This is a genomic window from Microvirga terrae (assembly GCF_013307435.2).
In the GTDB taxonomy this organism is placed as follows: domain Bacteria; phylum Pseudomonadota; class Alphaproteobacteria; order Rhizobiales; family Beijerinckiaceae; genus Microvirga; species Microvirga terrae.
This window is the reverse complement of the sequence record NZ_CP102845.1, coordinates 4154240-4208619: the sequence shown is the minus strand read 5'-3', so window position 1 is coordinate 4208619 and position 54380 is coordinate 4154240. Positions and strand designations below refer to the sequence as shown.

Here is a 54380-nt window from a genome sequence, read left to right as displayed (position 1 = left end):
GCGCGGTGCGATGCCGGTCTCTCGTGGTCGCCACGGGCGGAAAGTCCATTCCGAAGATGGGCGCCACCGGGTTCGGCTACGATCTCGCGCAGCAATTCGGCCTGCCCATCGTCGAGACGCGGCCGGCCCTCGTGCCGCTCACCCTGGAGCCGTCGATGCTTGAGCGCCTCGCGCCCCTGGCGGGCGTCGCGGTTGACGCGGTGGCGGGCTGCGGGAAGACCACCTTCGCCGAGGCGCTGCTCTTCACTCATCGCGGCCTGAGCGGACCGGCGATCCTTCAGATCTCCTCGTATTGGCGCGAGGGCGACGAGATTGTGCTGTCCATGCTGCCGGGCGTCGATCTGTTCGAGGAACTGCGCGAGGCACGCGCGCAGAATGGCCGGCAGGCGCTTCAGACCGCTCTGTCCGCCTTCCTGCCCAAGCGCTTGGCCCAGCTGATCGCCGAAGCCGAGAAGGGACCAGCCAACCTAGCCGATCATTCCGACAAGAGGCTCAGGGCCATTGCCGAGACCGTCAACCGCTGGCGCTTCAAGCCAGCCGGCTCGGAAGGCTACCGGACGGCCGAGGTGACGCTCGGGGGCGTCGACACGCGCCACCTCGATTCCCGGACCATGGAAGCCAAGGCGGTGCCCGGTCTCTACTTCATCGGCGAGGTGGTGGACGTCACCGGCTGGCTGGGCGGGTACAATTTCCAATGGGCGTGGTCGTCCGGCTGGTGCGCCGGGCAGGCGGCCTGACCGCGCGGGGGTGAGCCATCCCCGTCCGCCTGTGTTCTCCCCCGGGCCTGTGCTATGCTCTCGGGGGTCGAACTCCATCGGGGAGGGGCGCATGCATTCGGGCATGGTCCTCATCTGGATCGGTGCGCTGCTCATCGTGGCCGGGATCGTGCTCGCGGCCGGTCAGGTGCTCTGGAAGGGGCGCCTGAGCGACCCTCATCGCATGGGCTCGACCGAGGGAGGCGCCACCCTGGAACCGCGGGAGCGGGCGCGTTCCCTGCATCCCAAGCATCATTGGCCCAGCATCGCCCTTGTGGCGCTCGGCATCGTGCTCATGCTGGCCGAAGCGGCCGTGTGACGGTTCCGCCCGCGGCCTCGAACCGGCGGTGCGCATCTCGAAAGGGGTAGAGCGGGGCAGTTTTTGCCCGGTTGCGCTTGCCTCAGGCCACGGTTCGGGCAACGATCCGGCCATGAAGCCGCTCTCGCTCCTCCTGGCTGCCGGCCTTCTCCTGATGCCTGCCGGCGTCGGCGCCTCTCCCATGTTGCTGGTGGACGCGTCCACGGGCGACGTTCTCGCCGCCCAGGAGGCGACCCGCTCCTGGCATCCGGCATCGCTCACCAAGATGATGACGGCGCATCTCGCCCTCTCGGCCGTGCGCGCGGGCCAGGTCGGCATGGACACGTCCGTGGTCATGAGCGCGAAGGCGGCGTCCCAGGCGCCCACGAAACTCGGCATCCCGCCGGGCACGTCCCTGAGGCTCGAGGACGCGATCACGGTCATGATGGTCAAGAGCGCCAACGACGTCACCTTCGCGGTCGCGGAGGCCATCGGCGGCAGCGAGGAGGCGTTCGTGGCCGCCATGAACGCGGAGGCGCGGCGCCTCGGCATGACCGGGACCCGGTTCGCCAACCCGACCGGTCTGCACGACGACCGTCAGGTGACCAATGCGCGGGACATGGCCGTGCTCATGATGGTGCTCCTGAGCTACCACGGCGACCACATGGACCTGCTCAGGACGCCCTCTATCACCGTCAACGGCCGGATGCTCAAGAACACCAACAAGCTGGTGGAGGATTACGCGGGTCTCGAGGCCTCGAAGACCGGCTTCGTCTGCGCCTCCGGGTTCAACGTGGCCGTCTCGGCCCTGCGTGGAGACAGGCGCGTCATCGGGGTGGTGCTCGGATCGCCGAGCGCCGCGACCCGGACACTGGTCATGCGGGACCTTCTTAACACCGGCCTGTCGGACGGAGCGAGCCCCGTCGGCAATCTGCGCACCATGAAGGCCGCAGGACCGGCGCCGGCCGCGGATCTGCGACGTCTCAAATGCGGTCGGCAGGATCCGGCCCGCCTGGAGGCGCGGGCAGCCGCGAAACGTGCCGAGGTTCAGCCGCTCCGCTGACGATCAGCGCATTGTGCGGCCCTTTGGGTCCGCGACGAACGATGCGCCGCTTAAGGGATCGATGCTCTAGGCGGCCGACGGCCTGTCGATGGGCAGTGATTCCAGCGCGCCGGCCTCGTCGATGCGGCGCACGAGATCGTCCACTTCCTCTTCCGTCTGATAGATGCCGAAGCCGACGCGCAGGCGCTGGCCGCGGACGTCGGTCACCACGCGCAGCTCCGAGAGGTCGCGATGGATCGTCTGCGCTTCGGGCGTCTGGAAGGTGAGGAAGTTGCCGCGCCGCGTCTCGTCCGCCGGCACCACGAGCGACGCGCGCTCGAACAGGGCCGACGCCTCGATGCGGCGCAGGAAGTGCTGCTGCAGCGCCTTCGCGTGGGCGTGAATGATGCCCGGCGTGATGCCCTCGTCCGCGAGCCAGCGCATCACCGCGTTGAAGCGGTAGAGGCCTGAGGGATCGAAGGTGGCACCCATGAATCGCCAGCCGTCGTCGCTGTAGCCGACTTGGCCGCCCTGCGCGTTGGTGAGGTTGCCGAAGGCCGCGTACCAACCGGTGTCGCGCGGGCGCAGGCCCCATCCGGGCGGGCAATGCATGAAGCACGCGCCTTCGCCGGCCATCGCGTATTTGTACCCTCCGGCCATGTAGAACACGCGCTCCGCGATGCCGCCGAGATCCGTCGGCCTCGCCATGAAGCCGTGATAGCCGTCGATTACGATCATGGCCCCGTCGCAGGCGCATTCGGCGAGCCTGCGACCGTCCGGCGCGAAGCCGGAATTGAAGAAGACCTGGCTGACGAACACGAGATCGTAGCCGTCCTGAGCGGCCGTGAAGAATCGGTCCTCGAAGGTCGTGAAGGGCTCCGCCGGCACGCGCGTGACGGCCACGATCCGCTCCTCCTCCAGCCGGGCGATCTGGCGCGTGAAGGAGTGGAATTCGCCGTCGGAGGTCAGGATCCGGACCGGGCGGTCCACCGGGAAGCAGGAGAGGATGCGCTTGAGGAATTCGTGGGTGTTGGGCGCCACCGCGATGGTCGACGGATCGGGCAGGTTGAGGTGCGAGGCCACGTGGCCGCGATATTCGTCGAGGACCGGGCCCAGGACATGCTCCCACTTGTCGTCGATGAGGCGGGCCGCATCGTCCCAGGCCTGGAGCTGCGCGTCGCGCGTCACGTCGGGCCAGGGATGATGGCTGTGGGCCGAGAAGTGCAGGCGGTCCGGTTCGGTGTTGAGGAAGCGGGAGAAATGCTGGCGAAGATCAAGCATGGCGCATCCCCTCCGTCAAAGCCTGCCGCGCACGGACCAGAGTTCGGGGAAGAAGTAGCGCTCGAGCGCCTTGCGCAGGTAGGTCACGCCGCTGCTGCCGCCCGTGCCGCTGCGCATGCCGATGATGCGCTCCACCGTCTTCATGTGCCGGAAACGCCATTGCTGGAAGGCATCCTCCAGGTCGACCAGTTCCTCGGCGAGTTCGTAGAGATCGAAATGCTCGCCCGCATGGCGGTAGATCTCCTCCCAGGCGGCTTCCACGCCCGCACTGGCCGCATACGGCTGCGTCACGTCGCGATCGAGCACCTCGGCCGGGATCGCGTAGCCGCGCCGGGCCAGGAGGCGCAGGGCCTCGTCGTAGAGGCTCGGCGCCCGGTAAGCGGCCTCGAGCTGCTCGGCCAAGTCGCCCCGGTGGCGGTGCGGCGCCATCTTGGCCGCGTCCTTGGCGCCGAGCTTGAACTCCACCAGCCGGTACTGCCAGGACTGGAACCCGGAGGACTTCCCGAGCGCCGGCCGGAAGCTCAGGTAATCGGACGGGGTCATGGTGGAGAGCACCGTCCAGGCCTGGATCAGCTGCTCCTGGATCCGGTTGATGCGCGCGGTGCATTTGAAGGCGGGCTGGAGCTCGTCGGCCCGGATATGCGCCAGGGCGGTATCGAGTTCCCGGTTGAGAAGCTTCAGCCAGAGCTCCATCACCTGATGGATGGTGATGAAGAGGAGTTCGTCGTGCTCGGCCGTCAGGGGAGATTGGGCGGAGAGGAGGGTGTCGAGCCGGAGATAGTCCCCATAGCTCATGCCGTCTGAAAAATCGGTGTGAATCCCGTCTGTCGCTGCGGACAACGCCATCTCCCTGATATGCCTCCGCTTTGCTGCGGATTATTACGTTACCTTAGATGAATTCTACGAAAGTAGGACATTGCATCGGGCTTGTCACGTCGGGTCAGTCGGAATTGGCATTCCGTCCCCGACGGAGTAGGTTGCCGCCCGAACGATCCATCGCCGGAAAGAACCCCGCATGACTGACACCCTTCCCGACCGCCTGTCCTCGAACCCGAACAGCCCCTATTACGACGAGGAGCTGCTCGCGAAGGGGGTGGGAATCCGCTTCAACGGGGCCGAGAAGACCAATGTGGACGAGTATTGCGTCAGCGAGGGCTGGGTTCGCGTGACCGCCGGCAATGCCAAGGACCGCTTCGGCAATCCCATGACCATCAAGCTCAAGGGCAAGGTCGAGCCCTATCTCCAGACGAACGAGTGATGCCGGCCGTCGCCCTCGTCCCCTTGCGGGGCGTTGCCGCTGAGGCTCGGCCGTATAGGCCATGCCGGTGGGGTAGGGTGGCGCGAGCGCGGATCCAGGATAAGCTTGCCGCTTGGGGGATCCTCGGGAGGGGCTGAGCCAGGATGGTCGCTGGTCGGCGACGGACAACATTCGCAATCGTGGGCTGGCTCCTCGGCGCGCCGGCCTTGGCGCATGGCTGGTATCCGACATGGTGCTGCAGCGATCACGATTGCCGCGAACTGGCGCAGGCCAGAGGCGAGACCGTGACGGAGACCGAGGAGGGTTGGCGGCTCTGGGACGGGCGCCTCGTCGGTCGCGACGAGGCCAAGATGTCCCCGGATGGAAAGTTCCACATCTGCGAGGAGCCGACGACCCACGCGATCATCTGCTTCTTCGCCCCGCAGGGTTCGTCCTGACGGCCGGCTGATACGGGGCGTGCCGTCGTTTATGGGATCGGTTTGAGCCGCCCCCAGATCGCTTCCGCGGCCTTGGCGTAGTCGCCGTCGAAATGATGGCCGCCGTCCAGTTCGATCCGTTGCGTGTCGCCGAGTTCGGGCGCCGTGCAGGAGGTCTCGTTGTCCTCTGCCTCCTCCTTGCCGTAGATGCACTGCGTCCTGTCGAGAGGCAATTGATGGAGGAGAGGGGTCAAGGGCCGGCTCTCTGCTGAGGCCGCGCCGATGAAACCCTCCACGGTCACCTCGAAATCCGCGTTGGTGCCGAGCGCCAGGAGCGACACGAGACCGATCCGGTCTCTGATCGCCTTTGGCAGTTCCGGCCACACGTCGGGCATGATGTCGGAGCCGAACGAGAACCCGACGATCGCGTAGCGGTCGGTCCCGAATTCCGCACCGTAATGGTCGAACAGCAGGCCGAGATCGGCGGCCACGTCCTTCGGGCTCTTCTTGGACCAGAAGTAGCGCAGCGAATCGAGCCCCACGACGGCGATGCCCTTCTGCGCGAGCCATTCGCCGATGGACTTGTCGATGTCCCGCCAGCCGCCGTCTCCCGAGATGATGATGGCGAGACCTTTCGCCGGCCCCTCGGGGGCGATCACTGAGACCGGCAGCTGCGAGTGGCCGCGCTCGCCGGTCTTGCCCAGTTCGACCGCGCTGTCGACCAGGGCATCGCGAGTGGCGGCGTCATCCTCGGCCGGCACGAAGGCGACCTCGTCGCCGTCGCCCTGGAAGGCCTCGACGGCCTGACGCTCGCGCTCCGGTGCGATGGCCCGCCACGGCGCGGGCAGATCCGGCACCCGGCGCAGGGCGAAGAAGCCGTCGCCCGCAGGTTCGAGCTTGGGATCGAAGCAATAGGTCCTGTCGGTTCTCAACAGGGGCCTGAACCCGATCCCGATGGCCCCCCCGAGGGTGTTGGCCGGAGCCTGCGCGAGGGCCGCATAGGCGAAGGCGGCTCCGTCGCCCCGTCCGGCGATCACCGGGAAGAAGTATCGCTGCAGTCCGAGCTTGCGCTGCACCGCCTGGGCGAGATCCTTCAGGTCGTCCGACACGTAGTGGCACTCGTCCTCGGGCGGCGACTTGGCGAAATCCGCGCGCAGGGCGTCGAAGTTGAAGGAGACCGCCACCAGCCCGGCCTTCGCCAGGGCCAGGGCGTCCTCGCGGCGCGCCAGCGCATCGGCTTCATCGGCTACCAGGATGACCAGGCCCCTCGAGGGACGATCCTCCGCCCGGACGATGTCGACGGGGCCGAAGCCCTCGACGTCGATGGTCGTGGTGGAGACGGTTGGCGGCGTCAGGGCCGACCATGCGGAACGGCCGAGCAGCACGCTTCCGAACATCAGAGCGACGACGGACGCCACGATGGTCAGGTTCTGGATATGCTTGAACGCCCTCATGATCTCGCCCCCTTGCTGATGGATTTGATCGGGCTTCCCGAAATCAGGTTGCTCACGTCGAGCAGGATCTGCGGCAGCGCCCAGCCGCCCGGGCTCGCGAGATAGCGCGGCTCCCAGGCGGGGCCGAACTTCTCCTTGTAGGCCCTCAATCCCTTGAAGCCGTAGAAGCGCTCCCCGTTGCGCGCCACGAAGGCAGCGACCTTGTGCCAGCTCGGGGCCAGGCGATGCTCGGACAGGCCCGAGAGCGGCGCCATGCCGAGGTTGAACCAACGGTAGCCGCGCGCCTTGCCCTCCTGCATGAGGCTGACGAAGAGCAGGTCCATGATTCCGGAGATGCCCGGAAGATAGCGCATGAGATCGATGGTGATCTCGCCCCCGGGCTGGCCGTACCAGATGTTCGCGAAGGCCACGATGCGGCGGTCGCGGCGGATCACGGCCACGTCGAAATACGACAGGTAGCGCTCCGACCAGAAGCCGATCGAGAAGCCCTTCTCGCCGGCGCCGCGCCCGGCGAGCCAGGCATCCGAGACGCTCTTGAACTCGGCGAGATGGCTAGGTACCTCGGCAGCCGGGATGATGGCGAATTCCAGGTTCTCCCGCTTGGCGCGGTTGAGCGCCGCACGCCAGTCCTTGCCGGCCTTGCCCTCCGTCGTGAAGGTTTCGAGATCCACATGCGCTTCCTCGCCGAGCTTCACGAGGGACAGCCCGCCGTCGAGATAGAGCGGCAGGTGAGTCGGGCTGACCTGATAGAACACGGGCCAACCCGCATGCCGGTCCACCTCCTCGAGGAACTGCCACATGACGTCGGCGGCATGTTCGGGCTTGCCGATGGGGTCGCCCATGGCGATCCAGCTCTTGCCGCGCACGGCATACATGAGGAAGGCTTCGCCCGAGGGGTGGAAGAGGAAGCGCTTGTCTTCGAGGAGGGCGAGATGCGCGTCCGCGCGTTCGGCGCAGGCGAGTGCGGGCGCGAGCGCGTCAGGCTTCAGGGGCTCCACGCGGCGCGCATCGGGATGACGATGGATCATCGCGTAGAGCGATAGGGCGGCCCCGATGATGATGGCCCCGAGGCTGCTGCGCAGGAAGCGGGACGCATCGTCGTGCCAGTTGAACTGCCACCACAGGTCATGGCTGTAGTCGACGTCCTGGAAGGCCGTGAACCCGAGCCAGAGGGAGCAGCCGAGAATGAAGGCCACGGCCACGAGCCAGCGCGGCTCCAGCGGTTCGGCGAAGATCCCGGCCTTGCGGTAGAAGGCCGAGCGGTGGGTCAGAAGCAGGGTGAGAACGGCCCCGAGAACAAGCGCCTCCTCCCAATCGAAGCCTTTGGCCAGCGACACCACGATGCCGGCCCCGATGACGACGATCGACAGGGTCCAGGCACTGGCAAGGCGGCGCATCAGGCCGCGAGACAGGATGAGGAGCACGACGCCCGCCGTGCTGCCGACGAGGTGCGAGACCTCGGCGAAGGGCAGGGGCACCAGAAGCCGCAGGGCCCGCACGCGCGAGTAATCGTTGGGAAGCGCGCCGGACGTGAGCAGCACGAGACCGCCGATGAAGGTGAGAATGGCCAGCGCGGCCGGCACGAAGGGCAGCACGAGACGCCGGACGCGCCGCGCCGCGAGGGTGAGTTTCGCATCCGAGCGCCGCACCTCGTGGGCCAGGAACAGTGCCACGGCGAACAGGAACGGAATCAGCGTGTAGGTGAGCCGCCAGACGAGGACGGCCGAGAGCAGCTCGGCTGCCGGAGCCTGCGGAAAGGCCAGCAGGATGGCCGCCTCGAAGGCGCCGAGCCCGGCCGGCACGTGACTGACCACGGCCAGCAGGATGGCGCTCGCGAAAACGGCCGCGAAGACAGGAAAGCCGATGCCGAGATCGGCCGGGAGAAGCACCCACAGGGCTGCGGCGGCCGCGCAGATGTCCGTCAGGCCGAGGCCGATCTGGACGAGCGCCGCTCCGCCGCCCGGCACGCGGATCTGCATCCGGCCCCGTCCGATCTCCCGTCCGCTCCCGCGGCTCCAGGCCAAGTAAGCCGCAAGGCCGGCCAGCAGTGCGATCCCGAGGCTGCGGTTGAGACCTGTGGGCAGATGGTCGAGGGCGGCGAGGGCCTGCGGCTCGAGAGCGGCGCTCAGCCCGAGCACCCCGGCCATCCCGACCCACAGGGTCATGGCGGCGACGGCGGTGAGCTTGGCGACCTCGCTCAGGCTCAGACCCGCCCCGCCATAGATCCGCCAGCGCACGGCGCCCGCCGTGACGAGCGGAAAGCCCAGGGTATGGCCGATGGCGTAGCTCGTGAAGGACCCAAGCGCGACGGTCCTGAGCGGCACCGTCTTCTCGGTGGCGGCACGGACGCCGAAGGCATCATACCCGATGAGGGCCCCATAGCTGACGACGGCAAGGAGCAGGGAGATTCCGATAAGTGGGACCGGTGTGCTGAGGGCACTGGCGGCCACAGTCGCGAGATCGAGCCCGGACACAAGCCGCATGAGCAAGGCTGCGAGGGCCCCGCATCCTGCCAGGGCGAGAGCCGGCATCATCCAGCGCAGGAACCAAGGGCGCCGGTGAGATGGGGTGACCTCAGCGGCCGGGGCCATCCCGGGCGTCTGCTGCGCCTCGGCGGCGGGACACGCCTCGGCTGTGCGAAGAGCGGTGGTGGGCATGGGAGATCTCGCCTGAGTGGTCTTTCGGCGCCGTCAATCGGGCGCCTGGGTGCTTTGAACCGCGTCAAAGCATGAGCAGGGGTGTGCCGCGACAGGGGCACACGGGAGCGCGGCGCACGACGGCGCCGCGAAAGCTCAGACGAAGGGAGGACCGGTCGGGGGAGCGGCGCAGGGCCGGTGCGAGGGTGGGGCGTTCGGATAGGCGATGCAGCCTGTCCTGATCAGGCGGGCATGATCGATCACGACCGTGGGGGTGACGCCCGGCAGGATTGAGCCCGGGGCATCGTCGCCACCCGGCACGGCCTGGAGGTCTGCCAGGACGCGTTCCGGCGATTCGACGATATCGCCGGGAAGAGCCAGCGCGGTCTCGGCCGCGCCGAGACGATCCCGGTCATCGATCAGGCACGGCTTCGCCTGCGCGGTTCCTGCCATGAGCAGGAGCGCCAGCAGGGACTGGGCAAGCGCCAGAAGGATGCGGTGCGGGATCACGGAAAATCGCCTTAACGCCGGTGCGATCATCTCACAGGAAACCTGAATGCTTCCTGATTATGGCGGAAGCAAGTGGAGCCTCGAACAGGTGGAGGCTCCGGCCCCAAAAAGAAAGCGCCCGCGTTCGGGGCGCTTCAAGGTCCGACCCGTAGGGGCAAATAATCAGGTCGGTGAACCTATCTATTCAGGGAGTAGTTTGGCCAAATTGTGACGGTCCGTGACACGAATGAGGCGTGTCAATAGAATATCTGCGCTATTCTGACGCTTCAGACCGTTCATTTGCGAACTATTTGCCCTTGATCGATCATCTCATATGATTTAATCCGAGCAAACCGTAGGGGCAAATACGGTTCGAAGGGTCGCGAACACGGTCGTTAAAGACTGGGCGCGGCCCTTTTCTTTTCTTTTTATTTCTAGGAGCCGGCTCTTTTAGGAGTCCTGTCCGTCATCGGGGCTTGGTACGGGCTTCCTGCAGCCGCTCCATGGTGGCCTTGATCTCATCGACCGCTTTTGGCCCCCGGATGCCAGCCACCCCGCGGTCGACCGTCTTCCCGTTCTCGTCTTTCCGCCCGTTGAAGAAGACATCCCGCTCCTGCTTGGACATTTTCAGGACGGTCCGGGCTTCGGTCTCGATCCGCCATTCCTCGGACCAAGTGCTGACGGGTTCGCCGGTGAACTCGGAGACGGCTTTGGTGTCGCGGGAATAGGTCATCCTGTCGGTATGCCGGACAGGGGTAACGAGATCGTTAACGCACGAGAGAGGCAGAAGGGCCCGCGTCCGGGCTCCGGCGCAACGGTGCCGCACGGCGCTGGGCCGCCGGAGCGATCAGGCCGCCTTCGCGCTCGGAAACGGCACAACCCGCGGCGTATCCGGGCTTGTGAGAACCTGCAGAGCCTCGAGCACTCTGACCGGAGCCGCAGGAGGGACGAAGACCGCGCGTGCCGACGACATCCGGGCTGGATCGAGGGATGTGATCAGCAGCGCGGGCCGATCGGGATGAAGCCGCTCATACTCGTCTTTCAGGATGAAGCCGCAGACGAGTCCCGGCAGGTCCACCTTGCTCACGAGCCAGTCGATCTCGTCACCCTGCTGGCACAGGATCAGCAGCGCGCGCTCTCCATTGGGGACGGCTGTCACGTCGTATCCGCCCGCTCGAAGAAGATGAGTGACGAGCTCGCGGGCGATAGCGTCATCGTCGACGACAAGGACCATCGCCTTGGAACGGGAATCGGAAACCATAGCGGTCTTCCCTGGATGATCGACGATTGTCCGCCACGGCCGATTAACATCGTGTTAATCGCGGCCGCTCCTTCGAGGGATCGTCCCAAAGGGTTGTAGCCGCAGTCTCGAGGCCACAACCCCCGCAATGGCCACGCTGAAACGCGGCGCTGCCTTCACCGTTGTCATGGCGGAGTCTTCTTCGACATGTGGAGAGCAGGTCATGCGTGTTTCTGATCTCAAGTTCGCGGCTGCCGCGCTGCTTCTGACGGTCCCGACCCTGGCAAGCGCGGAGGAGGGCGGCGCCGCGGCCGGCGCAATCGCCGGCGGCACGGCCGGAGCCGTGGTGGGCGGGCCTGTCGGTGCCGCTGTCGGCGCGGGCATCGGCGGCATCGCCGGTGGCGCCGCATCCGGTCCCGACCGGAAGGACGTGATCATCGAGCACCGCGACGTGGGGGCGACCGGCAGCACCGGATGCTCGACAACGACGCAGCAGAAGACGAACGAGTTCGGCGACACCACGACGAAACAGAAAACCGAGTGCTAGCTCGCCGTCTCTTGTTTGGCGCGGCCTATTCCGTCAGGCTCGAGAGCACCTGGTGGGCTGCCTCCACCCGGGCCTCGTTGGGATAGGCTTTGTTCGCCAGCATGACGATCCCGACCCTCCTGCCCGGAACGAAGGCCGCATAGGCCCCGAACCCGAGGGTCGACCCGGTCTTGTTGACGATTACGTCCTGCTGCGGCGCTATGGGCGGGTCGATCGCGACTGCCGGATGGACCTTCTGGTTCATCGTGTTGCCGGCGATGAAGGTGTCGAGGGCGACCGGATAGGGATATTGCTCCCACACGAGATCCTGGATCAGTCCGCCGGAGCGGAAATAGCCGGTCTGCGTCGCACGAAGTGCCTGGGCGAGTTTCTCCGGATCCGGGCCGATACTCATGTTCGCCTCAAGGAAGCGGAGCATGTCGACCGCGTTCGACTTCACGCCATAGGCCTCTGCCGCGAGGGGAGCGTCCGACACGCGGACGGGCTTGCCGTCGCGATTGTAGCCCCAGGCATAGGACGCCATCTCCGCCGCGGGAACGTCGATGAAGGTGCGCTGTAGGCCGAGATCGCGGAACAGCCGTCCCGCCAGGATCTCGAAGCTTGCGTCCATGGCGCGGGCGGTCGCCAGGCCGAGAAGGCCGATGCTCGGATTGGCGTAGCTGCGCTGGGTGCCGGGGGCGGCTTTCGGTTTCCATGCACGGTAATAGGCAGTGAGTTGCTTCTGATCCTTCACGGCTGCCGGCAACTGAAGGGGAAAGCCGCCCGCCGTATGCGTCGCGAGGTCGAGGAGCCGCACCTGATCGAGAGCGCTGCCCTTCAGTTCCGGCATGTGCCGACTGACGGGGTCGGTCAGTGACAGCCGGCCTTCGACCGCCGCGAGGGTCGCCAGGGTGGCGGTGAACGTCTTGCTGATCGATCCGAGCTCGAAGAGCGTCTCTCGCGTGACAGGAACACGAGGATCCTTCGAGGCCACGCCGTAATCCATGAAGTGGCGCCTGCCGTCGACCGTCACCGCGACGGCCAGTCCAGGGATGCCGAAGCGTTCGATCACCGGCTTCACCGCCGCGTCGACGGCCTGGCGCACCTTCGCGTCCCGATCGGAGCCGGCGGCCAAGGCGGGGGACAGGGTCAGGACGGAGGCCATAAAAGCACCCGCAAGCCTGGAATAACGTCGCATCGGCACGGACATCTCCTTTCGATTCGGCAGGCGCGCCTGCGATGAGGACAGGTTCGGGCAGATGCCCGGAATGGCGAGCGAAATGACCCTGTAGGGTAAAGAAGCCGTTATGACGGTTCAGACGGCACGCACCCGTCTTTCAACAAAGAACGCGTCGCCGCCTGAAGAAAGTCTTTGCTTTGCTGCCGACATCTTGAGATCTCTTCTTGCCCTCTCCTGGAGCCCGACAATGCGCCTCGTGGTCATCGCCTCTGTTCTGACAATCGGTTTCGCCTGCCAGGCCGCAGCCCAAACCAGCCCTGCGACGTCCGCCGACGCGGTGACCGCGACACGCTCGGAGATGCGCGAGTTGATCGAGGCCGTGCAGGCGACCGCGAAAGCGTCCCGCGAGAATGTCGATCATGCCCGTGTCGTGCCTGACCTGCTGTACCAGATCCTGACGAAGCTCGATAAGATCGAGGACAAGCTCGACAAGGTCGAGACGACCCTGAAGGAGACTCAGGCTTCCGCTTCCAGGAAGCGCTGAGAGCGGCTATCGTGCCGGGACGGTGCTGCCTCAGGCCCGCCCAAGCGGCCCGTCGATGATCACGTGCGGGGATTGGCGCGAGCAGCGCTCGATGCGGCCTTCCACCCGGTAGATGGTCTGGAGCAGAGCCGGGGTGATCACCGATTCCACCGGCCCGCAGGAGACCATCGTGCCGGCATCGATCACCATCACCCGGTCGGCCACCCGCAGGACCTGATTGAGATCGTGGATGGCCAGGATGATGCAGATTCCGCGATCCCTCGCGAGCGTGCGGATCAGGGCCAGCACCTCCACCTGCCGGTGCAGGTCGAGGGCGCTCGTGGGCTCGTCGAGGAGCAGGATCTTCGGGTCGCGTACCAGCACCTGGGCGAGTGAGACCAGCTGGCGCTGACCGCCGCTGAGTTCGTGCAGGCCCTTGAAGGAGATAGGCTCGATCTGCAGGTCGTAGAGGATGCGGTCGACCTCATGAAGATCGTCGTCCGTCACCTTGCGGCCGGCGCCCTGCTTGCGGGCGAGCAGCACCGATTCGTAGACGGTCAGCACCGTGTTCACCGACGTGTCCTGCGGCATGTAGCAGACATGGCCCGGGTCGGACCGGAGCGCCCCGTCACCGATGCGGATGGTGCCGGGGCCGTCGAGGAGGCCCGCGATGCGCCGGAACAGGCTCGACTTGCCGGCGGCGTTCGGCCCGATCACGGCCGTGACCTCGCCGCCCTTCAGCACCGGCGTGGTGACGCCCGAAAGCACCTCCTGCTTGCCGTAGCGCACGCCGACATCGGTGAGTTGCAGGGTCGCTACCATGAGCGCCTCCGGCTGGACATGATCAGGCTGAAGAGGAACGGCACACCCACGAGAGCCGTGATGATGCCGATGGGAAAGATCGTTCCCGGCACGATGGACTTGCTGATGACGGACGTCAGCGACAGGATCGCCGCGCCCGACAGCACGGAGGCGGGCAGGAAATAGCGCTGATCCTCGCCCACCAGCATGCGGGCGATGTGCGGACCGACAAGGCCGATGAACCCGATGGTGCCGACGAAGGCGACCGGCACGGCGGCGAGCAGGCTGATGATCATCATCGTCTCGAGGCGCAGCCAGCGCACGTTGACCCCGAAGCTCGCAGCCTTGTCGTCGCCGAGACGAAGCGCCGTGAGCGCCCAGGCGCGGCGCATGAAGAGCGGGAGCGAGATCGCCACCACGGCCGTGGTGATGGCCAGCTTCGGCCATGTGGCGCGGGTGAGGCTGCCCATGGTCCAGAACACCACGGCGGCGAGCGCCTGCTCGGAGGCGAGATACTGCACCAGCGCGAGGAGCGCGTTGAAGGTGAAGACCAGGGTGATGCCGAGCAGCACGATGGTCTCGACCGTGACGCCGCGCCTCTGGCTCATGAAATGGATGAACAGAGCCGCCGCCATGGCCATGAGAAGCGCGTTGATCGACACCACGTAGTCGATGGCCCAGGGCAGGATGCCGACGCCGAACACGAGGGCGATCGAGGCGCCGAAGCTCGCCGCCGCCGAGATGCCCAGCGTGAAGGGGCTGGCGAGCGGGTTGTTGAGGATCGTCTGCATCTGCGCGCCCGCGGCCGACAGGGCTGCCCCCACCACGACCGCCATCAGTGCCACCGGCATGCGGATGTCCCAGATCACCACGCTGGTCTGCAGCGAGACGTCGGGGGAGCCCATCAGCGCCAGCACGACCTCACGCATGGAATAGCGCGCCGGTCCCAGGCCGAGATCGGCGATCACCGAGAGGACGAGGACAAGGCCGAGCGCAAGAAGCACGAGCTTCTTGCGCTGGACGAGGACGCGGTAGGCTCCGCGCCCCTGCGGCATGGCGATGGCGGGCGAGTGGGCCAAGGGCCTATTCCTTGTCAGCGAGGGAGACCCAATAGCCGGTCTTGTAAGGGACGGGCAGGAAGCGCTCGTAGAGCGTCTTCATGGTGGTCTCGGGATCGAGGTCCTTGAACAGGTCCGGGTGCAGCCACTTGGCCATGGCCTGGATGGCGATGAACTGGTAGGGGCTGTTGTAGAACTGGTGCCAGATGGCGTGGACTTGGTTGTCGCGCACGGCTTTCACGCCCGTATAGGAGGGGCGCTTCATCAGCGCGGCGAGCTTTTCCCGGGCCTTGGCCTTGTCTGCGCCGGAGCCGACGCCCACCCAGGCGCCGCCCGGAACGTAGAGTTCCCAGTTCGAGCCCGTGACGATGACCTGATCCGGATTGGCCGCGATGATCTGCTCCGGGTTCACCACGCCGAAGGTGCCCGGAATGATCTTGGCCGCGAGGTTCTGCCCGCCTGCGACCTCCACGAACTTGCCGAAGTTCTCGTTGCCGAAGGACATGCAGCAATCGTCGGAATAGCCGGCTGCGCGCTCCACCATCACGACGGGCTTCGGCGGACTCGCCTTGGAGAGGCGGTCGGTCACGAGATCGATCTGCGCCTTGCGGAACGCGATGAACTCCTCCGCGCGCGCCTCCTTGCCGAACAGCTTTCCGATGAGGCGCATGCTGGCATCGGTGTTCTCGAAAGGCTTCTCGCGGAAGTCCACGAAGACGACCGGAATGTCGATCTTGGCGAGCTTCTCGATGAGCTTGGCGTCGTCGGTGGCGGTCTTGGCCTCGATGTTGAGGAGGATCACGTCGGGCTTGAGGGAGACGGCCTGCTCCACGTCGAAGGTGCCCTCCTTGAAGCCGCCGAAGGTGGGGATTTTGTCGATCTGCGGATACTTGGCCAGGTAGTCCTTGTAGCCGTCGAGATCCGCCTTCTGCAGATCGTCGCGCCACCCGACCACGCGCTTGAACGGCTGATCGGTGTCGAGCGTCGCCACGAAGTACATCTGGCGTCCCTCGCCGAGGATGACCTTCTCGACCGGCGCCTTCACTTCGACCTGGCGGCCGGTGATGTCGGTCACCTTGATCCTGTCAGCGGCTTGAGAGGAGATGGGCAGAAGCCCGACAAGCGCCAGGGCGGCGCCGAAGATCAGCTTGGAGAGTTGCATGACGCGCCTCGCATCTTGAGGAAAGCGCGCATTTCCTATGTCTCGAATAGTTGCCGTGCAAGGAATATCTTTTAGAATTTCTATAAGGAATGAAAGTATTCGCCTAGTTTATAATCGTTCTATTCTACAGTTTATAATGATTATAGTTTGACGGTTCCAAAAATTCTGCCTAGAGGAGCGCGGAATTCACCTGCGTTCGTGAGCCTTCAATGAACTCGAACTACACTCTCCGAGACGAGATCCGCGACTACTGGTCCCTGCGTGCGCCGACCTTCGACGAGCAGGTCGGGCACGAGATCTTCTCGGAAGAGGAACGGCAGGCATGGCGCGATCTCTTCCTGCGCCATCTCGGTCCCGGCGAGGGCCGAAGGGCCCTCGATCTCGCCAGCGGCACGGGCGTGATCTCCCATCTGCTGCATGGCCTCGGCTTTACCGTCACGGGTCTCGACTGGTCGGACGCGATGCTGAACCAGGCCCGCGCCAAGGCGGCCAAGCGCGGAGCCGACATCCGCTTCGTCATGGGCGACGCCGAACGCACCCTGGAGCAGCCGGAGAGCTATGACGTGCTCGTCACGCGTCATCTTGTCTGGACGCTGGTCGATCCCAAGGCCGCCTTCCGGGAGTGGCATTCCCTGCTCAAGCCCGGCGGATGCCTGCTCGTCGTCGATGGCGATTTCGTCTCGGATACGATCGTCAAACGCGTGATCCGCTTCGTCGAGAAGCTCGTACCGGGGCTCGCCGGGGCTCCGCATGCGCCCAATGCCATGCGCGAGACCCACGAGCGCATCCTGAGCCGCGTGTACTTCTCAAAGGGAGCGCAGGCACAGGAGGTCGCGGGGCTTCTGCGCGAGGCGGGGTTCGCCCGGACGATCATCGACCGCGACCTCAAGCCGATCCACCGGGCCCAGGCGAAGAACCTGCCGCTGCTCAAGGGGCTCGAGCGCGCGACGCAGCATCGCTACGCGGTTCTCGCCGTGAAAGCCTCAACCTGAAAAGCCGTGGCGTCCCGGGCCGACAGGGCCGCCCGCGACGATGTCGCGAGAGGTTCTACCCCGCGAGAAAGCCTGCGAGCGCCCTCGGGTCGACGTTGCCGCCGCTGATGATGATGCCGACGCGTTTGCCCCTGCAGGGCACGATGCCGTGAAGCGCCGCCGCCGCCGCCAGGCAGCCCGTAGGTTCGACCACGATCTTCATGCGCTCGGCGAAGAAGCGCATGGTGTCCACGAGCTGCGCGTCCGACACGGTCAGGATGTCGTCGACCAGGGCGCGCATGATGGGAAAGGTCTTGTTGCCCACATAGGTCGTCTGCGCGCCGTCCGCGATGGTGGCGGGCACTGGGATCCGGACGATGGATCCCGTGCGGAACGATTGCTGCGCATCGTTGCCGGCTTCCGGCTCGATTCCGAAGATCCGGCAATCGGGCGAGAGCGCCTTGGACGCGAGCGCCGAGCCGGCCAGCAGGCCGCCGCCGCCGACGCAGACGAGCAGCATGTCGAGCGGGCCGACCTCTTCGATCAGCTCCTTCGCGGCCGTGCCCTGGCCGGCGATCACGTCCTCATGATCGTAGGGCGGAATGAGGGTCAGCCCGCGCTCCTGCGATAGTTTGCGGCCGATCGCTTCGCGGTCCTCCTTATAGCGGTCGTAGAGCACCACCTCGCCGCCATAGCCCTTGGTGGCTGCGACCTTCATGGCCGGGGCGTCCTGCGGCATGATGATGACGGTCGGCACGTCCTGCAGCTGTCCGGCATAGGCGATGGCCTGGGCATGGTTGCCGGAGGAGAATGCGACCACACCGCGCTTGCGCGCATCGGGGGATAGCCTGGCGATCGCGTTGTAGGCGCCGCGGAACTTGAACGCGCCGCCGCGCTGGAGGTTCTCGGCCTTGAAGAAGAGCCTTCCGCCCGTGCGCTCATCGGCGGTGCGGGACGTCAGAACCGGCGTTCGGTGGGCCACCCCGTCGATGCGCCACGCCGCCGTGATCACATCGTCATAGGTCGGCAGATTCACGGGGGCAGGAGCGACGGCGTCGAAGGCTTGCGGGGTCTGCGCGTTCATCGATCTCTCACGCTTCTTGGGGCTTCGGACAAGCCCTTGCGCCTCCCATGCGCAAGGCCCAGCTTTGACTTTGTTCATAGCAATTCCGGATTAACCTTGTCACCTCTGCGGCATTTTTAAGGGCCGGAGGGTCTTTGGGGCTAGCCGGGCCAAAGTCCGCCGGCGGCGGAACAGCGGTCCGCTCTGACCGTTCATGCTTATCAGGCATGGTTCATGCCGATCCGGCATGAGAGGAGGCCCCCATGGAATTGTGGCAGATGGTTGTGGCGGACCACGCGAACATCGAGGAGCTCTGCCGTGAGGTGCTGCGGGCGACGGGGAGCGGGCCCAACAGCCGCGCCGAACTCTTCGCCGATCTCCAGGACGAGCTGGAACGGCATATCGCCGCGCAGCAGAACGTGCTCTATCCGGCCCTGTCGGGGCATGAGCGCACGGCGAGCTATCTGGCCGATCTCGAAGGCAAGCAGGACGAGATCCTCCGTGAGCTCGACAGGCTCGCCGCCCGGCCCGATAAGGACAGCGCCGATTGGGCTTCCGACTTCAAGGACCTCACCGGTTCGATCCGCCACGCGTTCACGCTGGAGGAGAACGGCGTGATGATCGTCGCCCGGGGCGCATTTTCTCCGTCTGAGATCAAGCACTTGTGGCGCCAGTACGAGCGCGAGCGGATCGCCTCCTACGAGGCCGAGCGCTGGCATATGCCGCAATCCATGATGCCCAGCCGCTACGGTCTTCCGACCGGAACTGTGTTCGGGGTTCTCGGCGGTCTTGCCGCCATCGGGGCCGGGGCGCTGCTGTGGACCATGACCCGCTCCGGCCATGCCGGCTCGCGGCAGAACAGGTCGGTGCACGTGCCGCCCCGGCGTCCGGAGCCGCCATTCCCGCTCGAGAGCGGAGTCATCGACCGCAGCCTGGAGAGCTCCCGTCGCGGCATGATGGACAGAGCCGGCTCAGGAGCCCGCACCTACAGGGCGGGTGGTTCGTCGAGCCTGGCCGGCATGCAGCAGGGGCAGGGATCGGCCCCTGGGGATGATGCGCTCCTGCATGGTGCGGGCGGGGCCTCTCCGGCGCCGGGCGGAAGTCCATCGGACGACGACTGGTTCTCATCCGCTCATCCGCCGCGCGCGCCATCGGGGCTCTCGACGCCGCTGCAGCCGGGCGGCACGCTTCCGGCCGGAGGCCCGGGGACGTCCGCGGGCTCGCTCGGCACCGGCGGCGCCCCGACGGGCGGCGCGGATTCGGGATCGTTGAAACAGGATGGGCGGTAACAACCGGCCGCGACCTATGGCCTAAGGCCGGTTTCGCCGTCGGGCCACGAACCAGATGGCGATGATCGCCACTACGACCACAACGATCAGCCACCAGCTGCTCCCGGTGCCCTCCGCGGCACCGGGCGTATTGGCGGGTGCGCCTTCCACGGGCGGGCTCGCCTGCGCCAAGGCGGCGGTCGCGGAAAAGAACAGCGTGACCAAGCCAGCAATGATTCGGTTCATGAACGCCTCCCGTCAGGTTCTCGGCAAGGCATAGGCGATCACATAATCGCCCGCCTTGGTGCCGAGCGAACCATGGCCGCCCGCCACCACGAGCAGATATTGCCGTCCGTCCGCGCCGGTATAGGTCATCGGCGTCGCCTGACCGCCAGCGGGGAGCCGCGACTCCCAGAGCTGGTTGCCGTTCGAGACGTCATAGGCGCGGACGTAATAGTCGATGGTTCCCGACAGGAACGCGACGCCGCCGGCCGTCATCATCGGACCGCCGAGATTGGGCACGCCCATCGGGAAGGGGAGCGGGATCGGCGAGGCATCGCGCACGGTGCCGTTCTTGTGCTTCCAGAGAATCTTGCCGGTGGTCAGGTCGGCCGCCGCGACGTAGCCCCAGGGCGGCGCCTGGCAGGGAACGCCGAGCGCCGAGGTGAAGGCGGAGAGCTTCACGGCGAACGGCGCGCCGAAATTCTCGTTCAAGGCCGGCAGGCTGCTCTCCGGCCGGTTCTCACCCTGGACGTAGAGCGTCTTGTCGTCCTGGCGCGGGACGAGCTGCGACACGAAGGCGATGTAGGTCGGCGTCGTGAACGCGATCTGCCGCTCCGGATCGACCGCGACGCTGCCCCAGTTGAACACACCGAAATTGCCCGGATAGACCAGGGTGCCCTGCAGGGAGGGCGGCGTATAGCGGCCTTCGTAGCGCAGCTTCTTGAACGCGATGCGGCAGGCGAGCTGATCGAACATCGTCGCGCCCCACATGTCGCGCTCCGTGAGCGGCGGCGGATCGTAGGACAGGGCCGAGACGGGCTGCGTCGGCGCGGTGCGGTCGCCCTGCGCGGCGCCCTGCGGGGCGGGCTTCTCGGTCACCGGCAGGACGGGCTGGCCGGTGCGCCGGTCGAGCACGTAGAGCTCTCCCTGCTTGGTCGGCTGCACGAGAGCCGGTACGGTCTGCCCACCGACCGTCAGGTCGACGAGGCTCGGCTGCGAGGGGACGTCGTAATCCCACAGATCGTGGTGGACGGTCTGGAACACCCAGCGCAGCTGACCGGTCGCAATGTCGAGCGCCACGACGGAGGAGGAGAACCGGTCCACATTGGCGCTGCGGTTGCCGCCCCATTGATCCGGCGGCTGGTTGCCGACCGGGATGTAGATCAGCCCCAAGGCTTCGTCGACGCTGGAGATCGACCAGGAATTGGGCGAGTTGGGAACATAGGTTTCGCCCTGCGCAATTGGCGTTGTCACGTCCGGCCGGCCCGAGTCCCAGTTCCAGACCAGAGCGCCCGTGTTTACGTCGAAGGCGCGAATGACGCCGGACTGCTCGCTCGTCGACACGTTGTCGAGCACGGTGCCGCCGACGATGATCAGGTTTTTCGCGACGGCGGGCGGCGAGGTGGAGTAATAGGCGCCGGGATTCACGTTGGGCATGTTGGCCCAGAGATTGATCTGTCCCGTGCCGCCGCCGAAGGCCGTGCAGACGGCGCCGTTCTCCGGGTTCAGCGCGATCAGGCGACCGTCCGCGGTGGGCATGAAGAGCTTCGTCGGGCAGTTGTCGGCGGCTGGCCGCTCACTCGCCGCCACTGGCAGATCCAGGGGCGGAGAGGCGGTCGTGAGGGGCGTAGGCGCAGGCGCCGGCACGGGGGCTGCCGCGGCAGCGCCATTGCCACGGTAGCAAGAGAGGCCGCGGCAGGTGAGATGCTGGAGGGCGAGTTCGCCGCGGATCTTCGGATCGTAGCGCCAGACCTCGCGTCCCGTCGTGTCGTCGAGCGCGATGATCGATTGATGCGGCGTACACAGAAAGAGGCGATTGCCGAACTTGAGCGGCGTGACCTGGAAGGTGGTCTCCTCCGGGTCGCCGGGACGGCCCCGCACGTCGCCTGTGCGATAGGTCCAGGCTTCCTGGAGCTGGGCCGCGTTCGCCGGGGTGATCTGGTTGAGCGGCGAGTAGCGCTGGCCGTAGGCCGTGCGTCCGTAGGCGTGCCATTCGCCGGGCGGAACGCCGAGTGCATCGTCGGGCACCTCGGCCCGCGGCCCCGGAGCCGTGCCTTCGATCCGCGTGGGATCGGTGAACCAGGAGGCCACCGCGACCGCGAGAGCGATGGCCAGGATGCCCGTCAGCGGCAGCCCCGCGCCCCGAAAGGCGGAGACGGGCCGCACGGCCTCGCTGCGATGGTCCGACGCGGTGCTGCGCCGATCGGCGAGGTTGCGCGTCACCCAGGGCGTGAGCAGCAGAAAGCCGATCAGGAACACCACGTCGCCGCGTGCCGCCAGCGGCCACCAGTGCAGACCCACCTCCCACAAAGCCCAGCCAAGCGTACCGGCGACGACGAGCGCATATACCCAGAGGGCTGCGGGCCGTCGGGCGAGGAGAAGGATGCCGGTCAGGAGGAAGCCGATGGCCGCGATCAGATAGTACCAGGATCCGCCCAGCGTGATCAGCCATACGCCCCCGACGGCGAGGGCGAGTCCGATCAGGAGCGTGAGGATGGCCGCGATGATGAGAACAGGACTGCGTCCCTGGCCCGGCATGACATCACTCCTTCGGACATTCGGCTTCCAACGACAGGCAAGCGGAAATGTTTCATAAGGTTGTGATGCCAAGAGAGCCGCGATGCAGCCCTGCTATGTCTCCTTGACATTCGTCCCCCAGCGCCGGTGCAGGAAGCGCTCCCAGGGCGAGAACAGGAGGCGGTCGACGAGCAATCCGATGACGACAATCACGATCATGATGCCAATCACCTGCTCCATAGCGTTGAGCTCGCGCCCGTAATGCAGCAGGTGGCCGAGGCCGAAACCGGTGAGGATCGTCACGTAAATCTCCGCCGCCATCAGCGAGCGCCATGCGAACGCCCATCCCTGCTTCATCCCGCTGACCAGGAAAGGAAGCGAGGCCGGGAGAATGACGCGCGTCCACTTGTGGAAGCCTTCCGATCCCATGGTGCGCGCCGCGCGCGCGTAGATCGGCGGGATGTTGCGCGCTCCGTGGTCGGTCGCGATGATAACGGACCAGACGGTGCCCATGATCACGACGAACAGCATCGCGCCTTCCGTCTGGCCGAACCAGACGAGCGCCAGCGGCACCCAGCAGACGCTCGGCAGGGTCTGAAACCCGAGGGCGAGCGATCCGATCGTGTCTTCGAGCACCTGCGTCGTGCTGGTCAGCAGGCCCAGGGGCAGGCCGATTACGACGCCGGCCGCATAGCCGATCAGAAGCCGCTTGAGGGTCACCCAGGTCGACTCGATCAGCGTGCCGTCGAGCAGCGCCCCCCAGATGTATTCCGCCACGAAAACGGGCGAGGGGAGAAGCACGATGGACCAGCGCCCGCTGCGCACGGCGAATTCCCATATGCCGATCAGCACGGCGAAGAACAGGAGGGCGACGGCGAGACGCTTCATTCGAACACCGCTCCCTTCAACGTGCCTTTGAGCGCAGCCGCGATGGTGGACGTATAGCCAGCGAGATCACGGCTGTTGATGTCACGGGGATGCGGAAGATCGATCTCGAAGATCTGCGAGATGCGCCCCGGCGACGGCGACATGAGAACGACCCGGTTCCCCAGGCATACGGCTTCGCGCACGTTGTGCGTGACGAACACGATGGTCTTGCGGCTTCCCATCCAGATGCGCTGGATGTCGTCATAGAGCTGATCGCGCGTGAGCGCATCCAGGGCGGCGAAAGGCTCGTCCATGAGCAGCACCTGCGGATCGGGAGCAAGCGCGCGTGCCAGCGCGACGCGTTGCTTCATGCCGCCGGAGAGCTCGTGCACATGCGCGTGCCTGAATTTCTCGAGGCCGACGAGCTTGAGAAAATGATCGGCGATGTCCCGGCGCTCGGCGCCCGTCAGGTCGGGTCGCAGCTTCAGCCCGAACATGACGTTGCCGAAAGCGTCGAGCCAGGGAAACAACGCCGATTCCTGGAACATGACGAGGCGCTGCCGGCCGGGACCGTCCACGAGTTTGCCGTCGGCCAGCACCCGCCCGGAATCCGGCATGGTCAGTCCCGCCATGATGTCGAGGAGAGTGGACTTTCCACATCCGCTCGGTCCGATCAGGCAAACGAATTCCCCTTCGGCGACGGTGAGAGACACGTTGTCCAGCGCCTGCACGGTGGCGCGCGATGACGTGAATCGCTTGAAGACGTTCTCCACGATGAGCTTGGCAGGTGCGGCCGTCAGCGACTCAGGGTGGGACAGCTCCATCAAGGCGTCTCGATCAGGCGGGAGAGGTCGGGCGTGTCTCGTAGAAAGCCCACCCGTTGAGCGCTGGTCACGAAGGACTGGAATGCCTCCCGGGTGGTGTCCGGCGTGATGACCATGCGGCTCCAGGCACGGGCGACGAGCTCCGGCGGCATGTCGAGGCGGAACGAGGCCTGCAGCTCCTCCCGGGCCAAGCGCTGCGCCTCGTCGGGATTGTTCCGGATCCAGTCGGTGAGCTCGCGATGGGCGGCCACGAAGCGCTTGGCGAGCTCGCGGTTTTTCGACAGGAAGCCGGCGCTCGAGACAAGGATCGTCGTGATCGCGTCCTTCTCCTCGACCAGCACCTTGCCGCCGGCCTCGGATTCGAGCCGCGACACCCAGGGCTCCACGGTCCAGACCGCGTCGAGCTGCTTGCTCTGGAAGAGGGAGAGCTGGTCCGGATTGCTGGTGGGCACCACCTGCGCATCGCCGCCGGTCTGGGTGATGCGCAATCCGCCTGCGACGAGCCAGGCCCGGGCCGCTACGTCCTGCGTGTTGCCGAATTGCGGCGTGGCGATGCGCTTGCCCTTGAAGTCGACAGGCTTGGACAGGGTGGAATCCCCCTGGACCACGAGGGCGGAGCCGCCGTTCACGGCACCGCCGACGACGCGGACCTCGGCGCCGCGCGAGCGGGCATAGGCGTTGAGCGCGGGATTGGGACCGACATAAGTCAGGTCGAGCGAATTGGCGAAGATCGCCTCCATGGCGCTCGGGCCGGCATTATAGGCGTACCACTCGATCTTCACCCCTGGCCCGAGCCGCTCCGCGAACCAGTTGCGCCCCTGCCGCTCGAAGGCGCGGGCCACCAGGGCCTGCACATGGGTGATGTTGGGGAAATGCCCGACCCGGACGGTCGTGGATTGCTGGGCAGCCGTGGGCCCATGAGCCGCAACGAGCGACAACGCCGCCAAGAGAAGAAGCCGCCATCCGTACCGCATCGCAGGATCTCCAGTGACATCGGATCAAGGCTAGGGGTTCCCAGAGGAAGGTCAATGGGAGGCTGGCGGAAGGATCCGGCAAGCTCGGCTTTATGTCCGGCATGAGGACGGGATTCCTTGGTCCGTGCCTGGAGTGGCGGAAATCCTTGGTTTTTCAACAAAAAATTCGGTTTCTTCGGAAAATCTTAACGGATCAGTAACCATAACGGGCGTCGAATAATAGGCATTACGTAGCGTAAGAAATCCGCGACAGCCTGACCCGCCTCCGCTCTCCGAACATTAGTTCTGCGGTTCTCCGGGGAACCTGCTGGTGATGCCGTCGCAGGAGCAGCATTGTAGGGCGAGGAGAACCAAGGATGGCGAAAGTACTTGTCGTGACATCGGGCAAGGGCGGTGTCGGAAAGACGACCTCGACCGCGGCTCTGGGCGCGGCGCTGGCGCAGAGCGGCCAGAAGGTGGCGGTGATCGATTTCGACGTCGGCCTGCGCAACCTCGATCTGATCATGGGTGCCGAGCGCCGCGTGGTGTTCGACCTCATCAACGTGATCAAGGGCGATGCGAAGCTGGAGCAGGCACTCATCCGTGACAAGCGCGTCGAGACCCTGTCCCTGCTGCCCGCCTCCCAGACACGCGACAAGGACAATCTCACGGAGGAAGGCGTCGAGCGCGTGATCAACGGCCTGCGCGAGAAGTTCGACTGGATCATCTGCGACAGCCCGGCCGGCATCGAACGCGGCGCGACGCTTGCCATGCGCCACGCGGATGTCGCGGTCGTCGTGACGAACCCGGAAGTTTCCTCCATCCGCGACTCGGACCGCATCATCGGCCTCCTCGATTCCAAGACGGAGAAAGCCGAGAAGGGCGAGCAGGTCGAAAAGCATCTTCTGCTCACGCGGTACGACAATGCCCGCGCTCAGCGCGGCGAGATCCTCAAGGTCGAGGACGTGCTCGAGATCCTCTCCATCCCGCTTCTGGCCATCATTCCCGAGAGCACCGAAGTGCTGCGCTCGTCGAACCTCGGCGCCCCGGTGACACTCGGCAGTCCGAATTCGGCCCCAGCCCGCGCCTATCTCGATGCCGTGCGCAAGCTCCAGGGCCAGACGGTCGTCGAGGTGCAGAAGCAGCGCGGCCTGTTCAGCAAACTCTTCTCACGGAGGGCCGCATGAGCCTTTTCAGTTTCTTCAAGCGCAACACGTCCGCGCCCGTCGCCCGCGAGCGGCTGCAGGTTCTGCTCGCTCATGAGCGCACCATCGTCGGTGGGGCCGAGTCCGATCTCGTGGCGATCCTGCGGGAGGAGATCATGGCGGTGATCGCCAAGCACATGGCGGTGCCGCAGGACAACGTGCAGATCAAGATGGATCGCGGCGCCTCCGTGTCGACGCTCGAAGTCGACATCGAGATCCCGACATCCATCGCCGCGGGCATGCGCCCCGCCGCGTAACGACGGCAAATGCTGGAGCGGCATGCTCTTCCACCGGGAGGATGCCCGCTCCAGCCATGTGCTGCATCGGTGCGGAGGGCGGCTGTCGGTTTGCCGCCGACGGCCGGGTTGTCCACCCCGACCGATGCGCTAGCTCTGCTTCATCTTCGTTCCTGAGGGGAGGCGCTCGATGGGCGACACGTCTTGGCCGCAACTGCCCTATCCCGCCTGGCGGGACACGGCGGCGACCCTCCAGCTCTGGACCCAGATCGTGGGCAAGATCCGGCTGTCGCTGTCGCCGTGGCTCAATCACGGCTGGCAGGTTCCGCTCTACGTGACCGCAAGGGGGCTGGGAACGTCGCCCATCCCTGTCGGGCACGATATCCTGGAGATCGAGTTCGACTTCCTGTCTCATCTCCTGCGCATGCGCATGAGCAACGGCGAAGAGCGTGAGTTGCCGCTGCAGCCCCAGAGCGTGGCGGATTTCTACGCGCGGATCCGCGCCATCCTGGAGGATCTGCGCATCGAGGTCGCCATCAACGAGATGCCGAACGAGGTGGCGGATCCCATCCGCTTCTCCGAGGATCGCGTCCATGCCTCTTACGATCGCGAAGCCGCGCATCGCTTCTGGCGGGCGCTCGTTCAGGCGGACCGGGTCTTCAAGCTCTTCCGAAGCGGGTTTCTGGGAAAGTCGTCACCGGTGCACTTCTTCTGGGGCAGCTTCGACCTCGCGGTGACGCGCTTCTCCGGGCGGTCTGCGCCCCTGCATCCGGGAGGCGTGCCGGGTCTCCCGGATCCTGTGACCCGCGAGGCCTATTCGCACGAGGTCTCCAGCGCCGGATTCTGGCCTGGCAGCGACGCCTTTCCACAGCCGGCCTTCTACTCCTACGCCTATCCCGAGCCGCCGGGCTTCCGCGAGGCCGCGGTGCCAGCGGGCGCGTCGTTCGACACGACGCTGGGCGAGTTCATTCTGCCCTACGACACGGTGCGCCAATCGACCGATCCCGATGCGCTGCTGCTCGATTTCCTTGTCGCCACCTACAAGGCCGCGGCCGACGCGGGGCATTGGGACCGTGCGGCGCTCGAATGCACCGTCGGCGCGCCGGCGCAGGTACGGGCGGTTTAGGGACGTCGTTTCGCAAGGTGATGACGTTTCCGCTTCTCTTCGGCAGCTCTCGAAAGAGATGCGCGCCTATCCCGAATTGCCGTTGAAGTCGCAAGGACGGCGAAGATTGCCACGTCTGCGCCACATACCCTCTCTAGCCCTAAGGCCGGACCAAGGCTCCGTCGTCGAGTAGATGTGCGAGGATCCCATGCAGGTTGGCGATTTGTCCCGGACCCAAACGCCACGCGAACCGCGCGACAATGCGGCCCTTCAGGCCATGCGCGTTCTTCTGGTGATCGGTCTCATGAGTGCCGGCTGGCTGGCTCTGTGGCGGTTCCAGGCCGGCAGTCCAGCCGCGGAGGGCATGGTGTCCGTGGCTCCGCCGCAGACGGTCGCCGTGGAGACGCGCCCCGCCGCTCCCCCGGATCGGGCCGAACCCGTTCAGGTGGCCGACGCAGATGCATTGACGCCGGCTGCCTTGGCCCTGAAGCGCTCCGCCGTCGTCTCCCCGCCGGACCCGGACGAGGACGATCTGGAGCCCTCCCTGGCCGAACCGGTCATCGATCCCGCCTCCCTCGGGGCCTCTCGCGATCAGTCCCTTGCCGTTCTGAAGCAGTTCCAAGCCATCGTCGGACAATCGTCCAAGAGCGGAGCCGCCAAGCCGCCGGCGGATCCGCCCGCCGACATGAACATGACCGGCACCGTCACGCAGCAGGCGACCCGCACGGCGTCCTATGTGCCGGCCGGTGAGTCCGCTTCCGCCCTCGTCGATCTCAACAGGGGCTCCGTCGACCAGTTGAATACGTTGAGAGGCGCAGGATCCCTCGGCCGCGCCATCGTGAGGGGGCGCCCGTACAGGTCCGTGGAGGATCTCGTGACCAAAAGGGTGGTGCGCCGCACCGCGTTCGAACGGATCAAGGATCAGGTCACCGTGCAGTAGATGCCGCGATCCATCGTCCGCAGGCGCGTGATCCGCTTGCCATCGTGCGACGAAAGGTGCTAAGCAAGTCGCATCAAACAGGGGTGCTCCGTATTGCCGGGGCTGAGATGACGGCGCGAAGCCGTTGGACCCTCAAGCTGATCTGGGTAATGCCAGCGGAGCGAGGTGACGATGTTTTCCGGCGCACAGATTTCCCTCTACCCGATGACCGACGATTTCGTCGACGTCATCCTGGGCGCCATCGGGGCGCTTGACCCCTATAGACCCAATTTCCGCATCGAAACCGACGACATCTCCACGTTGATCGTCGGCCCGCCGGACCAGCTGTTTCCGGCAATGCGCGATCTGTTTCTCGCCGCATCACGCCGCGGCGTTCATTGCGTGCTCGCCGCCACCGTCTCGCGTGGCTGTCCGGGCGAGCCCGACGACCCGATCTGCACCCCGATCGCCGGTTCGAACCACGATCAGCCCCTCGCGGCGCGCATCACGGCCGCCGTACGGCGCGTGGAAACGGCGCTTTTGACCGGCCAGGTCGTGGCCGCGCAATTCTCGCTCTATCCGCTCGGCAGCGGGCACCATATGGACGAGATCTACGGCTGCATCGACTTTCTCAAGGCATCGGGCGTGTTCGACCGCTCGAAGAACTTCTGCACCAAGCTGCGCGGCGATGCGGGCCCGGTCTTCGCCACTCTGAGCGAAGCCTTCCTGCGCTTCGGCGCCCCGCAGGGGCATGTCGCGCTCGATCTCAAGGTCTCGGCGAACAGCCCGAGCAAGTCCTGATCCTCCGCACACGATTCTCGTCTCACATCAAGGAGTTTGTCATGTCCGTGGCTCGTGGCTGGACATTGAGGGAGATCCTCATCGTCACCGTGATCGGCGCGGTGTTCGCCGTGCTGTATCTCGGCTGGGTTCAGGTGTGGCTGATCGCCCAGGCGGTGTTCGGTCCTCTGACGATGGACGTGGTGATGGGCTTCTGGTTCGTCGCCTCGATGGTGGCAGCCGCCATCATCCGCAAGCCCGGCGCAGCCCTCGGGGCCGAAGTGCTCGCGGCCGCCGTGCAGGTGCTGCTGGGAAGTCCCGCGGGCCTGCTGCTCGTCGTCAGCGGCCTCGTCCAGGGCGCCGGCGCGGAAGCGGTCTTCGCGGCAACCCGCTGGCGCAACTACTCGCTGCCGGTGCTGATGGCGGCGGGCGTGGGCGCGGCGATCTTCTCTTACGTCTATACCTGGATCCGGTTCGATTATGGCGCCCTGCAGCCGGCGCTGCTCATCGCCATGTTCGTGCTGCGCTGCGCGAGCGGCGCGCTGCTCGGCGGGTGGCTCGCTCACGTGATCGTGCAGGCGCTCTACAGGACGGGCGCGCTCGCGGGCCTTGCGATCGATGTCGAGAAGCGCTCCGCCGCCGCCTGAACCCGCCGCGGAATGGCGCGGGGTCGAGGTCGCCTATCCCTTCGCCAGGCGCCCTGCGATCGGACCCGTCGATTGTCAGGTTCGGCAGGGCGAGCGGGTTCTCCTCCTCGGCCCGTCGGGGTCCGGCAAGTCGACGCTGCTGCTGGCGCTGACGGGTCTTATCCCCGACAGCATCCCGGCGGAGGTGAAAGGCGACATTCGCCTCTTCGGCAGGGATGCCGGCTCCCGCAAGCCGTGGGATTGGGCGCGCCATGTGGCCCAGTATTTCCAAGACGCGGACCAGACGCTCTGCGGCATGCGCGTGGAGGACGAACTCGCGTTCGCGCTCGAGAACCGCGCCATGCCGCCGGAGACCATCGCGCGCGCCGTCACGGAGGTCATGCGGGCGGTCGGCCTGCCGGAAGAATGGCGCCAGCGCGCCTCGGCGCAGCTCTCGGGCGGGGAGCGCCAGCTCGTGGCTCTCGCCGCGACCCTGATCCAGGATGCGCCGCTCTTCGTGGCCGACGAGCCGACCGCGCATCTGGCTCCGGAGGCTGCGCGGCGCCTGCATGCGCTGCTGACTGGCCGCGAGGGCGGACGGACCGTCCTCATCGTCGACCACAGGCTCGACGGACTGATCGAATCGATCGACCGCATGATCGTGCTCGGACGCGGCGGAACCGTCGTTGCCGAGGGCGACCCGCGCCGGATCTTCCGCGAGGAGCGCATGCTGCTGCAGTCGCACGGCATCTGGTGTCCTGCCTCGAGCGCCCTCGATGCAGAGCTGATGCGTGCAGGCGTCGCGGCGCCCATCGGCCCGTTGTCGGTCGCGGAAGCGCTCGCGCATCTCGATCCTGAGAGCCTATCTCCCTCCTGCCTCGACAAAGCGCGTCCAGCCGTCGAGGCCTTCGTCGCCTCCGTCAGCCCCCCCATCGACCTGCATGAATCGCCCATGCTCGTTCAGGTGCGGCAGGCCGCGTGCGCGCCGTTCCTGGGCCCCACCGTGCTGCGCGGCGTCGATCTCACGATCCGTCAGGGCGAGATCCTCGGCGTGCTGGGACGAAACGGGGCCGGCAAATCGACGCTGGGCTTGTGTCTCGCGGGTCTCCTGCCGCTGAAGGCCGGCACACGCCGAGGCCCGGCGGGCGGGTACGCCTTCCAGCGCGCGGAAAACCAGTTCACCGCCGCAACCGTGCATGAGGAACTGCTCACGGCGCTGCCGGCGCGGATGAAGGCGGACGAGAAAGACCGGCGCGCGGCGGCGGCGCTGGAAACCTGGGGGCTCGCGGCGCTCGCGCGCAACCATCCCTTCGAGCTGTCGCAGGGCCAGAAGCGCAAGCTCGCGCTGGCCACGCTCACGCTCTCCGACCACTGGCCGCTCCTCGTGCTCGACGAGCCCATGGCCGGGCTCGATGCGTCCGGAGCCGCGCTGCTCTCGCAGGAGATACTGTCGCTGCGCGAGAAGGGACGCACCATCGCGCTGATCACCCACGACATGGATCTTGCCTTGAAGCTCTGTCCACGCTCCATCCTGGTGGGGGAGGGAGGGATCCTGGCCGACGGCCCGACGCAGGAGCTGATGAACGACGGCGTTCTTATGGCGCGCGCCGGGCTCACGGAGCCGGCATCGGCTGCCGCGACGCGATGGCTCAAGGCTGCGGCCCTGCGTCTGGGGGCGCCGGTTCCATGCTGACGTCCCTCAACCCGCTCTCGAAGCTGGCCGTCTGCTGCGTCTGGCTCGTCGCGGCCGTGCTGGTCTTCGATCCCCGGTTCCAGCTCGCGGCGATCCTGGCGCCCGCGCTCGCGCTCGTCGGCCTCCATCGCACCTCGCCCCTGGTGCTGCTCGCCCTCATGGTGCCGTTTGGCCTGTTCGGCTTCGGCTTCCTCACCACCAGCCTGCTGTTTCACCAGGAGAGCGACTTCGCCCTGCTCATGGCGGGAGAGTCTCTCCTCTCGTCGCCGGGATTCTCGGCGGGCATCACCCTGTTCCTGCGCGCGCTCGCCTGCGGCATGATCTCGGTGTTCTTCGCACTCACCACCGATCCTGGGCTTTTCGTGCGCGCCCTCATGCAGCACGCGAAGCTCCCGCCGCGCATCGGCTACTCGCTGTTCGCCGCCCTGCAGCTCGTGCCCGATCTCGCCGGCGAGGCGCAGCAGATGCGCTTGGCCCGCGCCATGAAGTCCGGACGGCGCCTGCGGCGGGTTCCCGGCCCGTTCGAGCTCATGAGCCTCGTCATCCCGCTGCTCGCCTTCGCGATCCGCCGCGCCGGCCGCACTGCGATCGCCATGGAGGCGAGGGGGCTCGGCCCCGATGCGCCGCGCACGATCATGAACGCGCCTGCGTTCGAGGGGCGGGATGGCCTCTTCGTTGCCGCGGCCCTGGGCCTCCTGGTGCTGTGCGGCGCCGCGACGCTCATGCGTATCTGATCGGTCAGGCGGCGGGAGGGTAAGAAATTTCCCGCCGCCCATTCCCGGGGCGGGATTGTCCCGCTACAACTCCGTCACCTCCTCGCAGAACGGATCCCGAGCCATGGCCGCCAGCGTTACAGACCGTTTCCTCCGATACGTCGTCATCGATACACAGTCCGACGCCAAGTCCCAGTCCCAGCCATCTACCGAGAAGCAGAAGAATCTCGGCCGCCTGCTCGTCGAGGAGCTCCAGGAGATCGGGATCTCCGACGCGCATCTCGACGAGCATGGCTACGTCTACGCGACCATCCCGGCGACGACGAGCAAGAACAACGTGCCGGTCATCTGCTTCTGCGCCCACATGGATACGGCGCCGGACTTCTCCGGCACCGGCGTGAAGCCGCAGCTGGTCCGCAACTATCAGGGCGGCGACATTCGGCTGCCGGGTGATCCGAGCCAGGTCATCCGTGTCGCCGACCATCCCGTGCTCGACGACCTGATCGGCCACGACATCGTCACGTCGGACGGCACGACGCTGCTCGGCGCCGACGACAAGGCGGGGATCGCCGAGATCATGGCGGCGGCCGAGTTTCTGATCAGCAACCCGGACGTCCGGCACGGCACGATCCGCATCCTTTTCACCACCGACGAAGAGATCGGCCGCGGCGTCGACAAGGTGGATCTGAAAAAGCTCGGGGCGGATTTTGGTTATACCCTGGACGGCGAGACGGCCGGCACCATCGAGGACGAGACCTTCTCGGCCGACGCAGTCGAGATCGGCATCAAGGGCGTGGCGATCCATCCCGGCTTCGCCTACGGCAAGATGGAGAACGCCATCCGGATCGCCGGCAACATCGTCGCGCGCCTGCCGAGAGAGATGGCGCCCGAGACGACGAAGGGACGCGACGGCTTCATCCATCCGACTGGCGTGACCGGCGTAATGGAGAAGGCCAGCCTGAGCTTCATCATCCGCGACTTCACCGAGGAGGGGCTCAAGAGCAAGGAGACGCTCCTGGAGGGCATCGTCAAGGACGTGATGCAGGCCTATCCGGGCTCCAGCTACACCTTCACGGTCAAGGAGCAGTACCGCAACATGAAGGTCGTGCTCGACCGCAAGCCGGAGATCGTCGAATACGCCGTGGAGGCGATCAGACGCGCCGGCATGGAACCGGTGCGCGGCAGCATCCGCGGCGGCACGGACGGTTCGCGCCTGTCCTTCATGGGCCTGCCGTGCCCGAACATCTTTGCCGGCGGCCATGCCTTCCATTCGCCGCTGGAATTCGTCAGCAGCCAAGACATGGAGAAGGCCGTGACGACCATCGTCGAACTCGCCAAGCTCTGGGAGGAGCGCGCCTGACCTGCTGAGGGCAGGGAGGCCCCCGGCGGTACCGGGGGCCGCTGTTGTCAGAGCACGAAATCGGCGCTCGCGAAGACGTGGGCGCCGAGGGCCTTGATCGCGAAGTCGGCGACGCCGTCCCCGTTGACGTCGCCGGCCACGTAGGTGTTTCCGCTCGACTGATACGCCTTCAGCTCGCCGGCCACCTTGTGGAAGCTTTGCGCACCGATGAACGTGAACGCCTGGTTGCCGGACACCCGGGTGTTGGCGTCGATGCCCGACAGGCCGATCCTGTCGGCGCCGTGAACGAAGTCGCTGACGGTGTCGCCGTTGGCTTCCGATGCCGTGTCGAACACGAAGGTGTCGTAGCCCTGGCGGCCCCAGAGCACGTCCCGGCCGCCATTGCCGTTGAGGGTATCGTCCCCGGATGTGCCATACAGGGTGTTGTTGTAGCTGTTGCCGACAAACGACTGACCGGTGATGGTCGGCGTCGTCGGGGCCGTCGGGATCGTGGTGCCGACGTCGTCCGCTTCGGCCCGCTCGAGGGCATTCGGCGTGCCGAAGTTCTGCGTCACGAAAACGACCTTGTAGCCGTTGATCGTGCCTTCCTTCAGGCCGATTCCCATTTCCTCGAACGACCCGTTGACGATGTTCGCGTAGTGACCGGGCGAGTTCATCAGGTTGGTGTGCAGCTGGCGCACGGTCGCCTCGGTGAGGTCACCGCTCACATAGGCGATGTTCTCGCCCCAGCCCTGCCATCCGTAGCCGGCCGTCGTCATGCGGGTGCCCGCGCTGGAGCCGTTCACGCCCGTATGCGAGAACGTGTCTGTCTGATCCATCCATGCGCTGTGAGCGTCGGAGGAATCGAGAAGCTCGCCGTCGAAGGTGAGCGGCCTGACGCCGGCACTGGTGCGCGCCTCGTTGACGAGCTGCAAAAAGTAGGTTTCCAAATTGGTTGGTGTCGTCACTCTAGAAATGCCCCTTGGGAAAACATCTTAGGCTTACATTCCGTCGCAATATCGGTCTTGTCGGACGTCGGAATGCACATCCGCGCATGGCCCGCCAATGTGTTGACAATGTGATGGGCGCGACTGCGCTCTCGGACCAACGTGCGGCACGGCGCGGGACGTTAAGAGATCATTCACCATAAGAACGAGAAAAGGCACTTGCCGCATGCGACGGCGGGGATCCTGCGTTAGGTTAAGCGAGTTCCCAGGACAAAACATTCATTTCGCACGATACCGCGCGGGCACGATCCATTATGCTGCGTTTCCTCATTCTCCTCACCCTCGTTGCCGTTTTCCTCCATCTCTACGGGCCGATCCTCTTCGGCCGCGGCCCCCTGTCGAGGAAACTGAAGCGGATCCCGATCCAGATCGGCGTCTTCGTCGTTCTGGCGCTCACCACGATCAACGGATTCCGGAGCGCTGCGCCGGCCTCCGAGCCGCAAGCCGCCGCAACGCAGGCGGCGCCCGACGTGGAGACGACCGCGGCGATCGCGCCCCCCGCCGTCGTCGAGCCTCTGATGCCGAAGGATGCGGCCGCCGCCTGCGTGGAACAGGCGCTGAACGAGGCGCGCGCCACCGAGGATGTCGTCGGCCAGACCTGGCTGTCATCCGTCGAGGGCTTTCTCGAGACGGCGCCCGGAGAGGTGACGGTTCAGTTCGCCGTCGGGCCGAGGGTCGGGCCGCCGAAGGGGCCGCAATGCCGGTCGGAGGCGCGCCTGACCTGTTCCGTGGCCGGCCGCGACGTCAGGCCCATCACGCCCGTTCACATGACAGGAGCCCAGATCTCCTGCTGAGGCGATTGGTCTGATCAGCGGACCTCCGGCGCGCGAGCGATCAAGCAGAGTTCAACAGCCGCGGGCTGCAAGGTCATGGACATGGCCCGCCTGTCGGTTATGTGAGACTCCCATGGGCGGCCCTCGCCGCCGGCCTCGCACCATGGGAGACCTGATCGTGACCACACCAACCCGACGCCAAGCCCTTCTCGCCGGCGGTGCCCTCCTGGCCGGAATGGCCCTGAGCCTGGCCCCCGCTGCCGCCCAGACCTTCCCGGTCCGTCCGATCACCATGGTGGTGCCCTTCGCGGCCGGCGGCTCCACCGACGTGGTCGCCCGCATCATCGCCCAGAAGATGTCCGAAGGCCTGGGCCAACAGGTGATCATCGAGAACGTCGCCGGTGCCGGCGGCAGCACCGGCGCGGCGCGGGTCGCCAAGGCGGAGCCCGACGGATACACGATCCTGATGGGCACGGTGGCCACGCACGCGCTGAACCCGCTCATGCTCAAGCGCAAGCCCTACGACGCAGTGACGGACTTCGCGCCGGTATCGCTGCTCGTGGTCGTGCCCAACGTGCTGGTGGTTCATCCCAGTCTGCCGGCCAAGACGGTGCCGGAACTGATCGCGCTGCTGAAGGCGGATCCGTCCAAGTACAATTACGCTTCGTCCGGCGTTGGCACGCCTCTGCACCTGTCGGGCGAATTGTTCAAGAGCATGGCCAAGGTGTCCATGCAGCACATCGCCTATCGCGGCTCCGGTCCGGCCCTCAACGACGTGGTGGCGGGCCAGGTCCCGATCATGTTCGACAACCTGCCCTCCGCGTCCGAATTCATCCGCGCCGGAACGCTGCGCGGCATTGCCGTGACCACCAAGGAGCGGGCGCCGTCCTTCCCGGACATGCCGACCATCGCCGAGGGTGGGCTTGCCGGCTACGAGACCTATACCTGGAATGCTCTGTTCGCACCCCCCAAGACCCCGAAGGAAGTCATCGACCGGCTGAACGCCGAGGCCCTCAAAGCCGTGAAGGATCCGGCCGTGCAGGAGCGGCTGAAGACCTTCAGCGCCACGGTGGTCGGATCGACTCCGGAGGCCCTTGGCGAGCACGTCAAGACCGAGATCGCCAAGTGGACCCCGGTCGTGAAGGAGGCCGGCGTTCAGATCGACTGATTCGGTTCTTGCTCATGAGGCTCCTCCCGGCGACGGACCCGTCGCCGGGGCGACGCTCCCGTTGGAAGGAACCACGTCGCTTCAGTGCAGCGCGGCCATCATGCGCCGGATGGTCGCCTGAAGGAGCTCGATCGCGGATTCCGTGCGGTCGCCGCTCGCGAGCATCGCCAGGGATGCGTCGCCAGGGCTCGCCATCGCGGTCTCGAGCACCGCGTAATAGGCGAGATCCCGGGTCCGGCCGCTGGCCTCCTGCCGGAGCGAGCTGATCGCTTCGATGATCCCGAGCGATTGCCCGCTGCCGACGAGGTCGCAAGCCTTTTTCAGGACGCCGAGAACTGTAATTTCCATGACATTCGCCCGTCTTCGGCCGGGTTCGGCCCGGCCTTGATCCATTGTGGTCTCGAAGGGCCCGATGGCCCCGAGGGGAAGGATAACATAACGCTCCGGGATCGAACTACGCCAATTGTCGCGCCGGACGGGCAGACGAACGAAAACGCTCCGGCCCACGCCGGAGCCGGAGCGCCGTGGTCGGTTCGGGAAGCGTCAGCGCGCCTTTACCGCATGATCGGTGAAGTCGCTGAAGAGGCCGTCGACGCCCAGGGCATAGAAGGCCTTGTACTCCGCCGCCGGGTCGCCCTTGAAGTCCGATGTCAGGCGCTTCGGCTCGCTGCGGAACGTCCAGGTGAACACCTGGAGGCCGGCCGCATGAGCGTCCCTGACGACGCTGGAGGGCTCGGTGAGCACGCGGTCGCGCTCGTCGATCGTGCCGTCGCCGTTGAGATCGTCCGGCTTGCCGTCGTTGTTTCGGTCGACCTGCCGGCTCGCCAGGATGTAGGGCTTCCAGGGCGCGATGATGTCGGCATAGGTTTTCACCTCGGCGAGGCCCTCCCTGGTCAGGAGGTCCTGGTTGGTGCGCTTGTCCCCGATCACCACGAAGTCATAGGGCTGCGCATAGGGCGTCTCCATGACCATCCTGCCGTCCTTGTCGACGTCCGCCCCGTCGACGAGCTGCGCCAGGCGCACGTCGATCCGGGTGTTCAGGTATTTGAGGTTCGCAGTCTCGAAGCTCTGGATCACCACGGGCGAATCCTTCGCCGTCCAGCCGGCCTTCGTCAGCACGGCGACGAGACGATCCTCGATCGGCAGGCCGAGCGCCGCATGGAAGGTGGGATGCTTGGTCTCCGGCGCAATGCCGATGGTGCGCCCGCGGGCGGCCGATTCCTTCTTCACCAGGTCGATCACCTCGTCCAGGGTCGGGATCTGGAACTGGCCGTTCTTCGACTGGTCGCGATCCGCCATGGCCTGCTTGGCGCGCAGCTGCTTGATCTCGGCCAGGGTGAAGTCGCCCGCGAACCAATCGGTCGTGTCGACGCCGTCGACCTTGCGGGTGGTCTTGCGGGACGCGAATTCTTGCCGCTCGGCGACATCGGTCGTGCCGCTCAGCATCGGCTCGTGACGGGCCACGAGCACCCCATCCTTCGTCACCACGAGATCGGGTTCGACGAAGTCGGCCCCCATCTCGATGGCGAGCTTGTAGCCCTCGAGGGTGTGCTCGGGGAGATAGCCGCTGGCGCCGCGATGGGCGACCACGGTCGTGCGCTCGCCGGTCAGCGTCTTCTCCTGGGCCGCGACCGGCTCGAGCAGCGCGGGCAGGGAGACGGCGAGCGTGCTCAAAATGGCAATGTGCTTCATGGAATCCTGTTCCTCCTGGCCGGTCACCTGCCATCGAACCCGTGACATCCCGATGACGGAATCACGGGCCAGGGGACAGGCCTGCGGGAGAGGGTGTCACAAGGAGGGCGGGCGCGGAACAGGCAAGGCGAGGGGATCGTGCCGTCACTCATCGGCTCATGCTCCAGGCCCTTCCGGCGACCTTTGATGACGTGCCGTCGCGAGAAGGCCCGGCGGCACGTCACATGAGAGCGTGGTCGTCAGAGGACGAACGTCACGTCGTTGATGTTGGTGATGCCCTGGAGGATCACCACGTCGTCGTCACCACCCGCAAGGGTCAGCTGGAGATTGCCTCCGACGACCGTACTGCTGAGCACGGATCCGCCGGCGCCCAGGTCGACCACGTCGCCCTCGGTTTCGCTGTAGTCGACAATCAGGTCGGTCTCCGTCACGTCATTGTCCCTCTCAGGTCCGAACACGAATGCATCGGCGCCGGCCCCGCCGATCAGCGTGTCGTTCCCGGCCCCGCCGGTGATCTCCAGGGCAACCGCAGTGCTCGTCTGAGCCGAGCCGTCGATGGAATCGTTGCCGCCCAAGCCGTCGACATCAACCCGCTCGACATTGGTGGTGTCGACCGTGATGCTGCCGACGTCGCGGAAGAACCTGAAGCCGCCGGCCTGGGTGGTGACCGTCATGACCTCGTTGCCGTTCGATCCGTTGAAGATCAGCGTATCGGTGCCGCCGCCACCGTCGAAGACGTCGTTGCCGTCGCCGGGGTCCCACTGGAAGCTGTCGTTGCCCAGGCCGCCGGAGGCGCTGTCGTTGCCCGTGTTGCCGAGCATGGTGTCGTTGCCGTCGCCGCCGTCGAGGCTGTCGTTGCCGGCGCCCCCTTGCAGACTGTCGTCACCGGCCCCGCCGCTGATGTCCAGCACGACGCCGACATTGGTCTGACCGGACCCGTCGATGGTGTCGTTGCCGCCACGGCCGTCGACTTCGACCCGTTCCACATTGGTGGTGTCCACGGTGATGTCGCCGAGATCGCGGAAGAACTGGAAGCCGCCATTGGCAAGCGTGGTAATCGTCATCCGCTCGGCGCCGTCCGAGCCATTGAAGATCAACCTGTCCGTGCCGCCGCCGCCGTCGAAGATGTCGTCGCCATCGCCCGGGTTCCAGGTGAAGCTGTCATCGCCTTCTCCGCCGTACGCGGTGTCGTCGCCGGTCCCGCCCCGCAGGTCATCGTTGCCGTCGCCGCCATCGAGCCAATCGTTGCCGCTGCCGCCCAGCAGCGTGTCGTTGTCGGCTCCGCCGAAGAGGCGGTCGTCGCCGCTGCCGCCATCCAGCCAGTCGTTGCCCCTGCGGCCGAGAAGGCGATCATGGCCGTTGTTGCCGAAGAGGCGGTCGTGACCGTTGCCACCATCCAGCGTGTCCTGGCCGCTGCCGCCGAGCAGCCAGTCGCGGCCGTCATTGCCGAACAGGCGGTCGTTGCCCGCGCCACCGTCGAGCGAGTCGTTCCCACTGCGACCGAACAGGCGGTCGTGGCCGTTATTGCCGAAGAGGCGGTCGTTCCCGCCCCCGCCGTCAAGCGTGTCATTGCCGCTCAGGCCGGTCAGGCGGTCGCTGCCGCCCCTGCCGAAAATATGGTCGGCGCCAAGAGTGCCGATCAGATTGTCGCGGCGTCCGCCGCCAAATATGCGTGCCATTCGATCCTCCAGGTCATGGGAAACTGATGACTTTCACTACACCTTCTGCGGTACACCTTTTTCAGTACGCGATCCCGTATAACCCGGCACTCATTCCTATTGATGAGTGTATATTGAACGAAATCGCCGTTTTCTGGCACTGTCGTGTGAGCCTATTCCTGCTTGATCTTGGAGATAGCGTCCCTCTTCCAAAATATTCCAAAGATAGCGAGGGGAGTACTCCCGACGTTACTTGCCAGTACGCATCTACACTGTGTCGAACCTTAGTGCGAGAATAAGTCTATTTGGCGTCAGAGGGCAGGCGCCGGTCATGCCGGAGCGGCGGCGCTCCCGATTCTTTGCCGCTCCTTGCATCTCGTGGCCGTGAGCCTCCTGGTCGTGCTGGAGGATCGACCGGGATTGACAGGGACATGGCCGGACGGGTTATCGGTCGCCATGTCGGATCGTCGGCGCGGTGACGGGCCTCGTCGGGCCGCGATGAGCATCCGGTCGACGGTGCATGGAGGAGAGCGGATTTTGGTCAAGCGGATTGGTTCACAGGCCTGGCGGGTCCAGGTGTCGGACGACGGAGCCATCGTGGCATTGGGGATCCGCGCCGACACGGGCCGGGAATACGAGGTTCTTCTCGGCGCGGTCGATTCAACGCCCCTCGTGACGGACTTGCTCCGCGAGATGGTGCGGACCCACAGGGACAAGCCGCCCAGAACCTTTGGCGCGGATGCCGGGCCCAATCACGCCAAGAGCGTGCCGGTGCAGCCCTTGAGCACGCGGATCGAGCAGGCCGGCGGCGACCCCGTCCTGGTGCTGGATTTCGGCGGAACGGTGCTCAAGGTCGCGGTCGATCCCGCTCAGCTCCGACAGGCTCTGTCCACGCCTACGCCGTGAGGCGGGAGCACGACCGCCCCACAAGTGCAGGGCCGAGATGAAGCGGGAGCGTCATCGGCGCGGCCGATGACGCTCCCTCGCCGGCGGGACTTACCCGAACGGGAAGAGATGGTCGACGTCGACGGCGGTGTTGACGGCCGTCTGGTTGATCAGGTTGGTGGAGATCTGGAAGTTGAAGTCCGGCGAGTGATCGTAGCTGCCGGAATCCACGAGCGCGTCGGGGTCATTGATGGCCGCCGCCTGGGCCGATGCCGCATCGCCGCCCAACGCCGTGTTGACCGCCGTCTGGTTGACGACGTTCGTGTCGAGCTGGACGTTGATCTCCGGGCCGCCGGAAGACCAGTCCCAGCTGTCCCCAGTATCGAAGATGGTATCGGGATCATGGATGGTGGCGAGTTGAGCGGACGACGCATCGGCGCCAACGCCCGTATTGGCCGCCGTCTGGTTGATGTCGTTCAGGGAAATTTGAAAATTCGGCATGAAATGTCCTTTTCAAGTCGGTGTTGCGCTCAGTACCGCCCGAGATGCCCTCTCAGTTGGCGATCGTTGAAGATTGAACGGCTTTCGGCACAAGGGCTGTGAACCGCATCACAGGCGGACGTCGCGGGCCGAGAGGCCGGGGGAGGCGATCCCGATCCCGGCCTTGCTGCTTTATCCTGCCGTGACAGCTGCGTCGGTGAACGTCGAGCGCGAGATGCGAAAAGGCCCTCCCAGGGAGCTGAGAGGGCCGGGGGGTGGAGCGCCGGGCCTTGGTGGCGATGGCGCCCCGAACGGAGAGAGTTCTTAGAAGAGGGGCAGGCCGTGGCTGGTGTCGACCATCGTGTCGCTGTCGACGATGCCGGCCACCTGGGCCGAGGTCGCGCTGCCGCCGTAGGCGGTGTTCGTCGCCATCTGGTCGATGTCGTTGTAGGAGAGCTGTTCGTTGTAGCCGCCGCCGAACCAGTCGGTGCTGCCGTCGAGAAGCTTGTCGGCATCCGTGATGTTGGCCACCTGGGCCGAGGTCGCATTGCCGCCGAGGGCCGTGTTGAAGGCGTCCTGGAAGATGTCGTTTTCAGAGAACTGGAAGTTTTCCATGGTAGGTTCCTCTTCGTGTTAACCGTTGCTCTCAAGACCGCCTGAGATGCTCTCTCCGTTGGCGATGATGAGACTTTGAACCATCGTCGAGGGCTGCGCTGTGAAGCGCTTCACACCGGCGAATTTTCTGCAAATTCGTTTGATCGTCGGGAGACGACGTTCAAAATTCCGGCGGCCTTCGCGTCGAGAAACGCAGCCGGATTGCGGCTAGGCCGGAGGAACCAGCTCCTCTCGTTCGAGTTCAGACCCTGAAGCATCGACCGGGACGCAGACACGCTTCCGGGTCAATTCCAGATTTCGTTTCTGATGACGGCGCATCGTTCGGCGCGGACCTAATGTTCCGCGCGATGCGCGAGCCTCAGGCCAGGAGAGCACGATGGGCATTCGCAATTGGACGGCATTGGCAGCGGTTGCCCTTGCCGTCGTGGTGATTTTCTTCGCCTTGCGCGAGACGCATTCCGATCCGGAGAACGCCCCGGGACGGGCCGCGAGCCAGGAAACGATCAAGCCGATCCCGTCAAACCCGGATACCGTCGCCCCGCGCCCCTGACGGCCGAAGTCCAGCACATGCCGCCGCGCCCGCCAGAGCGGATCGGGCCGTGAGGGGCCTGCGGGACGGTTGTCTGATCCGGGCTAGGTTGTTTTCACGCCCCGAACCGGCCCCGTGACCACGAGGGCCGCGACCGCCACGGCCAGAGGGGCGAATGAGACCCACAGGACCGTGTCCCATCCGTAGGCTGTCAGCAGCCCTCCGGATGAGAAGGAGCCGACGGCCATCGTGCCGAAGACCAGGAAGTCGTTGAGCGATTGGACCCGCGTGCGCTCCTCTGGGCGGTGACATTCCAGCACGAGCGCCGACGCGCCCACGAAGCCGAAGTTCCAGCCCACGCCCAGCAGGATCAGGGTCAGCCAGAAATGCGCGACGTCCACCCCGGTCAGCCCGATGGCCGCGGAGGCGGCCGTCAGGGCCAATCCCGAGGCCACCACGCGGGGCGCACCGAAGCGGGTGATCAGCCGGCCGGTGAAGAAGCCCGGGCCGTACATCGCGATGATGTGCCATTGCAGGCCGAGATTGGACGATTCCTGCGACAGACCGCACAGGCGCATCGCCAGGGGGGCGGCCGTCATGATGAAGTTCATGAGCGTGTAGGAGACCACTCCGCAGATCACCGCGGTGATGAAGCGCGGCTGGCGCAGGATCGCGCCGAGCGGACGGCCGCCGGCCATCTCCGCGGCCGTGGGCATGGGGACCCGCACGCCGAGCAGCACGAGGGCGGACAGAGCCGCCACGGCGGCTTGCGCCAGGAACGTCGCCGCGAACAGGTAGGGCTGCCACAGGTCCATGGTGTAGGTGACGAGCTGCGGGCCGATGATCCCGGCAAACACGCCGCCCGCCATGACGGCCGACGGGGCCCGCGGACGCCGCTCCGGCGGGACGCAGTCGGCGGCCGCGAAACGGAACGACAGGACCACGGCCGCGTAGGCGCCGCCGAAGAACGTGCCGAGGCAGAGCAGCCAGAACGAGCCGAGCACGATGGCCAGGGCGGCGAGCAGCCCGGTGAGCACGCCGCATCCCGTCCCGGCCAGGAACGCCGCGCGGCGCCCATGGCGGCGGGCGAGGGCGCCGGCCGGCAGGGTGCAGGCTGCCATTCCCACCACGAAGATGGAGATCGGCAGCGTGGCGAGAGCCCGGCTGGGCGCGAGCATGTTGCCGAGAATGGCCCCGGTGGCGTACACGACCGCCGAGTTGGCGCCTGCGAGCGCCTGCGCAATTGCGAGTCTCAGGACGTCGGTGTTTCCGGACCGGGCCATGGGCGCGGGCCCGGCTGCGATATCGGCATCGGCGCGTGACATGGCAGTTCTCAGGCGGCGAGCAGGCCGTGCCAGCGCATGTCGCGCGACGACGGGCGGCGATGGAGGCGACTGTCGAGTAATTCACCGGCCTTCGCGGCCTCGCCGCTGCGCATCAAGGCCAGCAGCAGCATGTCCTCCATCATCTCGCGCTGAGCGCCGCTGCCGCCGATGCGCACGACCTCGGCCGCGACCGGCTGCAGGATACGCGCGCAAGCCGCGTAGTCCTCCTCCGCAAAGGCCAGGGCCGCGCGGCAGATCGCCGGCACCACAGGGCCGGCGGCCAGGGCGCCCGCATCGATCAGCGCCATCTGAGCCTTCACGCGCTCCTCGACTGCGGCCTTGTCACCGGTCGCCGCCGCGATGAGCGCCATGTGGACGTCCGCGAAGGCGAAGCCGGCCGTCTGGAAGTAGCCTGTCGAATAGGTGGCCGCGTCCTGCCACAGCCCAGCCGGCACCGTGTGACCGTAGGCTTTCAGCCGCCACAGGAACGAGGCCGTGTCGCTGACCACGTTGACCGGCATGCCGGCCGTCACCGACGGCTGGATGTGTTCCGCGTAGATCGCCAAAGCCTGCTCCGGATCGCCGCGCTCGAGCGCGCCCAGCGCCGAGTGCCACGCGATGTGGCCGTGCAGGATTCCGCAGCGGTCGTAGCCGGGCAGCCAGTCGGCGATCATCCGCTCCGCCTCATCGTGCGCACCGCCCTCGTACATGGCATGCGAGAGTGCATGCGCCGCATTGGCATTGTTTCCGCGCAAATCGTAGCCGCGCTGCGTCAGCGTCCGACCGTGCGCAACGTTGCCGTTCTCCGCATGAGACCAGCCCCGGTAGGTGAGAAACCACCAGTCGTCGGCGTCGAAATGCCGGGCGTGGCGCTCGCAGAGATCGACGCGCGCCTGGTCGTGGTCCGCCATGCCGGAGAAGGCGAAGAGCCCGAAGGCCCCGAGCGGCAGGGACAGGATCAGCACGTCCCGCGGCCAGATCTCGGCATGGGCGAGCGCCCGCTCCAGCGCCTGGGCCGATTGCCCGTTGATCGCCAGCGAGAGGACAGCCACGTGGCTGCGCTCGCGCTCGGTCCCGCGCCGCGCGACGATCTCCTTCGCCGTAGCGATCCGCGCCTTGGCCTTCGTAACCTCACTACGGATGACGTGCAGGCGGGCGCGGGCCGCGTGGGCGAGAGCGAAGTCTGGATCGGCTGCGATCGCCTCCTCCAGGACCTCGGCCGCGTCGGGCCAAGCCGAGAGGAGCAGGTCGACACCTTCCCGGTAGCGTTCCGCCGCAGGGTCGGACGTGGTCGACAGGGGAAGGCCACGGCTGTCGAAACGGGTCATGGCTGGATCCTCATCTGGGAGCGGACAGGAGCATCGGTGCTCGTTGAGAGGTCTTATACGGCATACCGTCCTGGCCGTATTTTGACAGTCGGCCAAATGATGTAGAACAACTGCCAAATGGGGGAACGCGACATGGCGTGGGAGACGATCGAAGCGCCACCCGGGGCGGCGGCGCCTCGTCCGATCACCGTGCGGGCTCAGTCGATTCCGGCCCGCCATTCCTTTCCGGAACACGAGCACCGCTGGAACCAGATGGTCTATGCGATCTCGGGGGTGCTGACGGTGGCGGCGGAGGGACACTCGTTCGTGATCTCGCCGGAGCAGGCCGTCTGGCTGCCGACCGGACTGCGGCACCGGACCGGATCCCTGCTCGGAGCCGAGTTCCGCAGTCTCTGGATCGCCGACGAGGCCGGTCGTGGCCTGCCGGCGCGCCCGACCGTGTTCGGCGTCACGCCGCTGCTCAAGGCGCTCATCGTCGAAGCCACCGCCATCGAAGGGGAGGAGGATCGGGACGGCTATGCCGGCCGGGTGACCGACCTGATCCTGGACCAGCTCCGGCGCGCGCAGCCCTTGCCCGGCGCGCTCCCGTGGCCCCGCGGGGGATCGCCCCTCACGGGCCTGTGCGAAGCGCTCTACGCGGATCCGGCCGACGCGCGTGGTCCGGAGGCATGGGGCCGGGAACTCGGGATGTCGGTACGCACGCTCGCCCGCCGCTTCGAGGCGGAGATCGGCATGAGCCTGCGCTCCTGGCGGCGGCGCCTGCGCCTGTTCAAGGCCATCGAGCTCATGGGCGGGGGCCTCGACGTGACCTGCACCGCCCTCGAACTCGGCTATGGCTCCACCTCGGCCTTCGTCTATGCGTTCCGGACCGAGATGGGGTGCAGCCCTCAGGCCTACATGCGGGGACGCGGGACCGATCGGTGACGCCGATTGTCACGGATCGGAGGCACGTGTCCGGGCGAAGCTCCCGCCAGGTTGATGGGGTTCGGCGCCATGCCGCGTCGGCCTGCAAGGTCCAGCAAAGCCAGAGCGGCTAATTCTTGATCCCACGACCTGCCTCCGGCGCAAATGATTTTTGGATCCATTTCATGACGACCATTCAGCTTCCCGACGTCACCGTCACGATGACGCTCGTGGCAACCCTGCAGGCGAGCCTGCCGCATTTCGGCCGTATGATCGATCAGTGCGGCCATCCGGCCCCGGCACTGCGACAGCTCGGCCTCGTTCACTGGGAGAACGGACGGTTCGACGCGGCCGCCCAATGCTTTGCCGCCGCACTCTCCCTGGCGCCCCAGAACCCCGACCTCTGGCGCGATCTGGCGAGCGTCACCAGCGCCGCGGACCGCGACGACGAGGCGCTGACGGCGATCAGGACATCCCTCGACCTCGATCCGCTGAACGCGCAGTCCTGGCAGACCCTCGCCGGCGTGGCCGACAGGCTGGACGACGTCGAGACGGCCGAGGACGCCTACCGGCGTACCATCGCGCTCAAGCCGGAGGCCGCCGCGGCTCATCTCGGACTCGGCCTGCTGCTGTTCAGGAAGAAGCGTTACGACGACGCCCTGACGGCTGTGCGCGCGTCCATCGCGCACGATCCGGTGAACGGGCTCGCCCATTACGCCCTCGGGCACCTCTCCTTCATCGTGTCCGATTTCGCCGGCTGCGCGCGCGCATTCGACGAGGCTGCCCGGCTGACGCTGCCGCTCGATCCGCCGACCCGGCAGAAGCGCGCCCGCGCGCTGACGTTCCAGGCCATGATCGAAGGCAGCGTCCAGGACGCCCTGCGCGATTATGCCGAGATTGCGGGTGAGGACCGCGAGGATCTCGAGATCATCGCGCGCGACGCGTTCTCGGTTCTCAGCGCCGCCGGTCATCTCGAAACCGCCGCGGAGATCGGCCGGTTGCGACTTGCCGAGAAGCCGAACGATCCGGTCAGGCGCTATCTGCTCGACGCCGTGCTCGGTCGAGCCATGACGGCTGCTCCCATGGAGTATATCGAAACCTATTTCGATCAGTTCGCGCCCCAGTTCGACAGCAAATTGCTCGAGACGCTGCAATACGAAGCCCCGTGCCGGATGGCGCAGCTCGTGGCCGGGCACCGGACCGGGTTCAGGACCATGCTCGACCTGGGCTGCGGCACCGGCCTGGCCGCCGCGGAACTGCAGCCCCTCGGGACGAGCCTGGTCGGGGTCGATCTCTCCGCCGGCATGCTGGCGGAGGCTGCCCGGCGCGGCGGCTATGCCGAACTCGTCAAGGCGGAGGCCGTGGCCTATCTCAAGGCGTCGCAGAACCGCTTCGATCTCGTGTTCGCGGCGGATTCGCTGATCTATTTCGGTGATCTCGGACCGCTCCTGCGCGCGGCCGCCGGCGCCCTGGTGCCGGGCGGGTTGTTCGTCCTGAGCATCGAGCTCGCAGCCGGGGAGGGCTTCACGCTGCAGCCCTCCGGCCGCTTCGCCCATTCGCTCGAACACATCCGGTCGACGGCCACGGACTTCGTCGTCCTGGAGACCGTGGAGAGCCGCATCCGTCTCGAGGCGGGGCGCCCGGTGCCCGGCCTTTACGTTCTCCTGGAAAGACGCTGACGCGGCACCGGTGCGCCGCGCGCCTGCGACGGACAGATCTTCGCCGCGCACCGGAACCCCGGTCGGTTATCGACCCTCGATCACGAAGCGAATGAAATTGCGCAGTTCCGCTAGGCGGTGCTCCACCTGGGTGACCTGCGCGTCGAGCCCGAGCATCCAGGCAAGATCTCGTCGGTCGGGGGCCTGGTGGAGAGCCTCGATCATGGCAGCGTGCTTCTCGAGATCGCCGGAGCTGCCCACATATCCTTCCCTGACCAGGTCGTCGCACTGACGCCGCAGCGCTCCCGCGACCTCGCGCAGGTCGAGTTCGGGATGGTACTGGACACCCCAGAACACGCCCGCTTCATGCCGGATCTCGACGGCCTGAACCTCGGTGACCGTGTTGAGCGCCAGCAGCGTTCCTCCTTCCGGCAGTGTCTCCACCTCGTCCGAGTGGAAGGCCGGAGCGTCGAAGGAGGCCGGCCGGCCGGCAAGGAGCGGATGCCGATGCCCTGCCTCCGTGCGCGTGATGCGGCGCGCGAAGCCCGCCTCCCGGCCTCTGCGACTGGGACGCACCATGCCGCCGGCCGCCACAGTGGCCACCTGCAATCCGGCACAGGATCCGAAGGAGGGGACGCCCGCCTCGAACACGGCCCGCATCAGGTCGACCTCGCGGCGCGTCTCGGGGGTGTCCTGGTAGAGGTGAAGCGGCGAGCCGGTCACGAACACCGCATGATAGGCCTTCAGGCCGGCCCGGTCGGGCAGCGCGGCTCCTTTGTCGGCCGGCTTCACCCGATGGCAAACGGCCTCGGGTGCAAGGAAGCGCAAGGTATCGACATAGGTTTCTCCCGAACTGCGTCCCACGCTCTCGCGGCGGCTTTCCCGGGCTTCGGGCGGCTCGCTTTCGGCAACGAGGAAACGCAACTGATCTGGCAACGGGAGCTTTCCGGAAGGGTCGAAACGATAGGGAGACCGAAACACCCCGAACCGCGATCGGGTTCCAGGCGGCACCTGCGGCATGTCGGACGGCACGGCCGTTCGATGACGAGGCGTGCTCCAATCGCTCCGGGATCCGTTCCCGTCAGGTTTCCTTTCGCCCGAGCTCGCGCTCGGCCCGCCGCAGGGCGAGCAGCAGGTCGATCTGATCGTCCGGGATCGGCTGACCCTCGATCTCCGCGAAGATGGCCTGGAGGTGGGCTGCGATCCGCTTCCGCGCATCGGGGCCAAGCCGCGGACCCGACACCTTGTGATCCGAATTTCTCTCGGTACTCATTGGGCTCCCTGTTGGTACTCCGCCCCTGACGTGATCGGCTGCGAACCAGCCTGAGATTGTCACAAGAGTATTTCCCATCGTGGTTAACAGATCGTTACAGTCGCGCCTCGGTCCGGCGCCGGGACGGGTCGGGCCGTCCCGGTTGTGATCGCCCCGGGGATGCGTCATGCTGGGCGCAAGGTTGCCCGGAGCCCGAGCCATGGATCGGAGACAAGCGGCCGATGCCGGCCTGACGCGCACGCTGTTCGAGACCGTGGCGTCCGCGGCCTCCGACTTCCGCAGCCTCATCGGCCGGCGCCTCCAGCGACCCGAGCAAACCTACTCCGACGCCCTGGCGGCCTTCACGCAACCGACGCCCGAGACCGGCCTGCCGGCCGAGGACGTGATCCGCGATCTCGTCCGGCGAGCCACGCCGGGCCTCCACGCCACGACGGGTCCACGCTTCTTCGGCTGGGTGATCGGGGCCTCGCATCCGGTTGGCGTCGCGGCGGATTGGCTGACCTCGGCCTGGGGGCAGAATGCGGGCAACCACACGGCCTCTCCGGCGGCGGCCGCCGCCGAGACGGTTGCGGCCGGGTGGCTGCTCGAACTGCTGGATCTCCCGCGGGAGGCCTCGGTCGGCTTCGTCACGGGCGCCACCGTGGCGAATTTCGTGTGCCTGGCGGCCGCCCGTGGCGAGGTGCTGCGGCGCGCGGGCTGGGACGTGGAGCGCCAAGGTCTGTTCGGTGCGCCCCCCATTCACGTGCTCATCGGCGACGAGGCCCACGCGACCGTGTTCTCGGCGCTCCAGTTCCTGGGGCTCGGCCACGACCGGGTGGTGCGGATCGGCACGGACGGCCAGGGACGCCTGCGCCCGGACGCCTTCGCCCAGGCTCTCGGCCGGTGCCAGGGGCCCACCATCGCGATCACGCAGGCGGGCCAGATCAACACCGGGGCGTTCGACGACCACGCGGCCATCGTGCCGCGGGCCCGCGCGCAGGGCGCCTGGGTGCATGTGGACGGGGCCTTCGGCCTGTGGGCCCGGGCCTGCCCGTCCCGGGCGGATCTGGGCGCCGGCATCGAGGGCGCCGATTCCTGGGCGACGGACGGGCACAAATGGCTCCAGACCCCCTACGATTGCGGCTATGCCATCGTCCGCGACGCGGACGCCCACCGGCGCGCCATGACCAGTGCGGCGAGCTACCTGCCGGGCATCGGCGAGGGCGAGCGCGACCCGTCCCACTACGTGCCGGAACTGTCCCGCCGGGCCCGCGGCTTCGCCACCTGGACGATGCTCAGCCATCTCGGGCGCGACGGGATCGCCCGCATGGTCGAGGAGCATTGCCGGCTCGCGCAGCGCCTTGCCGGTCGCCTTGCCGCCGAGCCCGGCCTGCGCATCGTCAACGATGTGGCGCTCAACCAGGTGATCGTCCGGTTCGGTCCGGACGAGCCCGTCGCGGACGGCGACGCCCTGACCCTGCGGACGATCCGGCGCATCCAGGAGGACGGGACGCTCTTCGCCGGCGGGTCGCAATGGCGGGGCGCCTGGGTCCTGCGGCTCTCGGTGATCTCGGGTCCGACCACCGACCAGGATATCGACCGCTCCGCCGACGCGATCCTGGCCGCGTGGCGGCACGTGCGCGCCTAGAGCATCGGACGGACCCAGAGGGCCACGTCAGCGAAAAGTGGATCCGGTTTTCCGTCCGATGCTTGAGGGTCTCATCCGCGCCGCGCCGCCTCGATCGCCGCGACGTCGATCTTCTTCATGGTCATCATCGCGTCGAAAGCGCGCTTGGCTTCGGCGCCGCCGGCCGCGAGTGCTTCCATCAGGACGCGCGGAGTGATCTGCCAGGACACGCCCCACCGGTCCTTGCACCAGCCGCATTCGCTCTCCTGGCCGCCATGGCCCACGATGGCGTTCCAGTAGCGATCGGTCTCGGCCTGATCGTCGGTGGCGATCTGGAACGAGAAGGCTTCGGTGTGCTTGAACGCAGGGCCGCCGTTGAGGCCGAGACAGGCCACGCCCGCCACCGTGAACTCGACCGTCAGCACGTCGCCCTCCCGGCCGGTCGGGTAGTCGCCGGGGGCGCGGTGCACGGCCGTTACCCGGCTGTCGGGAAAGGTCTCGGCATAGAAGCGGGCCGCCGCCTCGGCATCCTTGTCGTACCAGAGGCAGATCGTGTTCTTCGCCATGGCGTGCTCCTCGTCTGGACGGAACCGGAGGCTCCGGCTTTTCTCCTGCCTTTCTTCCTACCCTTTTTCCGGCCGGTGCGGCAAACCGCACGCGTCAGCGCACACGCCGGAACGCGTCCGCGATGTCCGCCTCCATGGCCCGGGCGACGGGCTGCCGGTAATGGACCCGGTCGAAGAACCGGGCCGGATCCCGGGTCTCCGGACGGTCGGTCCGCCAGTCGATCAGCGCCGTGCGCGCGTGACCTTTCCGGGCGGACTCCGCGAGGGCCGCCGTGCAGGCCCGCAGGCGGAAGGCCTGCTCGGTGCCCTCCGGGGGCAGCGCGTTGATGTAGAGCGGCGGCACGACCAGGATGAGGACAGCATCGCCCGGGAGCGCGGCCGCGAGGGTTCCGAGCCGCTCGGCTGCCGGGAACGAGCGCGTGCCTTCCGCCGGGTCGCGGTCGTAGCGCTGGGCATTCGCATAGGGCCGCGCCCGCATTTCCTGGCGGTGGGCGGCGGCCGCCTTGTCGCCCTTCTGGGTGTATTCGGCGTCGTAATCCCAGTAGCCGTCCGGGCGCAGCCGCTCGGCGCTCATGCCCAGCAGATGGGACAGTCGCGGAGGCACCTCCTCCAGAACCTCCCAGCGCAGCAGCCCGCGGGCGTAGTCGAGGCGGCTTGCAGCATACAGCCAGAACGGGAAGGGGCGCTCGCTCGGCAGGGCGGGATCGGCCGTGCACCAGCTCTCGTCGATGCTCACCAGCAGGGCCTTCACCGGCGCCCGCCGATGGCCGAGGAACCAGTCGATGAGGGCGAGCTGCTCCCTGGGCCCCGAGCCCGGAACCGACATCTGGACGAAATCCAGCCCCGTGGCGGCCTTCAGCCGCTCCGGCGAGATGAGCTGGATCCGGGAATTCCCCGCGATCATGGCATCGAAGGCCGGGTCGCGCCCGCGGCTGGCGTTGCCCGTCGCCGGGGCCAGCGCGCGCACGCCCGCCTGGGAGAAGAAGGGCGAGCGGCCGGTGTCGTAGGGGTCGATCAGGAAGATCGCCGCCAGGGCGAGGGCCAGGACGGCTGCCGCGCCCGCCACGAGGGTGACGGCGAAGCGCCGCCAGAGCGGGCCGTCGGGCCGGGCGGCCGCGTCAGAACTGGAAATAGATGAATTCATAATTCGCATCGTCGCCGAGCTTGAACAGAACGACCACCAGGAGAACCGCGAAGCCGATCGCGATCGCCCGGCGCGGCGGAATCCGGTGCACGAAGGTCCAGGCTGTGGGGCCGAGCACGGCGACCAGCGCGGCGACCAGGATCGTCCGCCACTTGATCGACGGATCCGCCCCGCCCAGGCCGATCAGGCCCTCGTAGATCCGCAGCGCCGCGTCGAAGCTCGTGGCGCGGAAGAGCACCCAGGTGAGCATCACGAACAGCATCGTCAGGACCCAGCCCGCCGGGCGCGGCAAGGCAAGCCCGGCGCGCCGCCAGAGCACGCCGGCTCCGAGCGCGAGCCCGTGGGCGGCCCCCCAGGCGACGAAGGTCAGCCCGGCGCCGTGCCAGAGGCCGCCCAGGGTCATGGTGGCGAACAGGGCCGCGAGCTGGATCGCCAGGCCCTTCCGGTTGCCGCCCATGGCGATGTAGAGATAGTCGCGCAGGAAGCGCGACAGGGTCATGTGCCAGCGTCGCCAGAAATCCTGCAGCGACACGGACCGGTAGGGCACGTCGAAGTTCTGCGGCAGAACGATGCCGAAGAGCAGCGCGAGGCCGAGCGCCATGTCGGTATAGCCCGAGAAGTCGAAATAGATCTGGAACGTGAAGCCGAGCATCGCCTGCCAGGCCTCGCCCAGCGCGATGGCCTTGCCGGCGGCGGCCGCCTGGAAGATCGGGTTGACGTATTCGGAGAGCGGATCGCCGAGCAGGGTCTTCTTCGCCAGGCCGCAGACCAGCAGCATAAGCCCGCGCGCGATGCGCTCGTCGGCATCGGGCCGCCGGTAGGGCCGCTCCTCGAACTGGTGCATGATCTCGCTCCAGCGCACCAGGGGGCCGGCGAGAACCTGCGGGAAGAACGCAATGTAGAGGCCGTAGCGGACCGGATCGTAAAGGGGCGCTTTGCCCTTCTTCAGATCCGTCAGGTACATGATGTGGTGGAACGTGAAGAACGAGATGCCGAGCGGCAGCGCGATCTCCATGTGAAGCGTCGGCAGCCCCGGCACGAGGGTGGCGAGATCCATGAAGAAGTTGAAGTACTTGAAGACCGCCAGGACGAGCAGGTTGGCGGTGATCGCCAGCGGGATCAGGATCGACAGCCCCGAGCGCACGAAGGCCCTGGCGACGAGCCAGTTGACCACGATGGAGCCGATCAGGAGCGGCACGAACCGCCAGTCCCAATAGCCGTAGAAGAACAGGGACAGCCCGAGCAGCACGGGCAGCCGCCATGCGGGACGAAACCGCTCCACGGCGCCATGGGCCAGCAGCGCGGCCGGCAGGAAGGCGAACAGGAAGATGAACGAGTTGAAGAGCATTCCCGCAACAGCATCGTTGAGCGGCGCGGAATGCTCCGTTCCGCGCCCTGAAAGCGGTTCTTGTGCGGGAAGGCGGCCCCGGCGTCAACGTTTGGGCCGGGGAGGGGGCGGAATAGCGCAGGTCAGTGCCCGGTCGTCATCGGGTTCGTCCCGCTGATCCGGACTTCCTGTGGCGCCGCGCTCTTCCGCATGGGGATGGCCGGGACAGGCCCGGCCATGACGCACAGGGCGGAGCTCCGTCAGTCCCGGGCATCCTCGCTCGTGAGCGACGGCCTTACCCGATCTGCTCGAGGATGATGGCCCGGATCTCTTCGCGGGTGAGAGTGCTTTGCTGGGGCTGCCAGGTGAGGCTGGCCTTGCGGGGAGGCTTCGTCGTCGAGAGCTGAAGGCGGCCTTCGGCGGGTTTGGAATGGGAAAGGGTCTTCATGATGTCCTTGGGCGGCTCCGACATCGCGCCGGGCCGACATTATTGTTCGTTGATGATGTCGAGTGCGGTGCAAAACGACGGATCCGCCGCGTTGTTCCACGCAGCGACCAAACTTCAAAGATGCGGAAAGCGGGCTCGGCGCTCAATCATGAGCTTCAGAGAGCAGGCCGAACATGTCGGTTGGATGAATGGTATATGGGCGATGTTCGGGATCAATGCAAGGTAAAAGCGAGGAGAGGACAGAAAATCGAAAAACAACGGCTGCGCAAGCCATGTCGGCGGACAGCTGAAATCCTCGCAGGTTCAAGTTTTTCGAAGCGCACCGAGAAACAAATCCCGACTCCGCCTTGTATTCGCCGCAAGGAGACCCTAGATAACCGTTATCGACATTTGGCCGGACAATCGGGCCGTTACGCCTTGGCATTCCAGGCGCACGTTCAGACACTCTTCCAAACATCGACGAACCGAGCGCGCTCGTGCGGCTGCACGACGCTGGCTCACGTGCATATCAGCCTTACCAAGGATACCCCCCATGATTACGGGCACCGTGAAGTTCTACAACGACCAGAAGGGCT

Annotated in this window: 57 protein-coding genes and 1 riboswitch (2 of these 58 running past the window's edge); of the genes, 26 read left to right on the top strand and 31 right to left on the bottom strand. The window is 66.6% G+C overall.

Features of this window, described 5'->3' with window-relative positions; translation table 11 throughout:
• The 3 genes from HPT29_RS19815 to HPT29_RS19805 form a co-directional block, all read left to right on the top strand.
• Nucleotides 1–737 carry the 3' portion of a BaiN/RdsA family NAD(P)/FAD-dependent oxidoreductase gene (locus tag HPT29_RS19815; protein WP_173948847.1) on the top strand. 442 nt of this gene lie to the left of the window's left edge, so the window shows 737 of its 1179 coding nt (coding positions 443–1179); its start codon lies beyond the left edge, outside the window; it ends in the stop codon at nt 735–737.
• 91 nt (nt 738–828) lie between these two features.
• Nucleotides 829–1074, top strand: a complete 246-nt coding sequence (locus HPT29_RS19810; RefSeq protein WP_173948848.1) for a hypothetical protein — start codon at nt 829–831, stop codon at nt 1072–1074.
• Between the two features lie 112 nt (nt 1075–1186).
• Entirely contained in the window at nt 1187–2116 is a 930-nt protein-coding gene (locus tag HPT29_RS19805) for a D-alanyl-D-alanine carboxypeptidase family protein (RefSeq protein WP_173948849.1), read from the top strand.
• A 66-nt stretch (nt 2117–2182) separates the two neighbouring features.
• On the opposite strand, the gene HPT29_RS19800 is transcribed toward HPT29_RS19805, so the two are convergent.
• Both HPT29_RS19800 and kynA read right to left on the bottom strand, forming a co-directional pair.
• Nucleotides 2183–3376, bottom strand: a complete 1194-nt coding sequence (locus HPT29_RS19800) for an aminotransferase class V-fold PLP-dependent enzyme (RefSeq protein ID WP_173948850.1) — start codon at nt 3374–3376, stop codon at nt 2183–2185.
• A gap of 15 nt (nt 3377–3391) precedes the next feature.
• A complete protein-coding gene (gene kynA, locus HPT29_RS19795) occupies nt 3392–4222 on the bottom strand; it encodes a tryptophan 2,3-dioxygenase (RefSeq protein WP_173948851.1) in 831 nt (276 codons plus the stop codon).
• A 169-nt stretch (nt 4223–4391) separates the two neighbouring features.
• Here kynA and HPT29_RS19790 point away from each other — a divergent pair, with 169 nt between their 5' ends.
• Nucleotides 4392–4634: a DUF3297 family protein gene (locus tag HPT29_RS19790; RefSeq protein ID WP_173948852.1), complete on the top strand. Its 243-nt coding sequence runs from the start codon at nt 4392–4394 to the stop codon at nt 4632–4634.
• Nucleotides 4635–4813: 179 nt separating this feature from the next.
• Entirely contained in the window at nt 4814–5071 is a 258-nt protein-coding gene (locus HPT29_RS19785; protein WP_173948853.1) for a hypothetical protein, read from the top strand.
• 29 nt (nt 5072–5100) lie between these two features.
• On the opposite strand, the gene HPT29_RS19780 is transcribed toward HPT29_RS19785, so the two are convergent.
• From HPT29_RS19780 to HPT29_RS19760, 5 genes are all read right to left on the bottom strand, one after another.
• Nucleotides 5101–6504, bottom strand: a complete 1404-nt coding sequence (locus HPT29_RS19780; RefSeq protein WP_173948854.1) for a virulence factor family protein — start codon at nt 6502–6504, stop codon at nt 5101–5103.
• The gene (gene mprF, locus HPT29_RS19775) at nt 6501–9161 is read right to left on the bottom strand and encodes a bifunctional lysylphosphatidylglycerol flippase/synthetase MprF (protein WP_173948855.1); all 2661 of its coding nucleotides are present in this window, start codon (nt 9159–9161) and stop codon (nt 6501–6503) included. The genes HPT29_RS19780 and mprF overlap by 4 nt, the downstream gene beginning before the upstream one ends.
• Nucleotides 9162–9296: 135 nt before the next feature.
• A complete protein-coding gene (locus tag HPT29_RS19770) occupies nt 9297–9650 on the bottom strand; it encodes a hypothetical protein (RefSeq protein WP_173948856.1) in 354 nt (117 codons plus the stop codon).
• 445 nt (nt 9651–10095) lie between these two features.
• On the bottom strand, nt 10096–10362 hold the full coding sequence (locus HPT29_RS19765; protein ID WP_173948857.1) for a DUF7696 family protein: 267 nt from the start codon (nt 10360–10362) through the stop codon (nt 10096–10098).
• 114 nt (nt 10363–10476) lie between these two features.
• Entirely contained in the window at nt 10477–10890 is a 414-nt protein-coding gene (locus HPT29_RS19760; protein WP_173948858.1) for a response regulator, read from the bottom strand.
• A gap of 202 nt (nt 10891–11092) precedes the next feature.
• On the opposite strand from HPT29_RS19760, the gene HPT29_RS19755 reads away from it, so the two are divergent.
• Nucleotides 11093–11416 carry a hypothetical protein gene (locus HPT29_RS19755; protein ID WP_173948859.1) on the top strand — a complete coding sequence of 108 codons (324 nt, stop codon included), beginning with the start codon at nt 11093–11095 and terminating at the stop codon, nt 11414–11416.
• Nucleotides 11417–11441: 25 nt separating this feature from the next.
• Here HPT29_RS19755 and ampC read toward each other — a convergent pair whose 3' ends face one another.
• Complete coding sequence (ampC, locus tag HPT29_RS19750) at nt 11442–12593, bottom strand: class C beta-lactamase (protein WP_210272238.1); 1152 nt, start codon at nt 12591–12593, stop codon at nt 11442–11444.
• A 229-nt stretch (nt 12594–12822) separates the two neighbouring features.
• Between ampC and HPT29_RS19745 the strand changes: the two genes are divergently transcribed.
• Nucleotides 12823–13119: a hypothetical protein gene (locus HPT29_RS19745; protein ID WP_173948861.1), complete on the top strand. Its 297-nt coding sequence runs from the start codon at nt 12823–12825 to the stop codon at nt 13117–13119.
• A 30-nt stretch (nt 13120–13149) separates the two neighbouring features.
• On the opposite strand, the gene HPT29_RS19740 is transcribed toward HPT29_RS19745, so the two are convergent.
• The 3 genes from HPT29_RS19740 to HPT29_RS19730 are packed head-to-tail and all read right to left on the bottom strand — an operon-like array spanning nt 13150 to nt 16119.
• Nucleotides 13150–13920: an ABC transporter ATP-binding protein gene (locus HPT29_RS19740; RefSeq protein WP_173948862.1), complete on the bottom strand. Its 771-nt coding sequence runs from the start codon at nt 13918–13920 to the stop codon at nt 13150–13152.
• Nucleotides 13914–14954: a FecCD family ABC transporter permease gene (locus tag HPT29_RS19735; RefSeq protein WP_373371155.1), complete on the bottom strand. Its 1041-nt coding sequence runs from the start codon at nt 14952–14954 to the stop codon at nt 13914–13916. Before HPT29_RS19735 ends, HPT29_RS19740 begins: the two co-directional genes overlap by 7 nt.
• A gap of 28 nt (nt 14955–14982) precedes the next feature.
• A complete protein-coding gene (locus HPT29_RS19730; protein ID WP_173948864.1) occupies nt 14983–16119 on the bottom strand; it encodes an ABC transporter substrate-binding protein in 1137 nt (378 codons plus the stop codon).
• A 209-nt stretch (nt 16120–16328) separates the two neighbouring features.
• Between HPT29_RS19730 and HPT29_RS19725 the strand changes: the two genes are divergently transcribed.
• Nucleotides 16329–17111 carry a class I SAM-dependent methyltransferase gene (locus HPT29_RS19725; protein ID WP_173948865.1) on the top strand — a complete coding sequence of 261 codons (783 nt, stop codon included), beginning with the start codon at nt 16329–16331 and terminating at the stop codon, nt 17109–17111.
• 55 nt (nt 17112–17166) lie between these two features.
• On the opposite strand, the gene HPT29_RS19720 is transcribed toward HPT29_RS19725, so the two are convergent.
• Nucleotides 17167–18174, bottom strand: a complete 1008-nt coding sequence (locus HPT29_RS19720; protein ID WP_173948866.1) for a threo-3-hydroxy-L-aspartate ammonia-lyase — start codon at nt 18172–18174, stop codon at nt 17167–17169.
• A gap of 242 nt (nt 18175–18416) precedes the next feature.
• Here HPT29_RS19720 and HPT29_RS19715 point away from each other — a divergent pair, with 242 nt between their 5' ends.
• Entirely contained in the window at nt 18417–19442 is a 1026-nt protein-coding gene (locus HPT29_RS19715) for a hemerythrin domain-containing protein (protein ID WP_173948867.1), read from the top strand.
• 21 nt (nt 19443–19463) lie between these two features.
• Here the strand turns inward: HPT29_RS19715 and HPT29_RS19710 are convergent, their stop codons facing one another.
• The 5 genes from HPT29_RS19710 to HPT29_RS19690 form a co-directional block, all read right to left on the bottom strand.
• Entirely contained in the window at nt 19464–19667 is a 204-nt protein-coding gene (locus HPT29_RS19710) for a hypothetical protein (protein WP_173948868.1), read from the bottom strand.
• A gap of 12 nt (nt 19668–19679) precedes the next feature.
• Nucleotides 19680–22181 (bottom strand): glucose/quinate/shikimate family membrane-bound PQQ-dependent dehydrogenase, encoded by a 2502-nt coding sequence (locus HPT29_RS19705; RefSeq protein ID WP_173948869.1) that lies wholly within the window; start codon nt 22179–22181, stop codon nt 19680–19682.
• Nucleotides 22182–22274: 93 nt separating this feature from the next.
• Nucleotides 22275–23048: an ABC transporter permease gene (locus tag HPT29_RS19700; protein WP_173948870.1), complete on the bottom strand. Its 774-nt coding sequence runs from the start codon at nt 23046–23048 to the stop codon at nt 22275–22277.
• Nucleotides 23045–23851: an ABC transporter ATP-binding protein gene (locus HPT29_RS19695; protein ID WP_173948871.1), complete on the bottom strand. Its 807-nt coding sequence runs from the start codon at nt 23849–23851 to the stop codon at nt 23045–23047. The genes HPT29_RS19700 and HPT29_RS19695 overlap by 4 nt, the downstream gene beginning before the upstream one ends.
• Nucleotides 23851–24825 carry an ABC transporter substrate-binding protein gene (locus tag HPT29_RS19690; RefSeq protein ID WP_173948872.1) on the bottom strand — a complete coding sequence of 325 codons (975 nt, stop codon included), beginning with the start codon at nt 24823–24825 and terminating at the stop codon, nt 23851–23853. The genes HPT29_RS19695 and HPT29_RS19690 overlap by 1 nt, the downstream gene beginning before the upstream one ends.
• Nucleotides 24826–25181: 356 nt before the next feature.
• On the opposite strand from HPT29_RS19690, the gene minD reads away from it, so the two are divergent.
• The 9 genes from minD to pepT all read left to right on the top strand — a co-directional run bounded on the left by minD (nt 25182) and on the right by pepT (nt 33441).
• A complete protein-coding gene (gene minD / locus HPT29_RS19685; protein WP_173948873.1) occupies nt 25182–25991 on the top strand; it encodes a septum site-determining protein MinD in 810 nt (269 codons plus the stop codon).
• The gene (minE, locus tag HPT29_RS19680; RefSeq protein ID WP_173948874.1) at nt 25988–26266 is read left to right on the top strand and encodes a cell division topological specificity factor MinE; all 279 of its coding nucleotides are present in this window, start codon (nt 25988–25990) and stop codon (nt 26264–26266) included. The genes minD and minE overlap by 4 nt, the downstream gene beginning before the upstream one ends.
• A 169-nt stretch (nt 26267–26435) precedes the next feature.
• Nucleotides 26436–27371 (top strand): DUF5996 family protein, encoded by a 936-nt coding sequence (locus tag HPT29_RS19675; RefSeq protein ID WP_173948875.1) that lies wholly within the window; start codon nt 26436–26438, stop codon nt 27369–27371.
• A gap of 187 nt (nt 27372–27558) precedes the next feature.
• Nucleotides 27559–28290, top strand: a complete 732-nt coding sequence (locus tag HPT29_RS19670; RefSeq protein WP_259060201.1) for a ComEA family DNA-binding protein — start codon at nt 27559–27561, stop codon at nt 28288–28290.
• 69 nt (nt 28291–28359) lie between these two features.
• Nucleotides 28360–28471: riboswitch (TPP riboswitch) on the top strand.
• On the top strand, nt 28462–29070 hold the full coding sequence (locus HPT29_RS19665; protein WP_173948902.1) for a YkoF family thiamine/hydroxymethylpyrimidine-binding protein: 609 nt from the start codon (nt 28462–28464) through the stop codon (nt 29068–29070). It overlaps the preceding riboswitch by 10 nt.
• A 41-nt stretch (nt 29071–29111) precedes the next feature.
• A complete protein-coding gene (locus HPT29_RS19660) occupies nt 29112–29696 on the top strand; it encodes an ECF transporter S component (protein ID WP_173948876.1) in 585 nt (194 codons plus the stop codon).
• Complete coding sequence (locus tag HPT29_RS19655; protein ID WP_173948877.1) at nt 29668–31368, top strand: ABC transporter ATP-binding protein; 1701 nt, start codon at nt 29668–29670, stop codon at nt 31366–31368. Before HPT29_RS19660 ends, HPT29_RS19655 begins: the two co-directional genes overlap by 29 nt.
• Nucleotides 31362–32102, top strand: a complete 741-nt coding sequence (locus tag HPT29_RS19650; RefSeq protein ID WP_173948878.1) for an energy-coupling factor transporter transmembrane component T family protein — start codon at nt 31362–31364, stop codon at nt 32100–32102. The genes HPT29_RS19655 and HPT29_RS19650 overlap by 7 nt, the downstream gene beginning before the upstream one ends.
• Before the next feature lie 103 nt (nt 32103–32205).
• Nucleotides 32206–33441 (top strand): peptidase T, encoded by a 1236-nt coding sequence (pepT, locus tag HPT29_RS19645; protein ID WP_173948879.1) that lies wholly within the window; start codon nt 32206–32208, stop codon nt 33439–33441.
• Nucleotides 33442–33488: 47 nt separating this feature from the next.
• On the opposite strand, the gene HPT29_RS19640 is transcribed toward pepT, so the two are convergent.
• Nucleotides 33489–34388 (bottom strand): CAP domain-containing protein, encoded by a 900-nt coding sequence (locus HPT29_RS19640; RefSeq protein ID WP_173948880.1) that lies wholly within the window; start codon nt 34386–34388, stop codon nt 33489–33491.
• Nucleotides 34389–34681: 293 nt separating this feature from the next.
• Here HPT29_RS19640 and HPT29_RS19635 point away from each other — a divergent pair, with 293 nt between their 5' ends.
• Nucleotides 34682–35221 (top strand): hypothetical protein, encoded by a 540-nt coding sequence (locus HPT29_RS19635; RefSeq protein WP_173948881.1) that lies wholly within the window; start codon nt 34682–34684, stop codon nt 35219–35221.
• A 214-nt stretch (nt 35222–35435) separates the two neighbouring features.
• Complete coding sequence (locus HPT29_RS19630; protein WP_432807308.1) at nt 35436–36368, top strand: Bug family tripartite tricarboxylate transporter substrate binding protein; 933 nt, start codon at nt 35436–35438, stop codon at nt 36366–36368.
• Nucleotides 36369–36449: 81 nt separating this feature from the next.
• On the opposite strand, the gene HPT29_RS19625 is transcribed toward HPT29_RS19630, so the two are convergent.
• The 3 genes from HPT29_RS19625 to HPT29_RS19615 form a co-directional block, all read right to left on the bottom strand.
• Entirely contained in the window at nt 36450–36716 is a 267-nt protein-coding gene (locus tag HPT29_RS19625; protein ID WP_173948882.1) for a hypothetical protein, read from the bottom strand.
• A gap of 195 nt (nt 36717–36911) precedes the next feature.
• Complete coding sequence (locus tag HPT29_RS19620) at nt 36912–38060, bottom strand: glycerophosphodiester phosphodiesterase (protein WP_173948883.1); 1149 nt, start codon at nt 38058–38060, stop codon at nt 36912–36914.
• Nucleotides 38061–38299: 239 nt separating this feature from the next.
• Entirely contained in the window at nt 38300–39739 is a 1440-nt protein-coding gene (locus HPT29_RS19615; protein WP_173948884.1) for a calcium-binding protein, read from the bottom strand.
• Nucleotides 39740–40255: 516 nt separating this feature from the next.
• Here HPT29_RS19615 and HPT29_RS19610 point away from each other — a divergent pair.
• On the top strand, nt 40256–40624 hold the full coding sequence (locus HPT29_RS19610; RefSeq protein ID WP_173948885.1) for a hypothetical protein: 369 nt from the start codon (nt 40256–40258) through the stop codon (nt 40622–40624).
• Nucleotides 40625–40714: 90 nt separating this feature from the next.
• On the opposite strand, the gene HPT29_RS19605 is transcribed toward HPT29_RS19610, so the two are convergent.
• Both HPT29_RS19605 and HPT29_RS19600 read right to left on the bottom strand, forming a co-directional pair.
• Entirely contained in the window at nt 40715–41104 is a 390-nt protein-coding gene (locus HPT29_RS19605) for a hypothetical protein (RefSeq protein WP_173948886.1), read from the bottom strand.
• 303 nt (nt 41105–41407) lie between these two features.
• Entirely contained in the window at nt 41408–41698 is a 291-nt protein-coding gene (locus HPT29_RS19600) for a hypothetical protein (RefSeq protein ID WP_173948887.1), read from the bottom strand.
• A gap of 376 nt (nt 41699–42074) precedes the next feature.
• On the opposite strand from HPT29_RS19600, the gene HPT29_RS19595 reads away from it, so the two are divergent.
• Complete coding sequence (locus tag HPT29_RS19595; protein ID WP_173948888.1) at nt 42075–42248, top strand: hypothetical protein; 174 nt, start codon at nt 42075–42077, stop codon at nt 42246–42248.
• An 83-nt stretch (nt 42249–42331) separates the two neighbouring features.
• Here HPT29_RS19595 and HPT29_RS19590 read toward each other — a convergent pair whose 3' ends face one another.
• Together HPT29_RS19590 and HPT29_RS19585 are read right to left on the bottom strand one after the other, a co-directional pair.
• Nucleotides 42332–43552 carry an MFS transporter gene (locus tag HPT29_RS19590; RefSeq protein ID WP_173948889.1) on the bottom strand — a complete coding sequence of 407 codons (1221 nt, stop codon included), beginning with the start codon at nt 43550–43552 and terminating at the stop codon, nt 42332–42334.
• Nucleotides 43553–43560: 8 nt separating this feature from the next.
• A complete protein-coding gene (locus HPT29_RS19585; protein ID WP_173948890.1) occupies nt 43561–44880 on the bottom strand; it encodes a tetratricopeptide repeat protein in 1320 nt (439 codons plus the stop codon).
• 132 nt (nt 44881–45012) lie between these two features.
• Here HPT29_RS19585 and HPT29_RS19580 point away from each other — a divergent pair, with 132 nt between their 5' ends.
• A complete protein-coding gene (locus HPT29_RS19580) occupies nt 45013–45804 on the top strand; it encodes an AraC family transcriptional regulator (protein WP_173948891.1) in 792 nt (263 codons plus the stop codon).
• Between the two features lie 164 nt (nt 45805–45968).
• Nucleotides 45969–47462 (top strand): tetratricopeptide repeat protein, encoded by a 1494-nt coding sequence (locus tag HPT29_RS19575; protein WP_173948892.1) that lies wholly within the window; start codon nt 45969–45971, stop codon nt 47460–47462.
• Nucleotides 47463–47528: 66 nt separating this feature from the next.
• On the opposite strand, the gene HPT29_RS19570 is transcribed toward HPT29_RS19575, so the two are convergent.
• Nucleotides 47529–48377 (bottom strand): type 1 glutamine amidotransferase, encoded by an 849-nt coding sequence (locus tag HPT29_RS19570; RefSeq protein WP_259060198.1) that lies wholly within the window; start codon nt 48375–48377, stop codon nt 47529–47531.
• A gap of 145 nt (nt 48378–48522) precedes the next feature.
• A complete protein-coding gene (locus HPT29_RS19565) occupies nt 48523–48714 on the bottom strand; it encodes a hypothetical protein (RefSeq protein ID WP_173948893.1) in 192 nt (63 codons plus the stop codon).
• Between the two features lie 199 nt (nt 48715–48913).
• Here HPT29_RS19565 and HPT29_RS19560 point away from each other — a divergent pair, with 199 nt between their 5' ends.
• Complete coding sequence (locus HPT29_RS19560; protein ID WP_173948894.1) at nt 48914–50341, top strand: pyridoxal phosphate-dependent decarboxylase family protein; 1428 nt, start codon at nt 48914–48916, stop codon at nt 50339–50341.
• A gap of 71 nt (nt 50342–50412) precedes the next feature.
• Here HPT29_RS19560 and HPT29_RS19555 read toward each other — a convergent pair whose 3' ends face one another.
• From HPT29_RS19555 to HPT29_RS19540, 4 genes are all read right to left on the bottom strand, one after another.
• Nucleotides 50413–50886: a VOC family protein gene (locus HPT29_RS19555; protein WP_173948895.1), complete on the bottom strand. Its 474-nt coding sequence runs from the start codon at nt 50884–50886 to the stop codon at nt 50413–50415.
• 94 nt (nt 50887–50980) lie between these two features.
• The gene (locus HPT29_RS19550; RefSeq protein WP_259060195.1) at nt 50981–52030 is read right to left on the bottom strand and encodes a hypothetical protein; all 1050 of its coding nucleotides are present in this window, start codon (nt 52028–52030) and stop codon (nt 50981–50983) included.
• Complete coding sequence (locus HPT29_RS19545) at nt 52005–53378, bottom strand: MBOAT family O-acyltransferase (RefSeq protein ID WP_173948896.1); 1374 nt, start codon at nt 53376–53378, stop codon at nt 52005–52007. Before HPT29_RS19545 ends, HPT29_RS19550 begins: the two co-directional genes overlap by 26 nt.
• A gap of 274 nt (nt 53379–53652) precedes the next feature.
• Nucleotides 53653–53805 carry a hypothetical protein gene (locus tag HPT29_RS19540; protein ID WP_173948897.1) on the bottom strand — a complete coding sequence of 51 codons (153 nt, stop codon included), beginning with the start codon at nt 53803–53805 and terminating at the stop codon, nt 53653–53655.
• Nucleotides 53806–54337: 532 nt separating this feature from the next.
• Here HPT29_RS19540 and HPT29_RS19535 point away from each other — a divergent pair.
• On the top strand, nt 54338–54380 hold the 5' end (the start) of the coding sequence (locus HPT29_RS19535) for a cold-shock protein (RefSeq protein WP_036364707.1). 164 nt of this gene lie beyond the right edge of the window; the window shows 43 of its 207 coding nt (coding positions 1–43); the start codon lies at nt 54338–54340; the stop codon falls past the right edge of the window.

Excerpts from the sequence above, each read along its gene's own strand:
- HPT29_RS19810 (WP_173948848.1), top strand. The coding sequence starts at position 829 with ATGCATTCGGGCATGGTCCTCATCTGGATCGGTGCGCTGCTCATCGTG.
- HPT29_RS19805 (WP_173948849.1), top strand. The coding sequence starts at position 1,187 with ATGAAGCCGCTCTCGCTCCTCCTGGCTGCCGGCCTTCTCCTGATGCCT.
- HPT29_RS19800 (WP_173948850.1), bottom strand. The coding sequence starts at position 3,376 with ATGCTTGATCTTCGCCAGCATTTCTCCCGCTTCCTCAACACCGAACCG.
- kynA (WP_173948851.1), bottom strand. The coding sequence starts at position 4,222 with ATGGCGTTGTCCGCAGCGACAGACGGGATTCACACCGATTTTTCAGAC.
- HPT29_RS19790 (WP_173948852.1), top strand. The coding sequence starts at position 4,392 with ATGACTGACACCCTTCCCGACCGCCTGTCCTCGAACCCGAACAGCCCC.
- HPT29_RS19780 (WP_173948854.1), bottom strand. The coding sequence starts at position 6,504 with ATGAGGGCGTTCAAGCATATCCAGAACCTGACCATCGTGGCGTCCGTC.
- mprF (WP_173948855.1), bottom strand. The coding sequence starts at position 9,161 with ATGCCCACCACCGCTCTTCGCACAGCCGAGGCGTGTCCCGCCGCCGAG.
- HPT29_RS19765 (WP_173948857.1), bottom strand. The coding sequence starts at position 10,362 with ATGACCTATTCCCGCGACACCAAAGCCGTCTCCGAGTTCACCGGCGAA.
- HPT29_RS19760 (WP_173948858.1), bottom strand. The coding sequence starts at position 10,890 with ATGGTTTCCGATTCCCGTTCCAAGGCGATGGTCCTTGTCGTCGACGAT.
- HPT29_RS19755 (WP_173948859.1), top strand. The coding sequence starts at position 11,093 with ATGCGTGTTTCTGATCTCAAGTTCGCGGCTGCCGCGCTGCTTCTGACG.
- ampC (WP_210272238.1), bottom strand. The coding sequence starts at position 12,593 with ATGCGACGTTATTCCAGGCTTGCGGGTGCTTTTATGGCCTCCGTCCTG.
- HPT29_RS19745 (WP_173948861.1), top strand. The coding sequence starts at position 12,823 with ATGCGCCTCGTGGTCATCGCCTCTGTTCTGACAATCGGTTTCGCCTGC.
- HPT29_RS19740 (WP_173948862.1), bottom strand. The coding sequence starts at position 13,920 with ATGGTAGCGACCCTGCAACTCACCGATGTCGGCGTGCGCTACGGCAAG.
- HPT29_RS19735 (WP_373371155.1), bottom strand. The coding sequence starts at position 14,954 with ATGCCGCAGGGGCGCGGAGCCTACCGCGTCCTCGTCCAGCGCAAGAAG.
- HPT29_RS19730 (WP_173948864.1), bottom strand. The coding sequence starts at position 16,119 with ATGCAACTCTCCAAGCTGATCTTCGGCGCCGCCCTGGCGCTTGTCGGG.
- HPT29_RS19725 (WP_173948865.1), top strand. The coding sequence starts at position 16,329 with ATGAACTCGAACTACACTCTCCGAGACGAGATCCGCGACTACTGGTCC.
- HPT29_RS19720 (WP_173948866.1), bottom strand. The coding sequence starts at position 18,174 with ATGAACGCGCAGACCCCGCAAGCCTTCGACGCCGTCGCTCCTGCCCCC.
- HPT29_RS19715 (WP_173948867.1), top strand. The coding sequence starts at position 18,417 with ATGGAATTGTGGCAGATGGTTGTGGCGGACCACGCGAACATCGAGGAG.
- HPT29_RS19710 (WP_173948868.1), bottom strand. The coding sequence starts at position 19,667 with ATGAACCGAATCATTGCTGGCTTGGTCACGCTGTTCTTTTCCGCGACC.
- HPT29_RS19705 (WP_173948869.1), bottom strand. The coding sequence starts at position 22,181 with ATGCCGGGCCAGGGACGCAGTCCTGTTCTCATCATCGCGGCCATCCTC.
- HPT29_RS19700 (WP_173948870.1), bottom strand. The coding sequence starts at position 23,048 with ATGAAGCGTCTCGCCGTCGCCCTCCTGTTCTTCGCCGTGCTGATCGGC.
- HPT29_RS19695 (WP_173948871.1), bottom strand. The coding sequence starts at position 23,851 with ATGGAGCTGTCCCACCCTGAGTCGCTGACGGCCGCACCTGCCAAGCTC.
- HPT29_RS19690 (WP_173948872.1), bottom strand. The coding sequence starts at position 24,825 with ATGCGGTACGGATGGCGGCTTCTTCTCTTGGCGGCGTTGTCGCTCGTT.
- minD (WP_173948873.1), top strand. The coding sequence starts at position 25,182 with ATGGCGAAAGTACTTGTCGTGACATCGGGCAAGGGCGGTGTCGGAAAG.
- minE (WP_173948874.1), top strand. The coding sequence starts at position 25,988 with ATGAGCCTTTTCAGTTTCTTCAAGCGCAACACGTCCGCGCCCGTCGCC.
- HPT29_RS19675 (WP_173948875.1), top strand. The coding sequence starts at position 26,436 with ATGGGCGACACGTCTTGGCCGCAACTGCCCTATCCCGCCTGGCGGGAC.
- HPT29_RS19670 (WP_259060201.1), top strand. The coding sequence starts at position 27,559 with ATGCAGGTTGGCGATTTGTCCCGGACCCAAACGCCACGCGAACCGCGC.
- HPT29_RS19665 (WP_173948902.1), top strand. The coding sequence starts at position 28,462 with ATGTTTTCCGGCGCACAGATTTCCCTCTACCCGATGACCGACGATTTC.
- HPT29_RS19660 (WP_173948876.1), top strand. The coding sequence starts at position 29,112 with ATGTCCGTGGCTCGTGGCTGGACATTGAGGGAGATCCTCATCGTCACC.
- HPT29_RS19655 (WP_173948877.1), top strand. The coding sequence starts at position 29,668 with ATGTCGAGAAGCGCTCCGCCGCCGCCTGAACCCGCCGCGGAATGGCGC.
- HPT29_RS19650 (WP_173948878.1), top strand. The coding sequence starts at position 31,362 with ATGCTGACGTCCCTCAACCCGCTCTCGAAGCTGGCCGTCTGCTGCGTC.
- pepT (WP_173948879.1), top strand. The coding sequence starts at position 32,206 with ATGGCCGCCAGCGTTACAGACCGTTTCCTCCGATACGTCGTCATCGAT.
- HPT29_RS19635 (WP_173948881.1), top strand. The coding sequence starts at position 34,682 with ATGCTGCGTTTCCTCATTCTCCTCACCCTCGTTGCCGTTTTCCTCCAT.
- HPT29_RS19630 (WP_432807308.1), top strand. The coding sequence starts at position 35,436 with ATGGCCCTGAGCCTGGCCCCCGCTGCCGCCCAGACCTTCCCGGTCCGT.
- HPT29_RS19625 (WP_173948882.1), bottom strand. The coding sequence starts at position 36,716 with ATGGAAATTACAGTTCTCGGCGTCCTGAAAAAGGCTTGCGACCTCGTC.
- HPT29_RS19620 (WP_173948883.1), bottom strand. The coding sequence starts at position 38,060 with ATGAAGCACATTGCCATTTTGAGCACGCTCGCCGTCTCCCTGCCCGCG.
- HPT29_RS19615 (WP_173948884.1), bottom strand. The coding sequence starts at position 39,739 with ATGGCACGCATATTTGGCGGCGGACGCCGCGACAATCTGATCGGCACT.
- HPT29_RS19605 (WP_173948886.1), bottom strand. The coding sequence starts at position 41,104 with ATGCCGAATTTTCAAATTTCCCTGAACGACATCAACCAGACGGCGGCC.
- HPT29_RS19600 (WP_173948887.1), bottom strand. The coding sequence starts at position 41,698 with ATGGAAAACTTCCAGTTCTCTGAAAACGACATCTTCCAGGACGCCTTC.
- HPT29_RS19595 (WP_173948888.1), top strand. The coding sequence starts at position 42,075 with ATGGGCATTCGCAATTGGACGGCATTGGCAGCGGTTGCCCTTGCCGTC.
- HPT29_RS19590 (WP_173948889.1), bottom strand. The coding sequence starts at position 43,552 with ATGTCACGCGCCGATGCCGATATCGCAGCCGGGCCCGCGCCCATGGCC.
- HPT29_RS19585 (WP_173948890.1), bottom strand. The coding sequence starts at position 44,880 with ATGACCCGTTTCGACAGCCGTGGCCTTCCCCTGTCGACCACGTCCGAC.
- HPT29_RS19580 (WP_173948891.1), top strand. The coding sequence starts at position 45,013 with ATGGCGTGGGAGACGATCGAAGCGCCACCCGGGGCGGCGGCGCCTCGT.
- HPT29_RS19575 (WP_173948892.1), top strand. The coding sequence starts at position 45,969 with ATGACGACCATTCAGCTTCCCGACGTCACCGTCACGATGACGCTCGTG.
- HPT29_RS19565 (WP_173948893.1), bottom strand. The coding sequence starts at position 48,714 with ATGAGTACCGAGAGAAATTCGGATCACAAGGTGTCGGGTCCGCGGCTT.
- HPT29_RS19560 (WP_173948894.1), top strand. The coding sequence starts at position 48,914 with ATGGATCGGAGACAAGCGGCCGATGCCGGCCTGACGCGCACGCTGTTC.
- HPT29_RS19555 (WP_173948895.1), bottom strand. The coding sequence starts at position 50,886 with ATGGCGAAGAACACGATCTGCCTCTGGTACGACAAGGATGCCGAGGCG.
- HPT29_RS19550 (WP_259060195.1), bottom strand. The coding sequence starts at position 52,030 with ATGAATTCATCTATTTCCAGTTCTGACGCGGCCGCCCGGCCCGACGGC.
- HPT29_RS19545 (WP_173948896.1), bottom strand. The coding sequence starts at position 53,378 with ATGCTCTTCAACTCGTTCATCTTCCTGTTCGCCTTCCTGCCGGCCGCG.
- HPT29_RS19540 (WP_173948897.1), bottom strand. The coding sequence starts at position 53,805 with ATGAAGACCCTTTCCCATTCCAAACCCGCCGAAGGCCGCCTTCAGCTC.